Here is a 56,304-nt window from a genome sequence, read left to right on the forward strand (position 1 = left end):
CCCGCCCCCGGGGGGGAGCGGCGGGTGCCCCTCCCGGGGGGCCGGCGGGGGGCAAGGGTAGCAGGGGGGGCGGGGGGGGCCCGGGGAGGGGCGGCGGCCGCGGCCCCGGGGGGGGCCCGCGCCCGCCGTCGGAGCCGGGCAGGGTCAGCCGGAGTAGGGCTGGACGTCCTTGACCTCGACCTTGATGTCCTTGCCGTTCGGGGCGGTGTAGGAGACCTTGTCGCCCTTCTTGGCGCCGTTGATGGCCTCGCCGAGCGGGGAGCGCTCGGAGTAGACCTCGAGCGACTCGTCGTCCGCGGCGATCTCGCGGTTGCCGAAGAGGAAGGTCATCTCGTCGCCTGCGACGACGGCGGTCACCACGGTGCCCGGGTGCACGGCGCCGTCGTTCTCGGCGGCCTCGCCCACGCGGGCGGTCTCGAGCAGGTGCTTCAGCTCGGCGATGCGGCCCTCGTTCTTCGACTGCTCCTCGCGGGCGGCGTGGTAGCCGCCGTTCTCCTTGAGGTCGCCCTCATCGCGGGCGGCCTCGATGCGCTCGATGATCTCCTGACGGCCGGGACCGGAGATGTACTCGAGCTCCTTGGAGAGGCGATCGTACGCCTCCTGGGTCAGCCACGGGGCGTCGGACTGGCTGGTGGTCATGCTCTGTTCCGCCTTTCTGTCTCGGGTGATGCGGAGTCCGGGGCGCGGCGCACCGTATCCGGTGCGCGATCCGCGTCCGGCGGACGCGCCCGCATGCGAAAGACCCCGCCGACCAGGAGGACGCGCGTGACCCGAGGGCTCCGTGCGACGCCTGCCTGACTCACCGGCGGGGCGGGAATGCTCCGACGAGTCTATCCGGGCGGCGTGCGTCACACCAACGGCGGCCGCTACGCCGAGGGCGGAGCACTCCGGGAGGGCTCAGACCTTGCGGCAGGTCTCGACGATGCCGGAGTCGCCCCGCACCACGGTGCGCACGTCCACGGTGTAGCGCTGCTGCGCGTCCGAGGGGGAGTCCCGCCGGTCGGCCGGCAGGGTCTCCAGGCGGACGGTGCGGAAGCCGACGGGGGCGGCGTGGGAGTCGGTGACGAGCACATCGCACTCGGCCTGCACGCCCTCCGGGACGGAGGCCTGGAAGGTGACGGTCGCGTGGCCGTCGTCCTCGATGGTGAAGCCGACGTCCTTGTACTCGATGGCGCCCACGGACATGTTCAGGCCGATCCACACGGACAGCAGCACGGCCACGACCAGCCCGAGCCCGCCGAGGCCCGCCCACAGCCGACGACGGCCCGGACGCGTGTGGTTCGTGCCGTACCGGTTGGCTAATGTGGGGTCCTGCGCGCGGACCGCGGGGGCGTGGTGAGACATCCCCTCCACCCTAGCCGCTGCCCGCCGCCGGAGGCCGATGACGACGTCGGCCTGGACCCCTCACGCCGCCGCCCCCGCGGCGGCCCCGCCATCCGGACAGGAGTGTGCGATCCCCGTGACCGATCAGACCCCCCAGGCCCAGCCGGCCGCAGGCACCGCCCTGCCGCCCTCCACCGGGCTGCGTCTCATGGCGGTGCACGCCCACCCGGACGACGAGTCCTCGAAGGGGGCCGGCACCATGGCCGCCTACGCGGCGGCCGGGGCCGAGGTCATGGTCGTCACGTGCACCGGCGGCGAGGCCGGCACCCTGCTCAACCCGTCGTTCGGGGACACCACCCGGGCGGACCGGGACATCGCGGCCGTGCGCCGCGAGGAGATGGCGGAGGCCGCGCGCATCCTCGGCATCCGGCACGCCTGGCTCGGCTTCCTCGACTCGGGCCTGCCCGAGGGGGATCCGCTGCCGGCCCTCCCGGCGAACTGCTTCGCCGAGGTCCCGCTCCGGGATGCGGCGGCCCCGCTGATCTCGCTCGTGCGCCGGTTCCGCCCGCACGTGCTCATCTCCTACGACGAGGTCGGCGGCTACCCCCACCCGGACCACCTGCAGGCCCACGCCGTGACGATGGAGGCGTACCGGGCCGCGGGCCTCGCCGACGAGTACCCCGAGGCCGGGCCCGCCTGGGAGGTCTCGAAGGTCTACTACGACTGCGGCTTCAACCCGCGGAAGTTCCGCACGATGGCCGCGGTGGCCGAGGCCGACGGCGAGGACGTGCCGTTCGCCCGACGCCTGATGATGTTCGACGCGATGGACGCGATGCGCGAGGTGCTGCGCCGCCGCGAAGCCGGGGAGGACGTGCCCGACCCGGAGGTCATCCCGCCGTGGGTCACCGCGGACCACGACGTCACCACGCAGGTGGACGTCACCGGCTTCCTCGACGAGCGCGACGCCGCCCTGCGGGCGCATCGCACCCAGATCGACCCCGACGGCATGTTCTTCGACGCGCCCCACGACCTGCAGCGGCGCGCCTGGCCGTGGGAGGACTTCGCGCTGATCGACTCGCGCGTGCCCTCCGAGCTGCCGGAGCACGACCTCTTCGCCGGCCTGCGCTGAGCCGCCCCGGCTCGGGCCGTGCGGCCGGGGCCGGTAGAGTGGGGCGGCGTGACACCCCTGTCTGGCCTTCCCCTCGTCCTCACCGCGCTCGCGGCCGCGAGCCCCGCGCCGGTGCCCGCCGTCCCGGAGCCGACGCTGCGCCCCGGGCTCGAGGAGGCGGAGGTCACCCCCGGCATCGAGGGGTTCCTGTTCACCGCGCTCATGGTGGTCATGGCGATCATCGTCCTCCGCGTCATGGTCCGCTCGGTGCGCCGCGTCCAGCAGCGTTCCCCGGAGGCCGAGGCCATGCTCGTGGAGCGCCATCAGCAGCACCTGCCGGACGAGGTCCGCGCGGGCGGCGAGCACCTGGACGCGGACTCCGAGGACCGGCTGCGCCGCCTGCAGGAGAAGTACCCCGGGTACCTCCAGGAGCCGGCCCCGGAGCCCCAGGCCCCGGACACCGGACGCGACTGACCGTCGTCGGGCCCGTGCACGCCCGAGACTCGACGCCGGAGACTCCACGCCCGAACCCTTGAGGCCCGCAGACGCGCCGCTACGGCATGGACGTAGCGGCGCGTCTGCGGGCCTCGGCGCTGCCCGGCGGGGCGCAGACCCCCGTCCCTGCCGCGCTCAGGCGACGAGGAGCACCGCCCGGTAGATGGCGACGGCGTGGCACACGAAGCCGGCCACCGTGAAGGCGTGGAACAGCTCGTGGAAGCCGAACCACTCGCGGTGGATCGTGGGGGCCTGCAGCGCGTAGCAGACCGCGCCCGTGATGTACGCGATGCCGCCGGCCACGATCAGCCACCCCGCCGCCGCATCCGCGGCGAAGAAGTCGCCCAGGTACAGCAGCGCCGCCAGCCCGAGCACCACGTACACCGGCGTGTAGAGCCAGCGCGGCGCGTCCGTCCACAGCACCCGGAACGCGACGCCGGCCACGGCCCCCACCCACACCAGGGTGAGCAGCACACGCGCCCGGTCCGGAGGCAGCAGGGCCAGGGAGAGCGGCGTGTAGGTGCCGGCGATGACCAGCATGATGTTCGTGTGGTCCAGCCGCTTGAGGACACGGGAGACCACCTCGTTCCACTGCACCAGGTGGTACGTCGCCGAGACCGCGAACAGCAGCAGGCCCGTCACGGCGTAGACCGCGCTGGCCCACCGCAGCGTCGCGGTCGGCGCGAGCACGATGAGCACGATGCCGGCCGCGAGCGTCAGGGGCGCCATGGCCGCGTGGATCCAGCCGCGCAGTCGGGGCTTGTACAGCGGATGGTCGGGGTCGCGGATGCGCTCGATGCGCCAGCGCAGGCGACGGGCGGCGTCGGTCTCGCGGAGGGGTGTCACAGGGTCCATGCCTCCATTGTCGTCGGTCGACCCGGGGCCGGGGCACGGGATGGTCGCTGTGTGCCGCGCGCGTATCCTGGAGGCTCGCAGGACCGTCCGAGAGGGGAGCGCGCCGTGGGTCGACCCGAGGCCTTCTACCGCCTGTACGAGCGGCGGCTGACGCGCGGCCTGGACCCGGAGCGGCTGCCCCGGCACATCGGCGTGCTGGTGGACGGCAACCGTCGCTGGGCCCGCGCGTTCGGAGCGTCCACGCAGCAGGGCCACCAGGCCGGCGCCGAGCGCATCCTCGACTTCATCGGCTGGTGCGACGAGGCCGGGATCCCCGTGGTCACGCTCTACATGCTCTCCACCGAGAACCTGCGGCGCCCGGCGGAGGAGCTCGCCCCGCTCCTGGAGATCATCCAGACGACGGCGGAGCGCCTCGCCCAGCCGGCCGAGGGCCGCGCCCCCGTCTGCGTGCAGCCGGTCGGCGCGGTGGACCTGCTCCCCGAGCCCATGGCGCGACGGCTCGCCGAGGTGGCCGAACAGACCAAGGACCACGACGGCGTGCACGTGAACGTGGCCGTGGGCTACGGGGGCCGCCAGGAGATCCTCGACGCCGTGCGCGAGCTGCTGCGGGACGAGCACGCCCTGGGCCACAGCGCGGCGGAGGTGGCCGAGTCCGTCACCGTCGAGCAGATCGCGGACCGGCTCTACACGCGCGGCCAGCCGGACCCGGACCTGGTCATCCGCACGTCCGGGGAGCAGCGGCTCTCCGGGTTCCTGCTCTGGCAGTCCGCGTACTCGGAGTTCTACTTCTGCGAGGCCATGTGGCCCGCGTTCCGCAAGGTCGACTTCCTGCGTGCCCTGCGCGACTACGGCAGCCGTCAGCGCCGGTTCGGCACCTGACGGTCGGCGCGGCCCCACCACAGGCCCAGCAGCACCCCGACGACGGCCCCGGCCAGGTGGCCGGTCCACGAGATGCCGGGGGCCGGCAGCAGGCCGATCAGGCTCGAGCCCAGGTGCGTGAGCGCGACGAGGACGGAGACGACGACCGCCCCGAACCGCCGCACCGCGATCCCGTAGACGATCAGGAACGCGATCAGCACGTACACGATCCCGGAGGCGCCGATGTGCACGCCCGGGGTGCCGATCACCCAGGTCAGCAGGCCCGAGCCCAGCCAGGCGCAGACGAGCAGGGCCACCGGCCGGCGTGAGACCAGGGCGGCCAGCGGGCCGAGGACGAGCAGCGCCGTCGTGTTGCCGATCAGGTGGGCCCAGCCGGCGTGCAGCACAGGGGAGAACAGGACCCCGTCGAGGCCGGCGAGGCGCCGCGGGATCAGGCCCACGCCGGGGATGATCACCCGGCCGAGGAAGATCAGCACGAACTGCGCGACCCACATGGCCGCGATCAGCATGGCGGTGGGCGCGACGGCGCCCAGCAGGCGGCCGCCGGCGCGCTCGGCCAGGGTCGGGGCGGGGGCCGGGCTGCCCGGCAGATCGGGCAGGCCGGGGGACGGGCGGTGCATGCTCAAGGGCCCTCCTGGGGACGGGGAGCGGGCGGCCGCCGGGACGTCGGCGGCGCGTCTCCAGTGTAGGGAGCGCGGGACGTCGGGGCCGTGGCGGGGCCCGGACGGACCGTCACCGCGACTTCATCCCGGGTTCACCGTGCCGGGCCCCGGTGGACGACGCCGCTTCCTAGCGTGGCCCGTGGGCGGACCCCCGTCCGCACGGTTCACCGGCACAGGAGGCAGACATGGTGGCAGAGCTCGTGGAGCACGCGCAGACCCGGCAGGAGCCGTCGAGCCGGCCGGGCCAGGCGCGTGCCGAGGCGGGGCCGGCGGAGGCGGCCGGCCTGCGGACCTACGTGGTGGACACGTCCGTGCTGCTCTCGGACCCGCGCGCCCTGCTGCACTTCGCCGAGCACGAGGTGGTCCTGCCGCTCGTGGTGGTCTCGGAGCTCGAGGCCAAGCGCGCCGACCCCGACCTCGGCTACTACGCGCGCACGGCGCTGCGCCTGCTCGACGACCTGCGCGGTCGCCACGGCGCGCTGGACCAGCCCGTGCCGATCACCCCCGAGGGCGGCACGCTGCGGATCGAACTGAACCACGTGTCCGTGGACGTGCTGCCCCTGGGCATCCGCGGCACGGACAACGACTCCCGCATCCTCGCCGTCGCGAAGGCGCTCGCGGACGAGGGCGCCACGGTGACGGTCGTGTCCAAGGACCTGCCGATGCGCGTGAAGGCGGCGGCCATGGGCCTCGCCGCGGACGAGTACCGTCACGAGCTCGTGCGTGACTCGGGCTGGCGCGGCACCGTCTCCCTCAGTGTGGCGCAGGAGCGGCTGGACGCGCTCTACGACGACGGCGAGGTCGACCTGGCCGGCATCCCGCTGGGGTCCCTGGCCGGCACGGGCGTCGAGACCGGGCCGGGGGAGGCCCCGGCCGAGGCGGACCGCCTGCCGGTCAACACGGGGCTGGTGCTCACCGCGCCCCGGGGCTCCGGCCTGGCGCGGGTCGGCGAGGGCGGCCGGGCCCGCCTGGTGCGCGGGGACCGCGACGTGTTCGGCCTGCACGGCCGCTCCGCCGAGCAGCGGTTGGCGATCGAGCTGCTGACGGATCCGGGCGTGGGCATCGTCTCCCTCGGTGGCCGCGCGGGCACCGGCAAGTCCGCGCTGGCGCTGTGCGCGGGCCTCGACGCCGTGATGGAGCGCCGCGAGCACCGCAGGGTGGTCGTGTTCCGTCCGCTGTACGCCGTCGGCGGCCAGGACCTGGGCTACCTGCCCGGCTCGGAGGGCGACAAGATGGGCCCGTGGGCGCAGGCCGTGTTCGACACCCTGGGCGCCCTGGTCTCCCCGTCCGTGGTGGACGAGGTGGTGGACCGCGGGATGCTGGAGATCCTGCCGCTGACGCACATCCGCGGCCGTTCGCTGCACGATGCGTGGGTGATCGTGGACGAGGCGCAGTCGCTCGAGCGGAACGTGCTGCTCACGGTGCTGAGCCGGATGGGCCGCAACTCGAAGGTGGTGCTGACCCACGACGTCGCCCAGCGGGACAACCTGCGCGTGGGCCGGCACGACGGCATCGCGGCCGTGGTGGAGCGCCTCAAGGGCCACCCGCTGTTCGGGCATGTGACGCTGACCCGTTCCGAGCGCTCCCCGATCGCCGCACTGGTCACGGACCTGCTGGAGGAGGGCCGGGCCTGAGCCGGGCGGCGGGGTCGGGCATGAAAAAGGGGCCGCTGCCGAAGCAGCGGCCCCCGGCGGGGGTGCTCGGCCCCGCGGAGGGGGGATGGGGGACCGAGGAAGCCCGCCACCATGGCCCCTTGAAACGGGATTGAGGCCATGGGGTCTGTGTGAGCCCCGCACATCCATGAGACGGCCGGAAGCTCGTGACTTCAGAGTAGACCCGCGCGAGGGGTCGTCGCAATGGGCGGCCCCGGTTGCGCTGTCGGCAGAACACCGCGTGGCCGGACCGTGAACGCGAGGTGGCCGGATCGCCCTGTGGACGGCGGCCCGGCGGGCGCGCCGCCCGGCCTAGGCTGGGCGCATGAGCGGGGTGGGGTGGGCGTGGACGCACGGCGCGCCGGCGACGGCGGTGCTGTGGTCCCTGGGGCTGGTGTGGTTCGCGGTGTGCGCGGGCGTGCTCGTGCGCACGGACCTGCGCGAGCATCGGCTGCCGAACCGGTGGACGCTGCGGCTGGCGCTGGGCGGGCTGGCGGCGATGACCGGGGGAGCGCTGCTGGCGGGCCGGGGTGACCTGGCGCTCTGCAGCCTGCTGGGCGGTCTCGGCTACACCGTGGCGATGCTCGCGCTGCACGTGCTCAGCCGCGGTGGCCTCGGGATGGGGGACGTGAAGCTCGCCGGCGGCCTGGGCGTGTACACGGGGGTGCTCGGTCCGACGGCGGTGCTCGCCGCGGGGGTGGGCGCGATCCTGCTCGGCGGAGTGGTGGCCGGGGTGCTGGTGCTCGCGGGCCGGGCGACGGGGCGGACGGCGCTGCCGTTCGGGCCGGCGATGGTGGCGGCGGCCGCCGGAGTGCTGGTGCTGGCGTGAACGACGAGCGGCCGCCCTCCGCACGGGAGGACGGCCGCTCGTCGTCGTGGCCCGGGAGGCGGCGTCGCGCCGCTCACCGGATCCGCCGGATCACTCCGGGTGGGTCATGGACATGGTGTCCAGGGCCTTGTCCAGCTGCTCCTCGGTGACCTCGCCGCGCTCGACGTAGCCGAGGTCCACGACGGCCTCGCGCACGGTCATCTTGTTCGCGACGGAGTGCTTGGCGATCTTGGCGGCGGCCTCGTAGCCGATCACCTTGTTCAGCGGGGTCACGATGGACGGCGAGGCGCCGGCGAGGAAGGCGCAGCGCTCCTCGTTGGCCTCGATGCCGTCGATCATCTTGTCCGCCATGACGCGCGTCGTGTTGGCCAGCAGGCGGATGGACTCGAGCAGGTTGGCGGCCATCACGGGGATGCCCACGTTGAGCTCGAACGCGCCGTTGGTGGAGGACAGGGCGACGGTGGTGTCGTTGCCGATCACCTGGGCGCACACCATGATCGCGGCCTCGCAGATCACGGGGTTGACCTTGCCCGGCATGATCGAGGAGCCCGGCTGCAGGTCCGGGAGGGCGATCTCGCCGAGGCCGGTGTTCGGGCCGGAGCCCATCCAGCGCAGGTCGTTGTTGATCTTCATGATCGAGAACGCGATGTTCCGCAGCTGGCCGGAGGCCTCCACGAGGCCGTCACGGTTGGCCTGGGCCTCGAAGTGGTTGCGGGCCTCGGTCAGCGGCAGACCGGTCTCCTCGGCGAGCAGCTCGATCACGCGGGCGGAGAAGCCCTTCGGGGTGTTGATGCCGGTGCCCACGGCGGTGCCGCCGAGCGGGACCTCGGCCACGCGGGGCAGCGCGGACTGGATGCGCTCGATGCCGTAGCGGACCTGCGCGGCGTAGCCGCCGAACTCCTGGCCCAGGGTCACCGGGGTGGCGTCCATGAGGTGGGTGCGGCCGGACTTCACGATGCCGGCGAAGTCCTCCGCCTTCTTCTCGAGGGAGGCGGCCAGGTGGTCCAGCGCCGGGACGAGGTCGTTCACGAGGGCGGCGGTGACGGCCACGTGCACGGAGGTCGGGAACACGTCGTTCGAGGACTGGGAGGCGTTGACGTGGTCGTTGGGGTGCACCTCGTCCTCGGAGCCGGCCTCCTTCAGGGCGCGGGTGGCGAGGGTGGCGAGCACCTCGTTGGTGTTCATGTTCGAGGAGGTGCCGGAGCCGGTCTGGAACACGTCGATCGGGTACTGGTCGTCGTGGTCGCCGGCGATGACCTGGTCCGCGGCGGCCACGATGGCGTCCGCGCGCTCCTGCGAGATGATGCCCAGCTCGGCGTTCGCCTTGGCCGCGGCCTTCTTGACCTGCGCGAGGGCGTGGATGTGGGCGGGCTCGAGGCCCTTGCCGGAGATCGGGAAGTTCTCCACGGCGCGCTGGGTCTGTGCACGGTAGAGCGCGTTCACCGGCACCTTCACCTCGCCCATGGTGTCGTGCTCGATGCGGAACTGCTGATCGGTGTTCTCTGCGGTCATGGTCACATCCTAGGACGGCGCGGGCGCCCGGTGCCGCACCGGACGCCCGGCGTCGTCAGACCGCCAGGTCGCCGTGCACGCGGCCCGGTCGCGCGGTGCCCTCGGACAGCGAGTAGGTGAGCCCGACGACGGCGGTGCGCCCCGACTCGACGGCCGCGCGGACGGACTGCGAGGTCTCCAGGAGGTGGTCGCAGGTCTGGTCCACGTGCTCGGCCACGAACTCGTCGACCTCCTCCAGCCCGCGGCGACGCCCGGCCAGCACGGACGGGATGATGCGCTCCACGAGGGGGCGCACGAAGCCGCGCGGCATGGTGCCGGAGATGTAGGACTCGACCGTCGCCGTGACGGCGCCGCACGAGTTGTGGCCCAGGACGATGACGAGCGGGATCTCCAGCACGTCCACGCCGTACTCGATGGAGCCCAGCACGGCGTCGTCGATCACGTGGCCGGCCGTGCGCACCACGAACACGTCGCCGAGGCCCAGGTCGAAGATGATCTCGGCCGCCAGGCGCGAGTCGGCGCAGCCGAAGATCACGGCGACCGGGGCCTGACCGGCGGTCAGGTCGCTGCGCCGCTCGGCGTTCTGGTTCGGGTGGCTCGGCTCGCCCGCCACGAAGCGGCGGTTGCCCTCGGCGAGGACCTCCCACGCCTCAGCGGGCGTGAGGTCGGAGGTGGGGACGACGACGTCCGGGGCCGGCGTCGTCTCGGGGCGGGTGTGGGGGGTCATCGGGTCTCCTTCGCGACGCCGTGCGCCAGGTCTTCGAGGACGGCGCGGTCGCCGGTGGTGGTCAGCACCACGGTGCTGCCGTCCACCTCCGCCACGAGCCGTCGCTCCGGTTTCTTCGGATCGGCGTGGAGGTCCCACGCGATCCCGTCGATCTCGATCGTCTCCGACGTCGGGACCTGGTCCACCCGCAGGCTCACCCAGGTGGGGTCGACGTCCTCGGCCTGCTGCAGGCCCGCGAACACCGTGTCCGTGACCACCCAGCCGACGTCCCACGTGGAGACGCCGTCCAGCTTCTGCAGGCGGGCGTAGTTGGCGTACCAGGACTCCGGCACCTCGGGCGCCAGGGCCGGCAGGTCGCCGTCGTCGTGGGGGACCGTGGCGGCCTCGGCGGCGACGTCGACGCGGTCCTCGCGGGGCCGCTGCGGCGGCTCCGGGTTGAGCAGGAGGACCACGGCCACGATCGCCAGCAGCGCCACCAGGGAGAGCACCATGGCCATCCACGGCTGCCGGGCCCGCTGCGCCTGCTTGGCGGTCAGGACGGGGCGGGGGGCGGGGGAGTGGGGGTCGGCGGAGCTCACGGTCAGCATTGTGCCACCCGCGGGAGGCCGCCCCCGTAGGATGAGGACCGGGGCAGAGCCGCCCTCACGCCCCGTCCCGTGCGGACGGAGCGCCGCGAGCAAGGATCGGAGCAGCGATGACCAGCGCGTCCTCGGAGAAGACCGGCTACGAGAACCACGTCCCGGACCGCAACCTGGCCATGGAGCTGGTGCGAGTGACCGAGGCGGCGGCCATCGCCGCGAGCCCCTGGGTGGGCTACGGGGACAAGAACAAGGCGGACGGCGCCGCGGTGGACGCGATGCGCGCGTTCATGGACACCGTGGCCATGGACGGCACCGTGGTGATCGGCGAGGGCGAGAAGGACGAGGCCCCCATGCTGTTCAACGGCGAGCAGGTCGGCGACGGCTCCGGCGCCGCCGTGGACGTGGCCGTGGACCCGATCGACGGCACCCGCCTGACCGCCATGGGCTACAACAACGCGCTCTCCGTCTTCGCGGTGGCCGAGCGCGGCACCATGTTCGACCCGTCGGCCGTGTTCTACATGGACAAGCTCGTGGTGGGCCCCGAGGCCGCCGACTTCGTGGACATGCGCCTGCCGGTGAAGCAGAACGTGAACCTCGTGGCCAAGGCCCTGGACAAGCCCGTCTCCCAGGTGACCGTGTGCGTGCTGGACCGCCCCCGCCACGAGGGCCTGGTCAAGGAGATCCGCCAGGCCGGCGCCCGGGTGAAGTTCATCCTGGACGGCGACGTCGCCGGCGCCATCGCCGCCGCCCGCCCGGGCACCGGCGTGGACATGATGATGGGCATCGGCGGCACCCCCGAGGGCATCGTCACCGCGTGCGCGATCAAGGCCACCGGCGGCATCATCCAGGGTCGCCTGGCCCCCACCGACGACGCCGAGAAGCAGAAGGCCCTCGACGCCGGCCTCGACCTCGACGCGGTGCTGACCACGAACGAGCTGGTCACCTCCGACCACTGCTACTTCGCGGCCACCGGCATCACCGACGGCGACCTGCTGCGCGGTGTGCGCTTCGCCGACGGCCGCGTGCACACGCAGTCCATCGTGATGCGCTCGTCGTCCGGCACGGTCCGCACCGTGGACGCCGAGCACGACGTGAAGAAGTGGTCCAAGTGGCTGGGGGACCGCGACGCCCGCTGAGCCTGCGGGCCGGTCTGCCGGGCTCAGCCCCGCGGCAGGCCGGCCACGTGCACCGTCGCCGGGGCGCCGGCCGCGGCGCGGACGGCCAGCGGGCCGGACGCCGTCTCCGCGGCGGGCAGGAACACGGCCTCGCCCGGGCCCAGCTCGATCTCCTGGCCGGCCAGGGCCAGGCGCGCCGTGCCGCGGGTGACCACCGCGATCCCGGGCCCGTGCACGTCGAGTCCGTGGACGGCGTCGTCCTCGAGCGTGGCCTGGAGCAGCTCGAACTCCTCGAACGGCGGGCGGAAGGCCACCACGGAGTCGGCCACGCGCTCGGGCTCGGTGGAGGGCACCGGCAGCGCCTCGAAGGTGACCACGCGGCGCAGCTCGGGCACGTCCACGTGCTTCGGGGTGAGCCCGCCGCGCAGCACGTTGTCCGAGGCCGCCATGACCTCCACGCCCAGCCCGTGCAGGTACGCGTGCACGTTGCCGGCGGGCAGATGGATGGCCTGACCCGGGGCCAGGTCCACGCGGTTGAGCAGGATGGCCACCACCACGCCGGGGTCGTCCGGGTGGTGCTGGGCGACCTCGAGGGCCGTGGCCAGCGAGGGGTCGCGCTCGGCCAGGTCCGGCGCGGCCCGCAGCACGTCCACGACCTGCGCGACGGCGCCGGGGGAGCCCCACACGGAGTCCGGGTCGAGGATCGAGGTGAACGCGTCCTCGAGGTCCCCGGCGGCGAGGGTCTGGCTGATCCGGGCGGCGGCGACGGCGACGGCGGACGTGTCCCCGTCCGCCCGCTCCGTGAGGGCGCGGGCCAGGGCCTCGAAGCTGTCCGAGGAGACCTCGGGGGAGCGGAAGCCGCACATCGCCGCGAAGGGGGTCAGGGCGAGCAGCATCTCCGGCTTGTGGTTCGCATCCTTGTAGTTGCGCTCCGGGGCGTCGGCCGGCACGCCGGCCGCCTCCTCCGCGGCGTGGCCCGCGCGGGCCTGCTCCAGGGTGGGGTGCGCCTGGATGGACAGCGGGGCGCCCGCGGCGAGCAGCTTCATGAGGAAGGGCAGACGGCCCTCCGGTGCGGCGGGCCCGAGGCAGTGCTCGGGGTCCCCGGCCACCACCTCGTCCAGGCCGACGTGGGCGCCGTCCGCCACGACGGCGACGCACGGGGCGCCCGGATGGTCGCCCAGCCACAGCTCGGCCTCGGGGCGGCCGGTGGGCTCGCGTCCCTGCAGGTCGGCGAGGAGCGTGGGGGAGCCCCAGGCGTAGTCACGGATCACGGGCTTCAGGACGTGCATGCGCCCAGCCTAGGTCAGCCCGTCGGCCCGCGCGTCGCGCCTCACGGGGCGGGGACGCACAGCCCGTTCGTCGAGGACGCGTGGTTCAGCACGTCCTCCTGGCCCAGGTCCTCGGCCGTCATCAGGTCCTCGGCGGTGAAGGGCTCGCCGTCGGAGCGGGTCGGCGGGGCCGGCCACGTGGCCGGGTCGTCCTCGTCGACGTCGGGGGCCTCCGTCTCCTGCGCGACGACGGCCAGCACGGTGAGCAGCGGCGTCGCCGAGACCCCGGTCGGCTCCGATCCGGCGGTTGCGGACTCATCGGCCAGCATCTCGTCCACGCGGCGGTGGACGAGGTCGTAGTCGGGGTAGGTGGTGAAGTGGGTGCCCGTGTCGCCGAAGTCGGGCGGGCCGATGGTCAGCCGCCGCATCTTCTGGCCGCGCGAGCGCTCGGCGAGGTCCGCGAACGTGCCGAGCTGGGACTGCGGCAGGTCGGTGGTCACGATCTGCTCGCCCGCCGCGAGGATCCCCTCGAAGCGGGTGAGCACGGTGGCGGGGCTGAACTGCTCCAGCATCGCCGCCTGCATGCACTGCTGCCGGCGGATGCGGGCGTAGTCGGTGGACCAGTGCCGGGAGCGGGCGAAGGCGAGCGCGTCGTCGCCGTTGAAGTGGTGGGTGCCCGGCTCCCACCAGATGTTGCCCCAGGCGCCGTCGGGCCGGACGCCGCGGTGCACCACGTAGCCGCCGCTGACGACGTCCACCCCGCCCATGGCGTCGATCAGCTGGGCGAAGCCGCCCATGTCCATGAGGGCGTAGCCGGAGACGTCCAGGCCGAGGATGCCGCCGGCGGCGTCCTTCATGGCCTCGGCGCCGGGGTGTTCGGCGTCCGGGTAGAGGTCTGCGTGATGCTCCTCCACGTCCGTGTAGAGGGCGTTGAGGATGCACTCGTCGCCGCAGTCGAAGCCGTTCGGGTACACGTCCCACAGCGGGGAGCCCTCGACGAACGGCGCGTTCTGGAGGTTGCGGGGCAGGGAGAACATCACGATGGCGCCGGTGCGGGCGTCCACGGAGACCACGTGCATGGAGTCCGGGCGCAGCCCCTGGCGGCCCTCGCCGGCGTCCGCGCCCAGGACCAGGATGTTGTAGCGGCCCTCGGCCTCCGGGACGGCCGGCCCCTCCTGGAAGACCTCGCCGAGCGCCCCGCGGCTCGTGTTCGCCGCCCAGCCGCCGTAGAGCAGGGCGCCGCTGGTGAGCACGAGCGCGAGCGCGGTGACCGCCGCCGTGATCTTCCGCGCGCCGGGGGCGAGCAGGTGCGGCCGGATCAGCCGGAACGTGTCCACCCACAGCACCGCCCAGCCCACCGCCAGCGCCGCCAGGACCACCGCCAGCCCGAGCAGCACGCCGTCCCGGGCCATGAGCGAGATCAGGCTCGCGCGGGAGACCAGCCACCACAGCAGCCCGACGATCAGCACGGCCCACACGGTGACGGTGACCCGCAGCGCCACGCGGCCGAGCCGGCGGCTGCCGGCGACGAGCTGGGCGCCGCCGGGGACCAGCAGGGTCAGGGCGGTGAGGATCAGCGCCCGGCGGGTGCGCTCGGTGGGGGAGGCGACGCGCGGATCCCGGAGCGGGTCGGGCTGCGCGTGACCGGCGGGCACGGATCCGGTGGCGGGCGACATCAGCGGTCGGCGGCCATCCGCTCGCGCAGGCGGGCCCCCTTGGCCTGGGCCTGGGCGTTGAGCTCGTCGGCGTGCTCGGCGAGGGCGGCGCGCAGGCGGTCGCCCTCCGCGGTGTCGGCCGAGGCGAGGATGCGGGCGGCCAGCAGGCCGGCGTTGCGGGCGCCGTCGATGGAGACGGTGGCCACCGGCACGCCGGCGGGCATCTGGACGATCGAGAGCAGGGAGTCCATCCCGTCCAGGCTCTTGAGCTTCACGGGCACGCCGATCACGGGCAGGGGGGTGACGGCGGCGAGCATCCCGGGCAGGTGCGCCGCGCCGCCCGCGCCGGCCACGATCACGCGGATGCCGCGCTCGTGCGCGCGGGCGCCGAACTCCACCATCTCGTGGGGCATGCGGTGCGCGGAGACCACGCCGACCTCGACGGGCACGTCGAGCTCGCGCAGGGCCTCGGCGGCCGCGCTCATCACGGGCCAGTCGGAGTCGGAGCCCATCACGACGGAGACGACCGGGGCGTCGTCCTGCAGGGGCTGGGCGGGGGTCTGGGGCGTGGCGGTCATGGGCGGGCCTCCGTCTCGGTGCCGGTGGTGGGGGCGTCGTCGCGCAGGAGTGCGGCGGCGGACTCGGCGGTCCGCACGGCCTCCTCGAGGCTGAGGCCGTGGTCCGCGACGACGTTGACGTGACCGACCTTGCGGCCCGGGCGCACGTCCTTGCCGTAGAGGTGGACCTTGGCCTGCGGGTGGGCGGCGAGGGCCACGACGCTGCCGGCGTGCAGGTCCTCGCGGGCGCCGCCGAGGACGTTCTTCATCACGACGCCGGCCCCGCGGGGGGTCGTCTCGCCCAGCGGCAGGTCGAGCACGGCGCGGACGTGCTGCTCGAACTGGCCGGTGACGGCGCCGTCCATGGACCAGTGGCCGGAGTTGTGGGGGCGCATGGCCAGCTCGTTCACCTGGAAGCCCGGGCCGACCCCCGGCGTCTCGAACAGCTCGACCGCGAGCATGCCGGTGACGTCCAGCTCCTCGGCGAGGCGGACGGCCGCGGCGGTCGCGGCCGCGGCGACGGCCGGGTCGAGGTCCTGGGCCGGGGCGACCACGAGGTCGCACACGCCGGCCACCTGGACCGAGTCGACGACGGGGTAGACGGCCACCTCACCGGAGGGGGTGCGCGCCACCTGCGCGGAGAGCTCACGGGAGAAGGGGACGAGGGCCTCGGCCAGCAGCGGGGCGATGCCGGCGCCGAGCCACGCGGCCAGGGTGCCGTCCGCGGCGGAGGTGCGGGCGTCGTCGGCGTCGTCGAGCTTGAGCACGCCCTTGCCGTCGTAGCCGCCGCGGGCGGTCTTGAGGATCATGGGCCAGCCGTGCTCGTCGCCGAAGGCGAGGACGGCCTCGAGGTCGTCGACCGGCGCCCACGCCGGGTTCGGCAGGCCCAGCCGCTCGACGGCGGCGCGCATGACCAGCTTGTCCTGGGCGTGCTGCAGCGCCTCGGGGCCGGGGCGCACGGCGACGCCGGCCTCCTGCAGGGCCCGCAGGTGCTCGGTGGGCACGTGCTCGTGGTCGAAGGTGACCACGTCCACCGTGGCCGCGAACGCGCGCAGGTCCGCCAGGTCCGCGTGGTCGCCGACCACGTGGGGGGCGACCTGGGCCGCTGACGCGTCCGGGGCCTCCGCGAGCACGCGGAAGGGCACGCCGAGCTCCGCGGCCGCGCCCGCCATCATGCGGGCCAGCTGCCCGCCACCGATCACACCGAGTCGAGGGGAAGTCACCCGCACAGGGTAGTCGGACCGGCTGAGAACTCCGTCACGGAGGGGCGGCCGACGCCGGATCCGAGGAGGTCGCGCGCCGGGGGCGCGGCTACAGTGTTCCCCAGCCCTGCGCGGGTCCGGCCCGCGTGCACACCCCCGTCCCGAACCGAGGAGTCCACGCCCATGCTGTCCGATCTCTGGGGCCGCCTGACCGGGATGGCCTCCCTGCTGTGGCGGGAGGTGGCCAAGTTCGGCACCGTCGGTGCGGCCGCGTTCGTGGTGGACTCGCTCGTCTTCTGGTGGATGATGACCGGCCCGCTCGAGGGGTCCAACGTCAAGGCCAAGATCGTGGGCGGCGTCGTCGCCACCCTGTTCAGCTGGGTCGCCAACCGCTACTGGACGTTCCGGGACAAGCGCTCCTCGAACAAGACGCGCGAGCTCGTGATGTTCCTGATCATGAACGCGATCGGGCTGGGCATCCAGGCCGGCTGCGTGGCGATCGCGCAGTACCTGCTGGGCGTGACCGACCCGACCGGCCTGTTCATCGCCGGCAACGTGATCGGCCTGTTCTTCGGCACCGTGTTCCGCTACTTCGCCTACCGGTTCTGGGTGTTCAAGGAGAAGCTGGACGTGGAGCCCGGCTTCGCCAACGACCTCGCGATCATCACCGGCCAGATGCCCGTGCTGCGCGAGGACCAGCTGCGTCCGCGCGGCCGGCACCGTACCCCCGACGCCGGGGTCTGAGCGCCCCGGCCTGACCCCGCCGCCCCGTCAGGGGCGCACGGTCACCGCCCGACCCGCGTCCCACGCCTCCAGCGCGGCCCGCACTCCCGCCCACGTCAGGCGGGGGCGCGGGCCGTCGTCGTCCGGGGCGACGTCGGCCCCGGCCGGGATCGACGCGGGCCGCACGTGGTCCACGGGGCCGGGCAGGGCATCCGGCTGGGCGCGGATCTCGGCGGCCACGTCCACGATGGCCGGGTCGGCGGTCGGGCCGTCGAACTCGGGCTCGAGGCCGCGCGGCAGGGCCACGGCGAACACGGTCACGGACGGGTCCGGCCACGCCTCCGGCCGATCCGTGAGGACGGCGGCGGGGGAGTCACCCTCGAGGGCGGGCTCGGCCTCGGCGCAGAGCACGCCGAGGGCGAGGGCGTGGGACAGCCAGTGGACGGGCAGGTCCAGGGCGACGGCGTCACCCGCGCCGATGCCCTCGGCGCCGAGCAGGCCCGCGAACTTGGCGGCCCAGTTCACGGTCACGCGGCCCGAGAGCTCGATGCGCTGGTCCACCGCGCCGGGCTCGTCCGGGGCCCCGGGCTCCTGGACGAGCGCGGGCCGCGGGGAGGAGGCGAGGCGGAGCACGAGGGGGCCGGTGGACCGGGGTGCGGAGAGGGAGACCATGGGCCCAGTGTGGCACCCGTTCGGTTTGACTCGGCATGAATCACACCGCTGTAATGAACCCGGGCCAACGGTTCCGCCAGGAGGGGCCCGCCGGCGTGCCCGGCACCCGCGCGGACCGCATGATCACCCGGCCCACAGCCGCCACGTCGATCCCGGGAAGAGGCGTCACACATGGAGCAGACCCAGCGAGTCGAGGACACGCACCGCGCCGATCCCGCGCCGGCGCCTCGTCCGCGGAGCGTTCCCAGCGACTGGTTCCTCGACCCCGCCGACCCGCAGGCCGGCGTCTCCGGCGCGAGCCTCGAGGACCAGGCGACCGCCTTCCTCACCGCCCACGACCTCGACGGCGAGACCGGCACCCCGGCCGCCACCGTCACCGCCCTCTTCCCCGGTGACGCGCGTCCGGTCGAGGCCGTGCCCGTCTCCCAGGACTGGGCCGCCATCCCGGGCGTGACCACCGAGCCCGTCGAAGGCGAGCTGGCCTGGCAGGCGGACGCCCTGTGCGCGCAGACGGACCCCGAGGCGTTCTTCCCGGAGAAGGGCGGCTCCACGCGGGACGCCAAACGCGTGTGCGAGGCCTGCACCGTCAAGGACGCGTGCCTGGAGTACGCCATGGCGAACGACGAGCGCTTCGGCATCTGGGGCGGGCTCTCCGAGCGCGAGCGTCGCCGCCTGCGCCGCGCCCGCGCCTGACGCGCCGCGCTCATCCGCCGGGCGCGGTGCCCGGCGGGGACCGCCCGGTCCGGGCTCAGCCGCGGCCCCAGCTGGGGTCGAGCACCTGCGGGTCCACGCCCAGCGCGTCGGCGCAACGGCTCAGCGCCACCCCGTAGACGGCCCCCTCGAGGTCGGCCGGGTCGGCCGCGTCCCGCAGCGGCCGCTCGAACAGGGTGATCAGCACCCCGTCCCGGCCCTGCCGCTCGGCCCGCGCGAACAGCGCCTCCTCATCCCGTTCCCGGCCGGCGTGCAGCTCGCGCAGCCGTTCGTCGAGCCGGTCCGGGATGCGCTCCACCCGCGCGGTCACGTGCCGCAGCCCGGGCGCGTCCAGGGAGCCCAGCCGGTCCACCGCCTTCTCGACGGCGGTGAGCAGCGCCTCGCCCCGGCCCCGCTCCGAGCGTGCCCCGAACGGGCGCGGATGCCGCAGCCCTCGGCCACGGCGGTCGCGCGTGCGCCGCGCGCCGTGGCCGCCCGCGCCGGACGCGGCGGCGCCCGGCTGAGGGGCTCCCGTCTCGACCGGGCCGCCGGACGTGCCCCGCTCCGGGCCCGCGGCGTTGTCCTCCCCGGCGGGCAGCGGGGCGAGGGGATCGGGGGCGGCGGGCGCGGTCATGCGCGCCATGGTAGGCCACCGCGCGGGCGGGAGGGCCGAGTAGGGTGGTCTGCCGTGGGACCCATGCGACGCTGCAGCAAAACCGGATGCCAGAGCCCGGCCCTGGCCACGCTGACGTACAACTACGCCGACTCCCAGGTGGTGATCGGCCCCCTGGCGCAGCGCGCCGAGCCGCACACCTACGACCTCTGCGCCGAGCACGCGCGCCGCACCACGGCCCCCCGTGGCTGGGAGGTGCTGCGCCTGGAGCTGCCCGAGCACTACGAGGCCGTCGCCCCGGACGGCACCGTGCACACCGTCCCCACCGCGCCGCGCGCGGTCCCCGCGGCGCCGCCCGCCGACGTCGCCTCCCGGCCCTCCCTCGCCGCGCCGCGCCTCGCCCCGGCCGCGCCGCCGGTGGACGCCGACGAGCCCGAGACGCCCGCCCCGCCGGCCCGCCCCGGCCTGCGCCTGGTGCGCGACGACGACTGAGGGGCCGCCGGTCCTGCGCGGCCGTCAGCTCCCGGAGGCCGCGGCGTCGGGGTCCGGACGTCGGGCGACGCCGGCCTCCAGCGCCCCCGGCTCGATCCGCAGCACGGCGGCGCCGTGGGTCCCGCCCACGATGTGCGGCTGCATCGTGCCCCAGAAGTAGGTGACCTCCACATGGTGCTGGAGGGCGGCTCTGGCCGACTCCGGGTCTGCCGAGAGGATGGCCTCCAGAAGCCGGCTGTGGTCCATGTCCTCATGCGCCGCCTTGACCTCCGGCAGCGACGTGACGCGGATGAACCGGGTGAGCTGCTCCTGGATCTCCTGCTCCGCCTGGACCAGCCGTGGATTGCCGGACATCTGGGCGATGTGGATGTGCAGGCGGGCGTCGGCGAATCGCCGGTCGGTGGTGCTCTCGATGACCGTCAGATACTCCTGCTCGAGGCGACGCAGGTCGACGCGCTCGGCCTCGGTGCCGCGCAGTGCCGCGAGGGAGGACGCCTCACCGGAGACGGCGCGCCGCCAGTCCGTGAGGATGCGAAGCTCGCCGAGGGTGACGCGCTGACGCAGGGCGTCGGCCTCGAGCCTCTCGGCGATGTCCGGCACCACGCGGGTTCCGCCGTGGCGTCCACGACTGGTCACGACGTAGCCGGCGGTCCGGAGCCTGGCCAGAGCCTGACGCAGGGTCATGGCTGCGATGTTGAAGTGCGCCGCCAGCGCCTCCTCGGACGGGAGGCGTTCGCCGGCGCGGAGCCGTCCGATGGAGATGGCCTCGATCAGGGTCGAGTACACCTCGTCCGCGCCGATGCGCGTGCCTGCAGGGGGGAGGGGGAGATCGATGGCGTCCATATACATGCAGACCCTATATGTATTTTTGGGATCCTGCTCGGACCCGGACGGTCCGGCCGCCACGACGCCGGGAGGGACCGTCCCTCCCCGCGTCGGCGGCCCCCTCGTCAGTCGATGCCCAGGTCGCTCATCAGGGCGTCCGCCAGCACCTCGGCGCCGATCTCCGCGTCGGCGTCCTCGACGTGCTCCTCGTGCGCGTGGGAGACCCCGGTGGGATTGCGCACGAACAGCATCGCCGTCGGGACGTGGGCCGCGAGGATGCCGGCGTCGTGGCCCGCGCCCGTGTCGAGCACGGGCGCCTCCGGCAGGGCGGTCTCCAGACGACGGCGCAGCCCCGGGTCGAAGCGCGTGGTCGGGGAGAGCGACTCCTCGCGCAGGTCGAACCCGCAGCCCTGGCCGGCGGCGAGTTCCGCGGCGAGCCCGGCGATCTGCTCCACCACGAGGGCCGTGACGGCGTCCTCGGGGTGGCGCACGTCCAGCCACACGTCCACGCGCGAGGCGATCACGTTCGTGCCGCCGGGGATCGGCTGCAGGCGGCCCACCGTGGCCCGAGCGCCGTCGTGCCGGGACGCGATCCCGGGGATCTGTGCGATGACCCCCGCCGCGGCGACGAGGGGATCGTGCCGATCGCTCATGAGCGTGGTGCCGGCGTGGTTGCCCTGACCGGTGAAGACGAGGCGCCACCGGCCATGGCCCAGGATCGATGACCCGATGGCGACCGGCTGCCCGAGGTCGATGAGGCCCCGCCCCTGCTCGACGTGGAGCTCGATGAACGCGCCGATCTGGGCCAGGCGCTCGTCGTCGCGCCCCATCCGCTCCGGGTCCAGGCCCGCCGCCCGGGAGTGCTCGGCGAAGGTGCCGCCGTCCTCGTCCGTGAGGGCGAGCGCCTTCTCGACGGGGATGGCGCCCGTGAGGATCCGGGAGCCGAGGCAGGCGATGCCGTAGCGGGAGCCCTCCTCCTCGGGGAAGACCGCGATCGCCACGGCCCGGTCCGGCCGGCGCCCCTGTGCACGCAGCACGTCCACGGCGGCTAGGGCCGAGGCCACGCCGAGCGGGCCGTCGAACGCGCCGCCGCCGGGCACCGAGTCGAGATGGCTGCCGGTGACGATCGCCCGGGAGCGGTCCCCGGAGGGGGCGTCCCACCAGGCCCAGATCACGCCGTTGCGATCGGTCTCCACGTCCAGGCCCCGGGTCTCGGCCTCGGCGACGAACCAGCTGCGCAGGTCGAGCTCGGCGGTCGAGTAGACCGGCCGGGTGTAGCCGCCACGCGACGCGTCGCGGCCCGTGTCGGCGATGGCGGCCATCAGCGAGGCGACCCTGCGGGGCGAGGTCGCCGTCATCGGGCGGGCTCCGCCCGGTGGTGGGCGACGCGGAACTCCTCGGGGACGGTGCCCGTGCCGGTGGCCAGGCCGGCCGCGAGCTCGCCCAGCAGCGGTGCGAACTTGCCGCCGTGGCCGGAGCAGGCGGACAGGAGCACGACACCCTCGGCCTCGTCGATCACGAAGTCCTCGTTCGCGGTGCTGGTGAACAGGCAGGTGGCCTCGGCATAGGGCTCGGGGACGACGCCGGGCAGGTACCGCCTGGCGTAGTCCTGCACCGTCCGGCGCATCTCCTCCGTGATTTGCCCCGACTGGTCCCGGGCGGAGGAGAGGACCGGTCCGCCCTTGTACTGCGCCATCTTCTGGCCGCGGAAGTCGGCATCGCGCCCGCCGGGCAGGCCGTAGGTCTGCATCTCCGAGCTCTTGTGGATGAAGGTGGGCCAGGCCGGGTAGGCGGCGCCCGCGTCGTCGGTCTCACGCCAGGGCAGGTGGAACGCCTGCTCCTCGCGCACCTCGAACGCGGGGACGGAGGCGAGGAACGCCGAGGGCAGCGCCAGGTCGCGGAGCAGGACGGGGAGCCACCCGCCCGCCGCGACGATCACTTTCGTGCCCGTCACGCGCCGCCCACCGATCGAGCGGACCTCGAAGCCGCCGGAACGGCGGCCGATGCCAGCGACCTCCCAGTCCGTGTGCACCTCGGCGCGGCCGGTGGCCACGGCGAGCTCGAGCATCGTCTCGATCGTGGACATGGCGTCGAGCACACCCGCACCGGGGTGGTAGAGGACGTCCGTGTCGAACGCGATCTGCGGGAAGCACTCCCGGGCCTGGTCGGCGGAGAGCAGCTCGTGCTCCACGCCGGAGGCCTCGAGCACCCGGGCGAGGCCGTGGGGATCGCGCAGGTCCCCGAAGTCGACGGAGCCGGTGGGGGTGATGAGCTGCCGGCCGCTCGCCGTCTCCAGGTCGTCCCACCCCTTCCTGGCACGCACCACGAGGTCGGCATACGACTTCTCGGGGTAGGCGTAGCGGAAGATCCGGGCCGATCCATGGGAGCTGCCCTCGTGGTTGCCCGGGGTCGTGCGCTCCAGGACGGTCACGTGGTGGCCGGCTTCGGCGAGGTGCCAGGCGGTGGCCGCCCCGGCGAGTCCGGCGCCGATGACGATGAAGTCTGACGAGTGCATGTGAGCTCCTGGGTTCGCGGTGTCCGGTGGTCGGTGCCCATCCAGTCCACACGCGACTGATAGCGAGGTCCAATACCTGCTCCGGACCAAGCGATAGGGTTCCCCTATGGAACTGCGTCAGCTGCGCTACTTCCTCGCCGTGGCCGAGGAACTGCACTTCGGCCGGGCCGCCGCCCGGCTGCACGTGTCCCAGCCGCCGCTGTCCGTGGCGGTCAAGTCCCTCGAGAAGGAGCTGGGCGCCACCCTGTTCGAGCGCACCTCGCGCCGGGTCGCCCTCACCCCGGAGGGCGAGGCGTTCCGCGCCCGGGTGCAGGAGCTGCTCGAGGGGCTCGACGCGGCCGTCGCCGAGCTCTCCGAGGTGCACCGGGGGATCCGGGGGCGGCTGCGGATCGGCTACGTCAGCTCCGCGAGCTACTCGATACTCCCGCGGGCCGTCCACGCCTTCCAGGGCCGCTTCCCGCAGGTGGAGCTGACGCTGAGCCCTCTCACGAGCGCCGAGCAGCTGGCCGGGCTGGCGGAGGGGAGGCTCGACGTCGGGATCGTCAGGGACCTCGTCCCCACGCCCGGCGTGCGTCGCGAGCACGTCCTCAGCGAGGGGCTGGTCGCGGTGCTGCCGGAGCGGCACCGGCTGGCCTCCCACGCGGAGGTGCCGATCGCCGAGCTCGTGGGGGAGCCCCTCGTCCTCTTCCCCGCCGAGCTCATGCCCGGCTACCTCGCACGGATCACCGAGGCCCTCGAGTCCGGCGGCGCGACGATGGACGTGGTGCAGCGCACCGTGCACCAGGAGACCGTGCTGGGCCTCGTCGCGGCGGGCGTGGGGCTGTCGATCCTGCCCGAGTCCGTCGCCCGCCTGCGCATGCCTGGCGTGGTCGCGCGGCCGCTGGACGCCCGACCGATCACGGAGCTCTCCGTGGTCTGGCACGGGGCGATGGGCGCCGCGGCCCGCGCCTTCGCCGACCACGTCCTCGAAGCCGGCGCGGAGCCCCTGCCGAGCGAGGCGACGTGATGCCGATCCGCCGGCGCGGCCTGGCTACGCTGGGCCGATGGGCATCGGAACGCTGATCGCGCGACACCGGGACCGGCCGCCGGTGCGGTGGGCGAACGGAGCCGGCACCACGGTGGAGCTGGTCTCCCCTCAGGAGTCCGCGATCCTCACGCCGGGCCTGCCCCGCTGGCGCCTCAGCGTGGCCTCGCTCGAGCGGGCGGCGCCGTTCTCGCCACTGCCCGGCCGGCACCGCCGGTTCCTGCCCGTCGGCGGGGACGTGGTCCTGACCGTGGACGGGGTGCGCACCCCGGTGCAGGCCGGGACCGTGTGCGAGTTCGACGGCGGCGCGACCGTCGACCTGGTGGACCTGCCGACGCCCTGCCACGCGGTGAACCTCATGGTGGAGCGGGCCGGGGAGCCTGCCCCGCCGCTCCCTCGGCTGTGGTCGCCGACGTCCGGGTCGCCCGCCCCCGCGGGCGAGACGCTCGCGGTGGCGCTCGAGCCGGCGGGCGACGTCGGGCCCTTCGACCTGCTCAGGTGCTCCGAGGCCGACGCGTGGACGGCCGCGCGGGCGGGGACGTGGGCGCTGCTCGTGCTGTCCTGACGCCGGCGCGCGGACGGGCCCCGCGCCGTTCTGGGGCGCGGGACCCGTCCCGGGAGGGCTCAGGCCAGGGCCGGGGTCTCCCAGAGGTTGAGCACGGTGCCGATGCCCTTCTCCTCGGCCGTGCGGTAGAGGTCCGTGGCCCAGGCGACGTCCTCGATCGGCATGCCGCCCACGGAGTAGAGGATGATCTCCTCGTCGTCGCGCCGCGCGGGCAGCGCGCCGGTGGCGATGTCCGCGATCTCCTCGATCTTCTCCGCGGGCAGCGTGCCCTGCTCGACCAGGCCGAACCAGTGCGAGCCCGGGATGCCCAGGATCTGGTAGGCCTGCGGACCGTACTCCTCGAGCCACGCGTCGTAGAGGCCCTGGGCGTCGATCACGAGGCGGGCGTCGTCGCCGGCGAGGAAGTCGTCGTCGAAGCGGGCCGCGGCGGGCAGCAGCAGCAGCGCGCCGGGCTTGATCGCCGACTTCGGGAAGTAGGGGAAGGCGGAGCTGCCGGCGGCGTCGGTGGTGGTGGTCGCCATGACGATGTCGGCGTCCGCGATGGCCTCCTCGATGCTCTCGCAGACCGTGGCGCTCGTGAGCTGCGGGAACGTCTCGGTGGCCCAGTCGACGAACGCCTGGGTGCTGGCCGCGCCCCGGCCCTTCACGGTGAGGGTGTCGATGGACGGGCGCAGGGCGAGCGTGGTCTCCAGCGTGGAGCGGGCGATGACGCCGGGGCCAACCACCGCCACGGTCTTCGCGTCCTCCTTGGCGAGGTGCTTGACCCCCACGCCGGGCACGGAGCCGGTGCGGTACGCGCTGAGCAGGTTCGCGCTCATGATCGCCAGCGGGGCGCCCGTGTCACGGTCGTTGAGGACGAACACGTGGATGGAGCGGGGCAGGCCCTTGGTGCGGTTCTCCGCGTTTGAGCCGTACCACTTCACGCCGGTGGTGCCGAAGCGCCCGCCGAGGTAGGCGGGCATGGCCATGAAGCGGCGGTCCGGACCGTCCTTGGGCATGCCCTCGTGCTGGGGATCGCCGGGGAAGGTGATCATGGCGCCGTGCGAGTTGCCGTTCTCGCCGGCCATCATGTAGTCGCCCTTGCGCATCAGCACGAGGGCCTCCTCCATGACGTCGGTGCAGCGCACGAGGTCGCCGACGCCGGCCTCGATCATGTCGGGCTCGCTGAGGTAGCGGAAGTTGATCTCGGTGGACATGGGGCTCCTCTTTCCTGGGGGCGGCGTTCTCGGGGGTGGACGGGGGCGGGGCGGGGTCAGACGGCCTCGGGGCCGGTCTCGCCGGTGCGGACGCGGACGACGCGGACGACGTCGGTCACCCAGACCTTGCCGTCGCCGATCGTTCCCTCGTCGTCGGAGCGTGCCGCGGCGACCAGCACGTCGATGGCGTCCTCCAGCTGTTCGTCGGCGACGACCATCTCGAGGCGGACCTTGGTACGGAAGACGACGTCGTGGGCCTCTCCGCGGTAGTACTCGGTGCGGCCGCCCTGGGCGCCCCGTCCCTGGACCTCGGTGGCCGTGAGGCCGGTGAGGCCGGCGGCCTCGAGGGCGTTGCTGACCTTCTTGAGACGGCTCGGTCGGATGACGGCGGTGATGAGCTTCATGGTGTTCCTCCTGCTGCTGCCGCGGATGTGCGGGGTGGTCAGATGATGCCGCCGTCGTACGCGGACTCGGCGTGCAGGGCCCGGTCGAGCCCGAGCTCCTCGCCCTCCTCGGGGACGCGGATGGGGTGGATCCGGTCCATGACCCAGGCGATGGCGTAGGTCATGCCGAACGAGTAGACGAGCGTCACGACGATCGCGAGCGCTTCGCGCCAGATCATGCTCGGATCGCCGCCGAACACGACGCCCGCCATCCCGGCCGGGGCCGCCGCGGTGGCGAAGAAGACGGCGAACATGGCCCCGGCGATGCCGGCGATCCCGTGCACGGCGAACACGTCCATGGAGTCGTCGATCCGGTGCCGGCGCTTCCAGGTGATGGCCCACGCGGCGGCCGCGGCGCCGAGGAAGCCGACGAGGATCGCGCCGATGGGGTGCACGGCGTCGGCCACCGGGGTGATGGCCACGAGGCTGGCGATGATGCCGGTGCCCATGCCCAGGAGGGTGGCGTGGCCGTCACGGACCCGTTCGACGGCGATGAAGCCGAGCATGCCTCCGCACGTGGCGAGGATGGTGGTCATCACGGCGTACTCCGCGACGTGGTTCGCCCCGGCGGCGGTGCCGCCGTTGAAGCCGATCCAGCCCATCATGAGCATGCCGACGCCGATGAGCATCAGCGGCAGGTTGTGCGGGCGCATCGCGGTGCCCGTGTGCCGCCGGCCCAGCACCATCGCCAGGGCGAGGCCCGCGGCGCCGGCGTTCATGTGGATGGCGGTGCCGCCGGCGTAGTCGTGCAGGCCGAGGACGTTGGCCATCCAGCCGCCGATGACGCCGGTCTCCTCGTCGTCGAACGCGAACACCCAGTGGGCCAGCGGGCTGTAGACCAGGAGCACCCAGAGGGCGGCGAACACGAGCCAGGCGCCGAACTTCATGCGCCCGGCCGCGCCGGAGGCGACGAGCGAGACGCTGATGGCGGCGAAGAGGATGAAGAAGGCGGCGGAGAGCGTCCCGCCGGCCCCGTCGTCGGCGACGAAGGCGTCGAAGAAGGCGAACTCCGCGGGGTTGCCGATCAGGCGGAGCCCGCCCACCGAGTCGCCGAACACCAGGCCGTGGCCCAGGACGACGTAGGCCACGCCGCCGACCGCGAGGCCGCTCATCACCATCATGAGCATGTTGAGGACGTTGCGGTCGTCGAGCATTCCGCCGTACAGGAATGCAAGTCCGGGGAACATGAGCAGCACCATGGCCGCCGCCGCGAGTATCCAGGCGATGTCTGCCGGTTGCATGCGCGTCTCCTCTGTGTGGGGGGTGGGAGGAGGTTCGTTAACTACTAACCTCTAGAAGATAGAATGAGGGACGATCGCAGGATCTCCGACTGTGTGTCGTCCGCGTTACGGGACCGCTGCCGATCCCGCCCCGGATCGGGGTGTGAAGGTCCGTGGGGCGGCACCGCGAGCACCGGGGGCGGCATCGGTAGGCTGGGGTGCATGACTGAGACCTCCGCAGAGTTCCGCACCCCCGACGTCGACCCGGCCTTCGCCAACCGCACCACCGTGCCCGGTGCCTCGTTCGACTTCACGGTCCGGGACCTGTCCCTGGCCGAGGCGGGCCGCCACCAGATCCGCCTGGCCGAGCACGAGATGCCGGGGCTGATGTCCCTGCGCGAGGAGTACGGGGAGGCCCAGCCGCTGAAGGGCGCCCGCATCGCCGGCTCCCTGCACATGACCGTGCAGACCGCCGTGCTCATCGAGACCCTCATCGCCCTCGGCGCCGAGGTCCGGTGGGCCTCCTGCAACATCTTCTCCACGCAGGACGAGGCCGCGGCCGCCGTCGTCGTGGGCTCGGGCACCCCCGAGGACCCGCAGGGCGTGCCGGTGTTCGCCTGGAAGAACGAGTCCCTCGAGGACTACTGGTGGACCGCCTCGCAGATCCTCACCTGGCCGGGCGCGGACGAGGATCCGGAGCGCGGCCCCAACATGATCCTGGACGACGGCGGCGACGCCACCCTGCTGGTGCACAAGGGCGTCGAGTTCGAGGCCGCGGGCGCCGTGCCCAGCGCCACCGAGGACGACCCCGAGGAGTACCGGATCATCCTCGAGACGCTGCGCCGCTCGCTGGCCCGCGACCCGCAGCACTGGACCCGCACCGCCGGCACCCTGCGCGGCGTCTCCGAGGAGACCACCACGGGCGTGCTGCGCCTCTACCAGCTGGCGCAGGAGGGCCGCCTGCTCTTCCCGGCGATCAACGTGAACGACGCCGTGACCAAGTCCAAGTTCGACAACAAGTACGGCATCCGCCACTCCCTGCCGGACGGCATCATGCGCGCCACGGACGTGCTGATCGGCGGCAAGGTCGCCGTGGTCTGCGGCTACGGCGACGTCGGCAAGGGCGCCGCCGAGGCCCTGCGCGGCCAGGGTGCCCGCGTGATCGTCACGGAGATCGACCCGATCTGCGCGCTGCAGGCCGCGATGGACGGCTACCAGGTGGCCCGCCTCGAGGACGTGGTGGGCGAGGGCGACATCTTCGTCACCACCACCGGCGGCAAGGACATCATCATGGCCGAGCACATGGCCGCCATGAAGGACAAGGCCATCGTGGGCAACGTCGGCCACTTCGACAACGAGATCGACATGGCCGGCCTGGCCCGCATCCCCGGCGTCGTGAAGACGGAGATCAAGCCGCAGGTCCACGAGTGGACCCTGGACGGCGGCACGGAGGCCGAGCGCAGCATCATCGTGCTCTCCGAGGGCCGCCTGCTGAACCTCGGCAACGCCACCGGCCACCCCTCGTTCGTGATGAGCGCGTCCTTCACCAACCAGGTGATGGCGCAGATCGAGCTCTTCGGCGGCTCCACGGGCACCGGCGCCCTGACCGGCGACCACTACGAGAAGCGCGTCTACACGCTGCCCAAGGTGCTGGACGAGAAGGTCGCCCGCCTGCACCTGGACGCCCTCGGCGTCGGGCTGACCGAGCTGACCAAGGTCCAGGCCGAGTACCTCGGCGTGGACGTGGCCGGCCCCTACAAGGCCGACCACTACCGCTACTGATCCCCGGCGCCCGCGGGCGGACGGACCCACTCGAGAGAGGCACGAGCATGGCTTCCCATCAGGCCGGCCGCGGGCGCGACGAGCGCGCCGGGGCGGAGGACTTCGATTCCGGGCTGGACTACGGCGCGTTCGTCGAGGACGACGCCGCAGACGACCCGAACCGCACCCAGGCGCTGCCCGCCATGGGCCGGGACGACGACGGCGGCGCCCAGCACACCTCGGCGCTCAGCCCCGAGGACCTCGCCGCGCTGCGCGGCGGGGACGCGGCGGCCGCGGACCGACGCGACGCCGGCCGCCCGGCCGCGGACGCCGACCGCGACATCGTCGCCTCCCGGGCCGTGCCCGAGGGCGGCCGGCGGCCGCTGCCCGGCGCCGACGAGCTCGGCCCGCTGAGCGCCGCCGTCGGGGCCCGCGCGGCGGGGTCGAGCGCCGCCGCCCCGGTCGACCGCTACCCCGAGGACGGCACGGCCGCCCCCGTGGCCCAGGCGGCGGCCCTGCAGGGCCCCACGCCGGAGGAGCGCGCGCGCCTGCCCAAGGCGGGCCCGCGCCTGGCGCAGGTGCTGCTGGCGATCCTCGCCCCGCTCGCCCTGCTGCTGGCCGCCGTCCGCCTCGTGGCGAGCCCGGTGTTCCTGTGGCTGGAGTACCACCGGCCCGGGTTCCCCGCGGACCGGTTCGGCTTCACCCTCGCCGACCGCATGCACTACGGCTCCGCCGGGCTGGACTACGTGACCAACCTGGCCGGGCCGCGATACCTCAGCAGCCTCACGCACCAGGGCGCGCCCCTGTTCACCGAGGTCGAGGTCGACCACATGACGGACGTGAAGACCGTGCTGTGGATCGCCGCCGCAGCGCTCGTGGTGCTCGTGGTGGTGTGCGCCCTGCTCATCGCGTCCCTGCTGCGCACCAGCCCCGGCGGGGTGCGCCGCGCCCTGTTCGCCGGCGCCGTGTGGCTGCCGCTCGCGGTGATCGCGCTGGCGGTCCTGGCGGTGCTGGGCTGGGAGACGTTCTTCGCCGGGTTCCACTCGCTGTTCTTCGCGGACGGCACGTGGACGTTCTCCGTGCGGGACGCTCTCATCCGCCTCTACCCCCAGCAGTTCTGGGTGGACGCGGCCGTGGTGGTCGGGCTGGTGACCCTGCTGGCGTCCCTCGTGACGCTCGTGGTCACGTGGCCCACGCGCCGCCGTCGTGAGCTGAGCGCGGACCGCCGCGAGCAGCTGCTGCGCACCCGTCTGCGCTGGGCTCGGGAGGACGACGCCGTGGTGCGCTGACCGCCGCCGGACGACACCGGGAACGGGCCGGGAGGACAAGGCGTCCTCCCGGCCCGTCGTCGTCCGGGGGCGCGGGGTCAGCGACGGTAGAGGGCCTCGACGTCCTCGGCGTGGTCCTCGATCACCTGGGCCCGCTTGAGCTTCTGGGACTGGGTGACGTGCCCGGAGTCCTCGGTGAACGGGTGGTCCAGGATGCGGAAGCGGCGGATGGACTCGGCGCGGGAGACGCCCGCGTTGACCTGGTCCACCGCCTCCTGGATCGAGGCCAGCACGGTGGGGTCCGTCGCGGCCTCGGCCGGAGTGAGGCTGAGCTCGCGGTCCAGGGCCCACTGGGTGAAGGCCTCGGTGTCCAGGGTGATGAGGGCGCCCACGAACGGGCGGTTCTCGCCGACCACCACGACGTGCTCGATGAGCCGGTGCTGGCGCAGCGCCTCCTCCATGGGCGTGGGGTACACGTTCTTGCCGCCGGCGGTGATGATCACGTCCTTCTTGCGGCCGGTGATCCGCAGGAAGCCGTGCTCGTCCAGCGCGCCGATGTCCCCGGTGCGGAAGAAGTCGTCCTCCATCGCGTCCGCCGACGCCTTCGGCATGCCGTGGTAGCCGTCGAACACCACGGGGCCGCGGATGAGGATCTCGCCGTCCTCGGCGATCTTCACCGTCACCCCGGCCACGGGCAGGCCCACGGTGCCCACCCGGTGCGCGCCGGGGATGTTCACGGTGGCCGGCGCGGTGGTCTCCGTGAGGCCGTAGCCCTCCACGATCGGAATGCCGGCGCCGCGGAAGAAGTGCACCAGCTCCGGGGAGAGGGCGGACGCGCCGGACACGCACGAGATCACCTCGCCGCCGAGGGCCTCCCGGATCTTGCGGTAGACCAGCCGGTCGAACAGCGCGCGCCGGGCGCGCAGCAGGGCCGAAGGCCCGGGGCCGTCCCCGAACTCGGCCTCGTCCACGGCCGTGGACCACTCGATGGCGGTGCGCTTGGCGGCCGCGTAGATCGGCCCGGTGCCGCTCTTCTGGGCCTTGGCCTCGATGCCGGCCTCGACCTTCTCGAACACGCGCGGCACGGCCAGCAGCCACGTGGGGTGGAAGGAGGCGAGGTCGCCGAGCAGCGTGGCCGGGGAACCGGAGTGGGCCACCTGGATGCGGGCGTACAGGCAGATGACCTGGACGGCGTGGGCGAGCACGTGGGCCAGCGGGAGGAAGAGCAGGGTGCGCGACGTCGTCGTCTCCGGGGACCACTGGACCACCTCGCGCGCGAAGTGCAGCACGTTGATGGCCGCGCCCACGAAGTTGCCGTGCGTGATCACGGCGCCCTTCGGGCGGCCGGTGGTGCCGGAGGTGTAGACGATCGAGGCGGGGCTGGCGAGGGTCGCCAGGGAGCGGGCGTGCTCGACGGCGTCGTCCGCCATGAACGCGCCGGCCTCGGCCAGCTCCGCCAGTCCGGCGTCCGTCAGCGGGAACGTCGCCACGTCCACGCCCGCGTGCCCGGCGGCCTCGGCGACGCGCTCGCCGAGCTCCTCGCTGCCGACGGCGACCACCCGCAGGCCCGAATCCGTGACGATGTGCTCCACCTGGTGGGCCGAGGAGGTCTCGTAGATCGGCACGGAGACGGCGCCGGCGAACCACACGGCCTGGTCGAGGACGGCCCACGCGTAGGAGGTGGGGGAGAACAGGCCCACCCGGTCCCCGGGCTGGACGCCGCGGGCGATGAGGCCGGCCGCCACGGCGCGCACCTGGGTGAGGAACGCGGTGAAGTGGACGTCCACCCAGCCGCCCGCGCCGTTGCGCACGGCGTACACGGGGGCGTCCGGCCGGTCGGCACAGGAGGTGACGATCAGGTCCGTGATGTTGGAGTCCGCCGGCGGCATGCCGACGAGCTCGGTGGCGGACTCATGGACGGGGCTCTGGTTCTGCACGGTCCGAGGGTATCCATTCCGGGCGTGCGGCGCGCGGTCGGCACACCCGCGCCCGGGGACGCGGCCGTCAGATCCAGCTGCTGAACCACATCCGCCAGCGCCACTGGTCGTACGAGATGACGTCGCCGATCCAGACGGGCAGGAAGAACAGGGACACGGCGACGGCGATCGTCACGTACGCCAGCACCAGGGCCGAGCCCCAGCGGGGCCCGGGCCGGCGACCCGGCCGCAGCAGCAGCGAGAGCGCCAGGGCGATCATCATCACGAGGAAGGGCTCATAGGCGATCGTGTAGAAGAAGAACATGGTCCGCTCGGGCCACAGGAACCACACCAGCTGCCCGGCCACGTAGGCGCTGAGCAGGGCGCCAGCCCGCCAGTCCCGGTGGCGCACCAGCAGCCACACGCACACGAGGACGGCGGCCAGGCCCGTCCACCACACGAACGGGTTGGCGATGTCCGTGATGGCCGACGAGCACGCGCCCGCGGCGTCCGGCGGGCAGATCCCCTCGCCGGGCTCTGCGCCCTCGTAGTAGTAGCTCACGGGCCGGCCCATGAACGGCCAGGTCCACGGGTTGGCGGCGTAGTCGTGGGGGCTGGTGAGGCCCTGGTGGAAGGTCGTGGACTCCACGTGGTAGTGCCACAGGGAGCGCAGCGGGCCGGGGACCAGCCCGGCGAGCACGCCCTCCGGCGGGTTGTCCCGGTGCCAGTCCCGGTAGTAGCCGCCCTCCGTGACGAACCAGCCGGTCCACGAGGCCAGGTAGGCGACCAGGCCGCCGCCCACCACGGCCACGAACGCGTACAGGCCGTCCTTCTCGACGCCGGCCCACGCCCAGCGCCGCACCCCGGCGGTCCGGCGCGCGGACATGTCCCACAGGACCGTGAGCAGGCCGAAGGCCGCCATGAACGCCAGCCCGGAGAGCTTCACGGCGCAGCCGGCGCCCAGCAGCACGCCCGCCAGCAGTCGCCACGGGCGCCAGCCGAGCCACGGCCCGCTGGCCAGGGCGTCGCGTCCCCGCCGGGCGACGTCGTGGGCGAGCCGCTCCGCGAGCAGCCGCCGCCCGTGGACGCGGTCCGCCAAGAGCGCGGCGAAGGCCGCGAGCACGAAGAACGAGAGGAAGATGTCCAGCAGCCCGATGCGGGACATCACCAGGTGGTGGCCCTCCACGGCCAGCAGCAGCCCGGCGACCGCGCCCAGGGACACCGAGCGCAGCAGGTGCTGCGTGGCGAGGGCGACCAGCAGGACGGACAGCGTGCCGGCCACCGCGGCACTGAACCGCCAGCCCACCCCGTTGTCCGGACCGAACGCGAGCATGCCCAGGCCGATCAGCCACTTGCCCAGCGGCGGGTGCACCACGTAGGCGGCCCCCTCGAGTGGCTCCGCCTCGCCGCGCGCGAACGCGTCGTTGACGTCCTCGTCCCACCGCCGCTCGTAGCCGGACTCCAGGAGGGAGTAGGCGTCCTTGGGGTAGTAGGTCTCGTCGAAGATCAGCTGGTCCGGGTGGGCCAGGTTCGTGAACCGCAGCACGCCGGCGATCACCGTGACCAGCAGCGGCAGGATCCAGTGCCACCGCGTCAGGGGCGCCGCGCTCACCCCGAGGCGGGCGCGCAGGGCGGCGACGCCGAAGGGGCCGTCGTCGACCGCGACGGCGGCGGGGCGGGGGGCGAGGGCGGTGGCGGGCACGGGTTCCATGCTAGGGGGACAGGTGGACGGCGAGACGTGCACGGTGACCGGGGCCGTAGGCTCGGGGCAGCCGTCCGTCCGTCGAAAGGTCGTCCCATGCCCGAGGGCCGCATCGTCCTGGCCGCCACCCCCATCGGCAACCTCGGGGACGCGTCCGCGCGCCTGCGTGAGCTGCTGGCGGAGGCGGACGTGATCGCCGCCGAGGACACCCGGACCGCGCGGCGCCTGTGCGCCGGACTGGGCGTCACCCCGACGGGCAGGGTGGTGGCCCATCACGAGCACAATGAGGCGGCCTCCACCCAGGGGCTGCTGGACCAGGTGCGGGGCGGTGCCACGGTGGCGGTGGTCTCGGACGCGGGCATGCCCACGGTCTCGGACCCGGGGTACCGGCTCGTGGCGGCCGCGGTGTCCGCAGGGCTGCCCGTGACCTGCGCGCCCGGCCCCTCCGCCGTGACCACCGCGCTCGCCCTGTCCGGCCTGCCGACGGACCGGTTCGCCTTCGACGGCTTCGTCCCCCGCAAGGACGGGGAACGACGGCGATGGCTCACCTCCCTGCTGACCGAGGCCCGCACCGTGGTCGCCTTCGAGTCGCCGCAGCGTCTGGCGGACGCGCTGGCCGTCGTCGTGGAGGTCCTCGGTGCGGAGCGGCCGGTGTGCGTGGCCCGCGAGCTCACCAAGCTGCACGAGGAGGTGGTGCGCGGCACCGCGGTCGAGGTGCATGCCTGGGCTGCGGAGCGGCACGCGGGGGAGGGGATCCGCGGGGAGATCGTGCTGGTGATCGGGCCGCCCGCGCCCGGCGCCGAGGGCGAGGCGTCCGAGGCGGGCGCCGTCGCCGAGGTGGCGGTGCTGGTGGAGTCCGGCACCCGGCTGAAGGAGGCCGTGGCCGCGGTGGCCGGAGCCCACGGGATGCGGAGCCGGGAGCTCTACCAGGCGGTGCTCGCGGCCCGGGGCTGACACGTCCCCGGCTACACAGATGCTCATGCGCGATGGCGCGGCCCCGGGGCCTGGCTAGGATCAGCCGTGGAGCCGTTGCCGACCGCCGCCGGACGGCGTCGGAATACCCGTGCCCGTCCACCCGTTCCCCTGAGGGACGCGGGGCGCGCCGCCTCCGACCACCGACCCCGAAAGAGGTGCATCATGACCGTGACCGCTGAGCGCGAGAAGGCGCTGCTGGAGTCCGTCCCCACCGGCCTGCTGATCGACGGCGAGTGGCGAGATGCCTCCTCCGGCAAGACCTTCGACGTGAAGGACCCGGCCACCGGCAAGGTCATCGCGAGCCTGCAGGACGCGAACTCCGACGACGCCATGGCCGCCTTCGACGCCGCCTGCGCCGCCCAGGCCGACTGGGCCCGCACCCCGGCCAAGGAGCGCGCCGACATCCTGCGCCGCGCCTACGACCTGATCAACGAGCGCGCCGAGGACTTCGCGCTGCTGATGACCCTCGAGATGGGCAAGCCGCTCGCCGAGGCCCGCGGCGAGGTCACGTACGGCAACGGCTTCCTGCGCTGGTTCTCCGAGGAGGCCGGGCGCCACTACGGCCGCACCCTGACCGTGCCCGAGGGCACCCTGCGCATGCAGGTGCACCATCGCCCGGTGGGCCCGTGCCTGCTGATCACCCCGTGGAACTTCCCGCTGGCCATGGCCACCCGCAAGGTGGGCCCCGCCGTCGCCGCCGGCTGCACCATGGTCCTCAAGGCCGCCAAGCTGACCCCGCTGACCACCCAGCTGTTCGCGCAGGTGATGCAGGAGGCCGGCCTGCCCAAGGGCGTGCTCAACGTCGTCGCGGGCTCCTCCGCCTCGTCGATCTCCGGTCCGATCCTGCAGGACCGGCGCCTGCGCAAGGTGTCCTTCACCGGTTCCACGCCGGTCGGTGTGCGCCTCATGAAGGACGCGGCGGACAACGTGCTGCGCACCTCGATGGAGCTCGGCGGCAACGCCCCGCTCATCGTCTTCGAGGACGCGGACCTGGACGCCGCCGTCGAGGGCGCCTTCGCCGCGAAGATGCGCAACATGGGCGAGGCCTGCACCGCCGCCAACCGCTTCCTCGTGCACGAGGACGTGGCCGAGGAGTTCACGCAGAAGTTCGTGGCCAAGCTCGAGGCGCTCAAGCCCCTGCGCGGCACCGACCCGGAGTCCACCCTCGGCCCCATCGTGGACGAGGGCGCGCGCGACGACATCGACCAGCTCGTCCAGGACGCCGTGGCGGCCGGCGGCGAGGTGCTCACCGGCGGCCACAAGATCGAGGGCGACGGCTACTTCTACGCGCCGACCGCGATCAAGGTGGAGAAGGGCAACCCGATCCTCCAGCAGGAGATCTTCGGCCCGGTGGCCCCGATCGTGACCTTCTCCTCCGAGGAGGAGGCCATCGAGATGGCCAACGACACCGAGTACGGCCTCGCCTCCTACGTGTTCACCAAGGATCAGGCCCGGATGTACCGCGTGGCCGAGAGCATCGAGTTCGGCCTCATGGGCTACAACGTGGGCGTCATCTCCAACCCGGCCGCGCCGTTCGGCGGCGTGAAGCAGTCGGGCCTGGGCCGCGAGGGCGGCGCCGAGGGCATCGAGGAGTACACCTCGGTGCAGTACATCGGCATCGCCGACCCGTGGGCGGCCGCGAAGGCCTGACCCTCGCGCCGAGCCGTGTCCTCCGGGGGCGGTATCGGGTGGTATCCGACGTGGATACCACCCGATGCCGCCCCCGAGGCATGTCGGGGGCCCGGGTTCGGCTCCCTAGAGTGGGGTGCATGGCCCACGCATCCGAGACCCCCCTCGCCTACCGTGCCCCCGCCCCGCAGCCGGACGACGACGGCGGCCCGCGCCGGGACGCCCACGAGGAGAAGTCGGGCCGCAAGCGTCGTCTCGATTACCCGCCCGCACCCGAGCCGCTGCCGGTGCCCGTCGTGGACAACCACACGCACCTCGACTTCCGCGACGGCCTGGTCCGCGTGGACGTCCACCAGGCGATGGACGCGGCGGAGGCCGTGGGCGTGACCGGCGCGGTCCAGGTGGGCTGCGACGTCGCCTCGGCCCGGTTCACGATCGCGGCGATCGAGGCCGAGCCCCGCCTGCTCGGGGCCGTGGCGCTGCACCCCAACGACGCGGCCCGCCTGGCCGAGCGCGGCGAGTTCGAGGAGGCGTTCGCGCAGATCGCGGAGCTCGCCCGCCACCCCCGCGTGCGCGCCGTCGGCGAGACGGGCCTCGACTACTTCCGGACGCAGGACGAGGCCGGCCACGCCGCGCAGCAGGAGTCCTTCCGCCGGCACATCCGACTCGCCCGCGAACTCGGCACGGCCCTGCAGATCCACGATCGGGACGCGCACGACGACGTCGTCCGGATCCTGCTCGAGGAGGCGGCCGACGGCGGGCTGCCCCCGCACGTGGTGTTCCACTGCTTCTCCGGCGGGCCCGATCTGGCCCGCACGTGCGCCGAGCACGGCTGGCACATGTCCTTCGCCGGCCCCGTCACCTTCAAGGCCAACGACGAGCTGCGCGAGGCGCTGCGGATCGCCCCGGCCGAGCTGCTGCTCGTGGAGACGGACGCGCCCTTCCTCACGCCGCATCCGCATCGGGGTCGCCCCAACGCGCCCTACCTGATCCCGCTGACCCTGCGGGGCATGGCGGAGACGCGCGGCGACGACGTGGACGCCCTCGCCCGCGCGGTGAGCGAGAACACCGCCCGGGTGTACGGCTCGTTCTGAGCCGATCCAGACCCGGCCCCTAGGATGGACGACGTGCTGACCCGACTCCTCAAAGCCCGGCTGCCCGAGGGAACGCAGTACCTGGTGGACCGCCCCATGCGGATCCGCCTCGTGTTCGTGGTCCTCGGGTCCGTCCTCGTGGCCGGCCTCGAGATGGTGGCGCTCGCCTCGATCCTCCCGCTGGTCAGCCTGCTGACCTCGGGTGAGCTGGGCTCCCCGGCGCTCGAAGGGCTGCTGGCCCGGTTCGGGGCCGTGACGGTGCCGGAGCAGACGGTGGCCTTCGCCGTCGTGATCGTGCTGGCCTTCCTGCTCAAGGCGATCCTGGTGCTCGCGTTCCGCTGGTGGACCATGGGGTTCACCAACCAGAACCTGATCCGCACGTCCGCCACGCTGCTGCGCTACTACCTGCGGGCCGACTACGGCCTGCACCTGACGCGCACTGTGGGCACCCTGGTCAACAACGTCACCGGCACCTCCAGCATGGCGTACACGGGCGTGGTGAACGCGTCCGTCACGTTCCTCACGGAGGCCGTGACGCTCGTCGCGGTGGCGGTCGTGGTGGGCGTCTCCATGCCGCTGACGGGGCTCGGGATGGCCCTGTACTTCCTCGCCGTCGCCTGGGTGATCAAGACCGTGATCCGCCGCCCGGCCTCCCGCCTGGGCTGGACCCTGGTGACCGCGGGGGAGCGGGCCAACACGGCGGCGCTGCAGGGCCTGGAGAACTACAAGGACGTGAAGATCCGCGGCAACGACTCGGCCTTCATGGAGGAGTACCGCGCGGCCCGCATGGAGAGCGCCGAAGCCACGCGGCTCAAGATGATCCTCACGATGATGCCGCGCTACGTGCTCGAGGTCGCCTTCGTGGCCGCCATCGCGGCGCTCGTGGCCGTGGCCTTCATCCAGGGCCGCGGCGGGGAGGCGTTCGGCTCGCTCGCCCTGCTCGCGATGGCCGGCTTCCGCGTGCTGCCGTCCATGGCCGCGCTCATGGCCACCACCAATGAGATCCGCACCTCCTGGCCGGCCTTCGAGCGCACGACGGCGGAGCTCGCCGCCGCGCAGCCGGTCCTGCACGCGGCGGACCGGCCCTACGAGCGCATCACGTTCGAGGAGTCCATCGAGGTGCGGGACGCGTCCTTCACCTACCCCGGCAAGGCCGAACCGGTCCTGCGCGACATCGACCTGCGCATCCCCTTCGGCTCCTCGTACGCCTTCGTGGGCGGCAGCGGTGCCGGCAAGACCACCCTGGTGGACCTGGTCATCGGCTTCCACCACGCCCAGCGCGGTGGGGTCTACGTGGACGGGGTGGAGCTCGGGGCCAACCCGCGCGGCTGGTGGGACAACGTGGCGTTCGTCCCGCAGTCCGTCACCGTGGTCAACGGGACGGTGCTGCACAACGTGCTCCTGGACGTCGAGGCCACCCAGACGGCGGACCGGGCCGAGGTGGAGCGCGTGCTGCGCGAAGCCCAGCTGGGCCAGTGGCTGGACGAGCTCCCCGACGGCCTGGACACCGTGATCGGCGAAGGGGCCGTGGGCGTCTCCGGCGGCCAGCGCCAGCGCCTGGGCATCGCGCGCGCGCTCTTCCGGCGCCCCCGCCTCCTCGTGCTCGACGAGGCGACGTCGGCCCTCGACAACCTCACGGAACGCCGGGTCACCGAGGTGATCGAGTCGCTGCGCGGCCGGATCACGGTCATCGTGGTCGCCCACCGTCTCTCCACGGTCAAGCGCTGCGATCAGATCGTGCTGATGGACCAGGGGCGGATCATCGGCCAGGGCACGTTCGCCGGGCTGCAGGAGACGAGCCCCGAGTTCCGCGAGCTCGTCCGGCTCGGTGACCTCTCCACCTGAGCGGAGCCCGCGCCGCTGCGCCCCCGTTACCCTGTCCAGCGCCCCGATAGACTCGCGGGCATGGTCCAGCCCTCCCCGCACCCCGCCCCCGCCCCGCTGCTGAGCGCCGCGGACGTGCGGCGCATCGCCGCCGAGCTGGACCTGCGTCCCACCAAGCAGTGGGGCCAGAACTTCGTGATCGACCCGAACACGATCCGGCGCATCGTGCAGGCAGCGGACGTGACCGCGGACGAGCACGTGCTCGAGATCGGCCCCGGGCTGGGCTCGCTCACCCTCGGCCTGCTGGACGCGGCCGCCGCCGTCACCGCTGTCGAGATCGACCCGGTCACCGCCGCCCGCCTGCCGCGCACCGCCGCCGAGTTCCGCCCCGGGGCCGAGGACGCCCTCGCCGTGCTGCACGCGGACGCCATGACGCTGAGCGAGCAGGCCCTGGCTGAGGTCCGGCCCGCCACCGCCGCCGGCGGCCCCACCGCGCTCGTGGCGAACCTGCCCTACAACGTGGCCGTGCCCGTGCTGCTGCACGCGCTCGCGGTCCTGCCGGGACTGCGGCACGGCCTGGTGATGGTGCAGGAGGAGGTCGCGGACCGTCTCGCGGCCGGGCCCGGCTCCAAGGTGTACGGCGTGCCGTCCGCCAAGGCGGCCTGGTACGCGGACGTGCGCAAGGCGGGCACCATCGGCACCCAGGTGTTCTGGCCGGCTCCGCGCATCCACTCCGGGCTGGTCGCCTTCACCCGGCGCGAGCCGCCGACGGGCGGCGCGTCCCGCCGGGAGGTCTTCGCCGTGGTGGACGCCGCCTTCGCCCAGCGCCGCAAGACCCTGCGCGCCGCGCTCGCCTCCTGGGCCGGGTCGCCGCAGGCGGCGGAGGACGCCCTGGTGGCCGCCGGCGTGGACCCGCGCGCCCGCGGCGAGGCCCTGGACATCGCGGCCTTCGCGCGGATCGCCGAGCACGGCCCGCGGCGTGCGGCGGAGGAGGTGGTTGCATGACGACGGAGGACCTCGGCCTCGACCCCACGGCCCGGCACGTCACGGTCAGCGCCCCCGGCAAGGTGAACCTGTCCCTGCGGGTGGGACCCCCCGGCACGGACGGCTACCACCCCGTGGCCACCGTGTACCTGGCCGTCAGCCTGCGGGAGACCGTCACGGCGATCGCGCGCACGGACGGGAGGATCACCGTCGGCCCGTCGGGCCGCCACATCAGTCTGGTGGACACCCAGGACGTGCCCTGGGACGAGCGCAACCTCGCGCACCGCGCCGCCGCACACCTGCGGCGCACCCTCGGGCTCGATCCTGACACCCACGGCGTCCACCTCGAGGTCGCCAAGCAGGTCCCGGTCGCGGGCGGCATGGGCGGCGGCTCCGCCGACGCGGCCGCCGCGCTGCTCGCGTGCAGCGCCCTGTGGGAGACCGGGCACACCCGCGCCGAGCTCGCCGAGCTGGCCGCCCCGCTGGGCGCGGACGTGCCCTTCAGCGTGCTGGGCGGCGCCGCCGTCGGGCTCGGGACCGGGGCGGAGCTGACCCCCGTCGCGGCCCGCACCCCGGTGCACCTCGTCCTCGTCCCGGCAGACGCCGGGCTGTCCACCCCCGTGGTGTTCCAGACCCTGGACGAGCTGCGCCGGGAGGGCCACCTGCCCGACGGGCCGGCGCGCCCGGAGGTGAACGAGGCCGTCCTGCGGGCCCTCACCGCGGCCGACCCGCTCGAACTCGCCACCGCCATGGACAACGACCTGCAGACCCCGGCCGTCGTCCTGTTCCCCGAGCTCTCGGACGTCCTCGACCTCGGCCTGGACGAGGGCGCGCTGCGCGGCATGGTCTCCGGCTCCGGCCCCACCCTGCTCTTCGTGGCGCAGGACGAGGCCTCCGCGCTGCGGCTGGCCTCGGCCATCGAGGAGCGCACGGGCGTGCGCGCCCTCCCCGTCCACGGCCCCGTGCCGGGCGCCCACGTGCTGTGAGACCAGGCGGCGCACCCCGCCGCACCCGACCACCCCTCCTCCGCCCGGAAAGGATCACCTCCTCCATGGCCCACCTGCTCGGCGCCGAGAACATCGGCATCGCCTTCGGAACCCGCACCGTCCTCGAGGGCCTCTCCCTCGGCGTGGATGAGGGGGACCGGATCGGACTCGTGGGCCGCAACGGCGACGGCAAGTCCACGCTCATGCGCATCCTCGCCGGCCTCCAGGAACCCGACACGGGCCGCGTCACCCGCCGCGGCGGCGTCCGCGTGGGCGTGCTGGACCAGCAGGACCGGCTCGACCCGGAGCACACCGTGCGTCAGGCCGTGGTCGGGGACGTGGACGACCACGTGTGGGCCTCGGACCCCAAGGTCCGGGACGTCCTGGGTGGTCTCCTCGACGGCTTCGACCTCGAGCAGTCCGTGCGGGGCCTCTCCGGCGGCCAGCGCCGGCGCGTCGCCCTGGCCCGTCTGCTCGCCGGGGACGACGACGTCCTCTTCCTCGACGAGCCCACCAACCACCTGGACGTCGAGGGCGTCGCGTGGCTCGCCCGCCACCTGAAGCAGCGCTGGCGCCCCACCGACGGCGGCCTCGTGGTGGTCACCCACGACCGGTGGTTCCTCGACGAGGTCTGCACGCGCACGTGGGAGGTGCACGACGCCACGGTGGACCCGTTCGACGGCGGCTACGCGGCGTGGGTGCTCGCGCGCGCGGAGCGCTCCCGGCAGGCGGCGGTGACGGAGCAGAAGCGTCAACAGCTCGTGAAGAAGGAGCTCGCCTGGCTGCGCCGTGGCGCCCCGGCGCGCACGTCCAAGCCGAAGTTCCGCATCGAGGCGGCCAACGCCATCATCGAGGACGTCCCCGCCCCGCGTGACTCGGTGTCCCTGGCGAAGATGGCCACGGCCCGGCTCGGCAAGGACGTCCTCGACCTCGAGCACGTGAGCCTGACGCTGGGGGAGAAGCCGATCCTCGACGACGTCACCCTGCGCCTGGCGCCCGGCGAGCGGCTCGGCGTGGTCGGCGTCAACGGTGCGGGCAAGTCGACCCTGCTGCGCCTGCTCGACGGCCGCATCGCTCCGGACTCGGGGCGGCTGAAGCGCGGCAAGACGGTGGTCTCGGCCACCCTCACCCAGGACGTGAAGGAGCTCGACGACGTCGCCCACCTGCGCGTCGCCGAAGTCATGGCCCGCGAAGGCTCGTCCTTCCAGGTCGGCGACCGCGAGATGTCCTCCGGCCAGCTGCTCGAGATGCTCGGCTTCGGCACCTCCCGGCAGTGGACTCAGGTCTCCGAGCTCTCGGGCGGCGAGCGCCGGCGCCTGCAGCTGCTGCGCCTGCTCGTGGGCGAGCCCAACGTCCTCATGCTCGACGAGCCGACCAACGACCTGGACACGGACACCCTGGCCGCCGTCGAGGACGTGCTGGACGGGTGGCCGGGGACCCTCGTGGTGGTCTCCCATGACCGGTACCTGCTCGAGCGTGTCACCGACCACCAGGTCGCCCTGCTCGGGGACGGCAAGGTCCGCGGCCTGCCGGGCGGGGTGGACCAATACCTCGAGCTGCGCGCCGCGATGGACGAGGCCGGCGGCCCGGCCCGGGGAGCCGGCCCGGTACGGGGCCGCAACGACGTCGTCGGGACGTGCGCGGGCATGGGCGGGCCGGAGGAGGACACCGGGCCCACCGAGGCGGAGCGTCGGCTGGCCCGCAAGGAGATGGCCCGGCTCGAGAAGCAGATGACCCGGCTGCGGGACCGCAGGTCCGGCCTCGAGGCGCGGATGGCCGAGCTGGGGCAGGCGCAGGACTTCGACGCCCTCACCGCGGCCTCCGCCGACTTGAAGGACCTCGACGCACAGCTGGACGTCCTGGAGGAGGAGTGGCTGCAGGCTGCCGAACTCGCCGAAGGGGGCTGACCGGCGGGGGCTCACAGGAGAATGCGGCAGGTGTCACAGCCGGCTGCTGTCTCCGCCCTATAATCGAGGGTTGGGGCACAGCACCATGCCCGGCCCACATGACGTGGACCATCCCCCACGTCAGGACGGAGGAGCAGGCCGTGATCGCGAGCCCCGGTGACGAGTCGACCACGCTCCGCATGGGCTCGACCGCCCGCGGCCGTGTCCTGGGCCGGCCCTGGGAGCGAGGCCTTCCGCGACTCGTCCTGGTCGTGGACGTGGTCGCGGTCCTGCTCGCCACCTTCGTGTCGGCCCAGCTCCGCTTCGGCGGACCGCGGCGCACCACCCTCCCGGGCGCCGCACTCGTCGACTACAGCGTCATCAGCCTCGCGCTGAGCGCGGCCTGGGTGCTCGCGCTGACCATCCAAGGCTCCCGGGACATCCGGATCTTGGGGGTGGGCACCGAGGAGTACAAGCGGGTCCTGCAGGCCACCCTGTACCTCTTCGGCACCGTCGCGATCCTCGCCTATGCGGCAGGTCTCGAAGTGGCGCGCGGCTACGTGGGCCTGGCTCTGCCGCTGGGCGTGCTCCTGCTCCTGCTGGGCCGGTTCCTCGTGCGCGGGTGGGTGGCGCGGCAGCGACACCGCGGCAGGTTCCGGCGGCGGCTCCTGCTCGTCGGCGGCCCGAAGGCCGTCCGGCACATCTTCGAGGCCCTCGACTCCGAGGCCGGCGCCGGATACGCCCCCGTGGCCGCGGCCCTCCCCGGATACAAGACCCGGCAGGAGGACTACCTCCCGATACCGGTCTCCACGGACCTGGACACCGTGGAGGACGTGGTCGCCCACGTGGAGGAGCGCGACGTCGAAGCCGTGGTGATCACCTCGGGCCACCCGTTCGTCCCCTCGGACGTCCGCCGACTGGGCTGGGAGCTGCAGGAGCGCGGCGTCTCCCTGATCATGGCACCCGCCCTCGTGGACGTCGCCGGACCCCGCCTCCACACGCAGCCCCTCGCGGGTCTGCCGCTCATCCACCTCTCCACCCCGCGCCTCTCCGAGGGCAAGGCGTTCGCCAAGCGGGCGTTCGACGTCGTCGCGTCGGGGCTGGGCCTGATCGCCATCTCGCCGCTGTTGATCGCCGTCGCGATCGCGGTCAAGGCCACGGACGGCGGGCCGGTGCTGTTCCGGCAGGAGCGCATCGGTCTCGGCGGCAGGCCGTTCACCATGCTCAAGTTCCGTTCCATGGTGGTGGATGCCGAGGAGATCCGGCAGCGGCTCGTCTCAGACGGCGGGGATGCGGACGTGCTGTTCAAGATGAAGGACGACCCGCGTATCACCCGGGTCGGCAAGCTCATCCGCCGCACCAGCATCGACGAGCTGCCCCAGCTCGTGAACGTGCTGCGGGGGGACATGTCCCTCGTGGGCCCGCGGCCCCACCTGCCGCACGAGGTCGAGGCCTACGAGCAGTACGTGCACCGCCGCTTCCTGGTGCAGCCCGGCATCACGGGGCTGTGGCAGGTCTCCGGCCGGTCCGACCTCCCGTGGGAGGAGGCGGTCCGCCTGGACCTCTACTACGTGGAGAACTGGTCCATCCTGGGCGACCTCGTGATCCTGGGGCGGACCGTCAAGGCCGTGATCGCCGCCGACGGCGCCTATTGACCCCGGATCCGCGCGACCCGTGTGGAAGAATGGGCCGTCGTCGCCGCCCCCTGGGGTCCGGCGCTCCGCCCTGGTGTAATGGCAGCACGCCGGCCTTTGGAGCCGTGCGGTCTAGGTTCGAATCCTAGGGGCGGAACCCCCGTCCGCTGACCCCCACCGGTGCAGGAGCCCCCATGTCCCAGCCGTCCGCCCGTCCCTCCGCCGTGATCGTCCTGGCCGCGGGCCAGGGCACCCGCATGAAGTCGACGACGCCGAAGATCATGCATGCGATCGGGGGGCGCTCCCTCGTGGGCCACGCGCTCGCGGCGGCCTGGTCGCTCGCGCCGGAGCACCTCGTGGCCGTGGTCCGGCACGAGCGGGCCCGCGTGGCCGAGCACCTCGAGACGGTGGCGGCCCAGCTGGGCATCGACGCGCTGGCGATCGCCGACCAGGACGACGTGCCGGGCACCGGCCGCGCCGTCGAGCTGGGCCTGGCCGCCCTGCCCGCGGACATCGAGGGCACCGTCGTGGTGACCTACGGCGACGTCCCGCTGCTGACCCCGGAGACGCTCGCCCGCCTCGTCGCGGACCACGAGGCGGACGGCAACGCCGTCACCGTGCTCACCGCCACCCTCGAGGACGCCACGGGCTACGGCCGCATCGTCCGCGACGCCGAGGGCCTCGTGGAGCGGATCATGGAGCACAAGGACGCCCTCGCCCACGCCGAGTCCACGGGGGACGACTCCTTCGTGGCGATCCGCGAGGTCAACTCCGGCATCTACGCCTTCGACGCCGCCCTGCTGCGCCGCACCCTGCCGGAGATCTCCACGGACAACGTGCAGGGCGAGAAGTACCTCACGGACGTGCTCGGCAGGGCCCGCGCCGAGGGCGGCCGTGTCGCCTCGGTGGGCACGGACGACGTGTGGGAGGTCGAGGGCGCCAATGACCGCCGTCAGCTCTCCGACCTGGGCCGCCAGCTCAACGACCGCGTGCTGCGCGGCTGGATGAAGGAGGGTGTCACGGTCGTCGACCCGTCCTCCACGTGGGTGGACGTCACCGTCTCCCTCGCCTCGGACGTCACGCTCAAGCCCGGCACCCAGCTGCATGGGGCGACGTCGGTGGCCACGGGCGCCGTCGTCGGCCCGGACTCCACCCTCACGGACACGCAGGTGGGGGAGGGCGCCGTGGTGAAGCGCACCGACGCCACGGAGGCCGTGATCGGCGCGGGCGCGACCGTCGGCCCGTTCACCTACCTGCGCCCGGGCACGGTGCTGGGGGAGGACGGCAAGATCGGCGCGTTCTACGAGACCAAGAACGTGACCGTGGGCCGCGGCGCCAAGCTCTCCCACCTGGGCTACGCCGGGGACGCCGAGATCGGCGAGTACACCAACATCGGCTGCGGCAACATCACCGCCAACTACGACGGCGTCGCCAAGCACCGCACCGTGATCGGGGCCCACGTGCGCACCGGCTCGAACACGGTGTTCACGGCCCCGGTCTCGGTGGGCGACGGCGCCTACACCGGTGCCGGCGCGGTGGTCCGCGACGACGTCCCGGCCGGCGCCCTGGCGCTGAACGCCGTGGCGCAGCGCACCATCGAGGGCTGGGTGCCCGCCAAGCGCCCCGGCAGCACGTCCGCGCAGGCCGCTGAGGCGGCCGGAGCGGCGGTCGCGGACGCCGAGTGCTGATCCCTCGCGCCCTAGGATGGGTGCGAGGACCGGGCCGCCCCGGGCGGCCGACACCGACGCCGGACGCCGTCGGTCCTGGAACGCGAGACCACGAAGGATGTTGAGGACGTCATGACGGAGCTGAGCCGCAGCGAGGACAAGCGACTGGTGCTGGCCACGGGCCGCGCCCACCCCGAGCTCGCGCAGGAGATCGCCGAGGAGCTGGGCACCGAGCTGCTCCCCATGAGCGCCTACGACTTCGCCAACGGCGAGATCTACGTGCGCTCGGGCGAGTCGGTGCGCGGCAAGGACGTGTTCATCATCCAGTCGCACCCGGCGCCGCTGAACAACCACCTCATGGAGCAGCTGATCATGGTGGACTCCATGAAGCGCGCCTCCGCCCGCCGCATCACAGTGGTCTCGCCGTTCTACCCATACGCCCGCCAGGACAAGAAGGGCCGCGGCCGCGAGCCGATCTCGGCCCGCCTCGTGGCGGACCTGTACAAGACCGCCGGCGCCTCCCGCGTGATGAGCGTGGACCTGCACACCGCCCAGATCCAGGGCTTCTTCGACGGCCCGGTGGACCACCTGTTCGCCATCCCGCTGCTGGCGGACCACATCCGCTCCAGCGTGGAGGGCGAGGAGGTCACGGTGGTCTCCCCGGACACCGGTCGCGTGCGCGTGGCGGAGCAGTGGGCGGACCGCCTGGGCGGCGTGCCGCTGGGCTTCGTGCACAAGAGCCGGGACCTCACCGTTCCGAACAAGGCCGAGTCCAAGACCGTGGTCGGGGACGTCGAGGGCCGCGTCTGCGTGCTGATCGACGACATGATCGACACCGGCGGCACCATCGCCGGCGCCGTGCAGATCCTCAAGGACGCCGGCGCCAAGGACGTCATCATCGCCGCCACGCACGCGGTGTTCTCGGACCCGGCCGCCCAGCGTCTCGGCGAGTGCGGCGCCCGTGAGGTCGTGGTGACCAACACCCTGCCCATCCCGGAGGAGAAGCGCTTCGAGACCCTCACCGTGCTCTCGATCGCCCCGCTGATCGCCCGCGCGATCCGCGAGGTCTTCGAGGACGGCTCGGTCACCAGCCTCTTCGACGGCGTCGCCTGACCATGGCCGAGCGCGTCGAGCCGGCCCACGGGGACGACGGCGGCGCGGTGGCCGCGCCGCAGCCTCATCGTCCGCGCCTGCCGTTCTGGGCCTCCCTGCTGCTGAACGTGGTGGTGGCCCTCGCGGTTGTCGCCGTGGTGCAGGCCCTGTGGGTGAAGGTGTACTCGGTGCCGTCCGGCTCGATGGAGAACACCCTCGAGGTGGGGGACCGCATGCTGGTCAACCGCACCGCCTACCCGGACGGGATGGCCGACTCCCAGGACGTGGTGGTCTTCACGGCCAACGAGGACTGGGCGCACCCCATGCCACCGGAGGGGGCCGTGGAGAACGCTGTCCGCACGTTCGGCGACCTCACCGGCATCGGCCGCTCGCACGAGCAGGCCCTGGTCAAGCGCGTGGTCGGCACCGCGGGGCAGACCGTGGAGTGCTGCACCGCCGAGGGCGCCGTGACCGTGGACGGGGAGCCCCTGGATGAGCCGTACATCCACAACGACCTGCCGTTCATCCGGGACGAGCTGGACTGCGAGTCCGAGGTGATCTCCGCGCGCTGCTTCGGCCCGGTCACCGTGCCGGAGGACTCGATGCTCGTGCTCGGCGACCACCGCTCGAACTCGGCCGACTCCGTGATCGCGTGCCGCGGCATCCCCGCCGACCAGGCCGGGGACTGCGCGCGCTTCGTCACCCGCGAGGACATCGTGGGCGAGGTCTTCGTGACCGTCTGGCCGCCCACGCACTGGGGCGGGCACTGATCTCCTGAGGGGGCGGGGCGTCCTGGGCGCCGGCCGCCTCCGGGCCGTGCCGGCTCAGCCGGTCGTGGCCAGCTGCGCGGTGACCAGGGCGTCCATCGCCTCCCGCACCCGGGCCTCGGCGTCCTCGGGCACGGGCCCTTCGGCGCGGAGGCGGGCCACTACGTCGGCGGCCGTCCGCGGCTCGTCCAGCAGGAGCCAGACGGACGGGCCCAGACCTTCGAGCACGACCAGGCGGTCCGAGGCGAGCAGGACCAGGCGGCCGCTGTCGGTCAGGATGCCGTCGTCGACGGCGCAGCGGGACACCGCGCCCGGGGTTGCCACTCCGACGGAGGCCGAAAGCTCTGCCTCGGTGAGTGCCTCCCAGGCGGGGGTGACGGGCGTGGGCGGGGTCGCCAGCAGGCCGTCGACGACGTCCCGCAGGTCCTCCGCTTCGGCGTAGACGAGGCGTTGGGCGCTGCCGACCGCGTCGAGGACGCGGCAGAGCGTCACGAGACCGCGGGGGAGCCGGGCGAGGGAGGAGGTCTGGGGGACGAGCGCCTCGAGCGCGGCCACGAGTTCCATGGCCTCCGCCCGCGGCGTCACCGGACCTGCCGGATCCCGCACGCGGTCCAGCACGGCGATCCGGGCCAGCCGGGCGGCGGGGAGGGTCGGGCCGAGACCCAGGTCGTCCGGGCCGCGCTGGGTCTTGGGTCGCACTCCCCGTGCCTCCAGCACGGACAGCGGCTTGGGGTACGGGGTGACGGCCAGGCCGTCGGGGGCGATGATCGCCGTCTCGTCGGTGAGGTAGGCGAAATGGGGCCCCAGCCGGCGCGTGGCCGTCGTCTTGCCCGTCCCGGACGCCGCCACCAGGACCATCGCCGCCCCGGTGTCCGGTGCGGCGAGGCACGCGGCATGGAACAGCAGGTGGGTGCCGCGGGCGGACTCGATCGCCCGCGAGGTCGCCAGGGACACCAGGTCCTCGTGCCACTGGAGCCACGGACGCGCGGTGTCGGCGCCGCGGTGCGCATCCGCGCGGGCCGGCGGCTCCACGGCCTCCACACCGCACCGGGCCCAGGACGCGATGACCTCCGCGCGCTCGTCTCCTGTGAGGCCGCTCACCGTCACGGCATCGAGACCGGTGCCGATGCGCAACGCGGTGGTCTCGCTCATGGCTTCGTCCTCCCCCTGGGCGCCGGGCATGGCTCACCCTTTCCATCCCGTGGCTGTCCGGTCAGTGTACTGAGCGCCGTGTGGGCGGCCATGGCGCCGCCCCACCGGCTGGCACGGGTCTTCGCCAGAGCCTCCCTATACTCGACACAGGTTCTCGGGCGCTGAGTGCGCCGTCCATCCGAGCTGAGGGAGGAGCCCGCATGGCAGCCCAGTCGCCCACGGCGGCGGTGACCGTGGTGATCCCGCACTACGGCGATGCGGCCCCCACCCTCGCCCTCGTCGACCGCCTGCTGAGCGATCCCGGAGACGCGCTGGCCGCCGTCGTGGTCTCGGACGACGCCTCGCCCACCCCGTACCCCGAGGCGCACGATCCGCGTCTGACCGTGGTGCGCCGCGAGCGCAACGGCGGCTTCGGCGCGAACGTGAACACCGGCCTGGCCGCGGTCACCACCGAGCTGGCCCTGGTCCTCAACTCGGACGCGGAGATCACGGGGGCGCAGATCGACGCGCTGGTGGCGGCGGCCGCCCCGTATCAGCCGGCCGTGGTCAGCCCGCAGGTCGTCAACGAGGACGGCACGCCGCAGTGGTCCGGGCGGCACTTCCCGACGGTCCTGCACCAGACCGTGGAGTGGCTGACTCCGCTGGCCCGCTTCCGTCACCTGGACGTGCTCCACGAGGCCGTGGGGCACGACGTCGCGGCGGCCCGGTCCGCCTCGCCCGTGGCGGTCGACTGGGTGATGGGCGCCGTGCTGCTCCTGCCGATGGCCCAGGTCCGCGCCGTCGGCGGGTTCGACGAGGAGTACTTCATGAATTCCGAGGAGGTCGACCTGCAGCGCCGCCTGCGCGAGCGCGGCGTGCCGTCGATCGTGGTCCCGGCCGTCCGTGTGCCGCACGGGCTGCACGGCTCCTCGGATCCGCTGCGCCGGCGCGGCTGGCTGGTGGACTCCCGGTACCGCTACGCCCGGAAGTTCGGTCACCCCCGGGTCCTCAGGGCCGCGCTCACCGCGGCCACCGGGGCGAACTTCGCCGTGAACGCGCTCCGGCAGGCCCGGGGTGTGGACGTGGACGCCCGCGCCGTGTTCCGGGACGAGCACGCGCTGGTCTGGAAGGGGCAGCGCCGATGAGCGCCACCGGCTACACCGTGGCCGCGCCGCCCGAGGCGCGGGGCGGCCGCTCACCGGAACGGCTGTTCCTCGTCTCGCCGGCGTTCCACGGCTATCACCGCTCCATCGCGGCGGCGTGGGCGGCCCAGGGCTTCGACGTCACGGTGCACTGTTACGACGCCTACGCCACGCTCGGCATGAAGCTGCGGAACAAGGGGCTGCTCGAGCTGCCGCAGAAGGTGGGCGTGGACCGCACGGCCGCGCGGGTCGCCTGGGACACGGGGCGGGCCGTGGCCGCCCTGCGCGAGGCCCGGCCGGACCGCGTGCTCGTGATCAAGGGGGACTCGCTGGGCGAGGACTTCTGGTCCGAGATCCTCGATGCGGGCCTGCCCCGCATGCTCTGGCTGTACGACGACCTCGCGCGGCACGACTACTCGATGGAGTTCCTGCGCTCCGTCGGGCCGGTGCTCAGCTACGCCCGCTCCGAGGCCGAGCTGCTGGCCGGCGAGGGCGTGGACGCCCACTACATGCCCAACGGTTTCGACCCGGCGATGGCGCTGCCCCAGGTGCCGCGGCGCGACGAACTGGTCTTCGTGGGCTCGCGCTACCCGAACCGCGTGGAGCTGCTCACCCGCCTGGCCGCGGCCGGGGTGCCGGTGCGCGCCTACGGGCGTCAGTGGAGCCACCACCCGGTGGACCGCCTGCGCACGTGGGAGCTGACCCGTCCGGACCTGCCAGCCGAACGGGACATCCCCCTCGAGGAGGCGTACGCCGTTCAGGCGGCCGCCGCGGGCGCCATCAACATCCACGGGTTGCAGGCCGGCCACGCGATGCGGACCTTCGAGGTGCCCGGCATGGGCGGTCTCCAGCTGGTCGATCGGGCCGACGTGGCCGAGTTCTACGTCCCGGACGAGGAGGTGCTCGTCTTCGAGGACGCGGACCACCTCATCGAGCTGGGCCGCCGGATCGTCGCGGACCCCGCCTGGGGAGCGCGCATCCGAGAGGCCGGCCGCCGCCGGTCGCACGCGGAGCACACGTTCGCGCACCGGGCGGCCATGGCCCAGGGATGGTGGGCATGACCGACGCGCCCCTCTTCTGGCGCTCCGAGGATCTGCCGCGCTGGCAGGCGTGGCAGCGCGCCCAGTGGCCGTTGACCCGGCGGGCCGCGGACACCGCGCGCTCGACCGTGCGCGGCGTGGCCGGCGCCCTGACGCGCCGCCGGCCCACCGGCGACGACGTCCCCCGCCTGCTCCTGCCGGCGGGGGACGTGCACACGCTCGTCGCCCTCGAGTCCTTCGGCCCCACGCAGCTGGCCGCACTGGCCTCGCCCGTGGCCGCCCTGGCGACTGCGCGGCCGGAGGTCGCCGCCGGGGTCGGCTGGGTGTTGCCCGCCGGTGACGCACCCGCTCTGCCCGGGGCCGCGGGTCACCGAGAGCACGCCGCCACCGCCGACGTCGTGACGGAGCGCCTGTCCGGTCTCCGCCGCGTCCTGGTGGCGGGGGAGTACCTGCCCTCGGGCCGCGCCGCCGTGCGCTGGGCCCGGCAGCGGGGGGCGCGGGTCGGCGTCGTCCAGCACGGGCTGCTGGCCGTGTCCACGCCGCCTGTCCCGCAGGACGCCACCCTGTACGCCTTCACGAGCGCGGACGCGGACTGGTGGACCCAGGGCCGCGCCGATGTGGAGGCCGTCCCGGTGGGTTCGGCACTGCTGGAGCAGGCCCGCCGGACCGCGCCCGCGCTCGCGGGTGCCGGGGACGACGGCCCCGGGGTGTTCCTCGGCCAGCTGCACGGCGCCGAGCTGCCCCGCCGGGACTTCGCCGCGGCCGCCGAACAGTACGTGCGGGCCACCGGCGCCGCCTACCGCCCCCACCCGGCCGAGCGGGACCGTCTCTCCCGCGGCCAGCACGCGGCCTGGCGCAGAGCCGGTGTGCGGATCGACGACGCCGGGGCGCCCCTCGTCGCCACGCGCGGGCCCGTGGCCGCCGTCTTCTCCACCGGGATCCTCGAGGCCGCGCAGGCCGGCAGACCTGCGTGGGCCGTCCACCCGGACCCGCCCGCCTGGCTCGAGGGGTTCTGGCGGCGCTACGGCATGACCCGGTGGCGGCCCGGCCGCACACCGGAGCCCACCCCGGCCCTGGCCTCGCCGACCGCGGACCCCGCGGCCGCGATCGCCGAGCACGTCTGGAAGGAGTCCGCGTGAGCATCCTGTGCGTCATCCCCGTGCGCGGCGGGTCCCGGGGGCTGCCCGGCAAGAACATCCGCCTCCTGGGCGGCCACCCGCTCGTGGCCTGGACCATCCAGGCCGCCCTCGAGGCGGAGGAGGATCTGCACGTGGTGGTCTCCACGGACTCGGCCGAGATCGCCGAGGTCGCCCTCCGCTACGGCGCGGACGTCCCGGGCCTGCGCCCGGCCCACCTGGCGCAGGACTCGACCCCCACCGAGCCCGTGATCGAGCACGTGCTCGCGGCCGAGCGCGCGGCCGGCGTCGAACCCGAGGGCGTGATGCTGCTCCAGGCCACCAGTCCGCTGCGCCTGCCCGGCACCCTAGACCGCGCCGTGCGGCAGTTCCGGGACACGGGGGTGGACTCGCTGGTCGGCGTCGTCCCGGTGTCCCCGTTCCTGTGGCGCCACGCCGAGGACCCCGGCGCGGGCCCGATCCCGGACTTCGACGTCACGGCGCGCAAGCGCCGGCAGGACATGACGCGCACCGACCTGCGGTTCCGCGAGAACGGGTCCCTCTACGTGACGCGCCCCTGGGTCTATGACCGGCTGCACAACCGGCTCGGCGGCCGGATCGGCCTGCTGGAGCTCGACGACCTCGAGGGCGTGGACATCGACACCGAGCTGGACTTCGCCCTGGCCGAGCAGCAAATGGACCAGTACCTGGCGGTCCACAAGGTGCTCCGGCACCGCTCCGACCTCGGTGCCCCGCGCACCGCCGAGACCCCCACCACCGGACCGAACCGCACCCCCGGAGGCGCGCAGTGATCATCGAACGCAGGCTCACCCCCTACCTCGTCTTCCCCGAGGACTCGCTCCTGGCCGCCCTGCAGAAGATGACCGACAACCGCGAACGCACCGTGTTCGTGGTGGACTCCCACGGCTTCCTCGTCGGCTCCCTGACGGACGGGGACGTGCGCCGCTGGCTCGTGGCGCATCCGGAGGTGTCGCTGGACGTGGCCGCGGCCGACGTCGCCCATCGTGACCCGGTGACGGCGTCCCTGGGCGCCTCCCCGGCCGAGATGCGCGAGGCCCTGCCCACCGGGGCGCTGCACCTGCCGCTGCTGGACGAGCGCGGCCGCCTGACGGCCCTGGCGATCAATCGGGAGGCGGAGCTGCGGATCGGCGGGCACCGGATCGGGGAGGGCCACCCGGCGTTCCTGATCGCGGAGATCGGCAACAACCACCAGGGCGACGTGGACCTGGCCCGCCGTCTCGTGGACCTGGCCGTCGAGGCGGGCGCGGACGCCGTGAAGTTCCAGCTGCGGGACATGGACGCCCTGTACCGGCAGTCCGGTGCGGCCACCGCCGGCGAGGACCTGGGGGCCCAGCGCACCCTGGACGAGCTGGCCAAGTTCTCGCTCTCCGCCGAGGACATGGTGCGGGTGTTCGACCACGTCCGGGACGCCGGCGTCGCCCTGATGTGCACCCCGTGGGACGCCCCGTCCATGCGGGTGCTGCGGGAGTACCCGGTGGACGGCGTGAAGATCGCCTCGGCGGATCTGACGAACCACGGTCTGCTGCGGGACGCGGCCGCCTCCGGCCTGCCGATGGTGCTCTCCACCGGCATGTCCCGGGAGGAGGAGATCCGCGAGTCGGTGGCCCTCGTGCGCTCCTTCGGCGTCCCCTTCGCGATGCTGCACGCCCAGTCGACGTACCCCGCCCCCTACAAGGACGTGAATCTGGCCTACCTGGACCGGCTCGCGGAGATCGCCCAGACGTCGGTGGGCTACTCGGGCCACGAGCGCGGCTTCCACGTGGCGCTGGCCGCGGTGGCCCGGGGTGCCGCGATCATCGAGAAGCACTTCACCGTGGACCGGGGGCTCGAGGGCAACGACCACAAGGTCTCCCTGCTGCCGGAGGAGTTCGCGCAGATGGTCCGGCAGACCCGGGACATCGAGGAGTCGATCGGCGTCGGGACCGAGCGCGTGGTCTCCACGGGCGAGGCGATGAACCGCATCAACCTGGCCAAGTCCCTGGTGGCGGCCCGTCCGCTGCAGGCCGGCGTCACGATCACCGCCGACGACGTGACCGTGAAGTCCCCGGGCCGCGGCCTGCAGCCCAACGAGCTGCCGCGTCTGGTCGGCCGCACGCTGCACCGCGAGATGGCCGAGGGCGACTTCTTCTTCGCCGGCGACCTCACGGACACGGTGCCCACCGGACGCCAGTTCGAGTTCCGGCGCCCCTGGGGCCTGCCGGTGCGCTACCACGACGTCGCGGCGCTGACGAAGGACTGCACCCCGGACTTCCTGGAGTTCCACTTCTCCTACAAGGACCTCGAGATCGACATCGACTCGGTGTTCACCGAGCCCATGCCGATGGGCTTCACCACCCACCTGCCGGACATCTTCTCCGGTGACTTCCTCGTGGACCTGGCCAGCGACGACGACGCCGTGTGGGAGCGGTCGATCGCCGAGGTGCAGCGCACGATCGACATCACCCGGGACCTGAAGCGCTGGTTCCCGCACGAGGAGGAGCCCATCATGGTCATCACCATGGGCGGGTTCACCCTGGACCGGCACATCCGCCCGGAGGAGCGGCGGCCGAAGTACGAGCGCATCGCCGAGGCCGTGCAGCGCCTGGACACCTCCGGCATCCGGATCGCCGCGCAGACGCTGCCGCCGTTCCCGTGGCTGATGGGCGGTCAGCAGTACCACAACCTCTTCATGGACCCGGACGACACCGTGGCCTTCGTGGAGGCCACGGGCGTGCCCCTGTGCCTGGACATCTCCCACTCCAAGCTCTCGGCCACGTTCCTGGGGATCCCCTTCTCGGAGATGGTGGAGAAGCTGGCCCCGCACACCATCCACCTGCACCTCGTGGACGCCACCGGTGTGGACGGGGAGGGACCGCAGATCGGGGAGGGCGACGTCGACTGGCCCGTGCTGTGCGAGCAGCTGGACCGTCTGGCCCCCGGGGTGAGCTTCATCCCGGAGATCTGGCAGGGCCATATCAACAACGGCGAGGGCTTCTGGACGGCCCTGGACCGCCTGGAGCAGTGGCTGTGATCCCCGAGGCCGCGACGACCACCCCGGCCCCGCTGACGCTCTGGGTGGTGCCCGTCGCCGACCTCGGCGGCGTGGCCCGGCACGTCCTCGACGTCGCGCGCGTGGGCCTGCCCGGTCTGCGTCTGGCGGTGCTCTGCCCCGAGGGGCCGCTCGCCGAGCGCCTGCGCGAGCAGGGCGCGGCGGTGTTCACCGGGGACGTCGGTCCCGACGCCGGTCTGGCCGCCTCGGTGCGCACGCTCCG

At 73.5% G+C, this 56,304-nt stretch carries 52 protein-coding genes and 1 tRNA gene (1 of these 53 only partly in view); 31 read left to right on the top strand and 22 right to left on the bottom strand.

Annotated elements, in window-relative coordinates; genetic code table 11:
* Positions 1–144: 144 nt before the first annotated feature.
* Entirely contained in the window at positions 145–639 is a 495-nt protein-coding gene (gene greA / locus KVS67_RS07665) for a transcription elongation factor GreA (protein ID WP_060973861.1), read from the bottom strand.
* A 258-nt stretch (positions 640–897) separates the two neighbouring features.
* Positions 898–1,344: a DUF4307 domain-containing protein gene (locus tag KVS67_RS07670; RefSeq protein ID WP_036316331.1), complete on the bottom strand. Its 447-nt coding sequence runs from the start codon at positions 1,342–1,344 to the stop codon at positions 898–900.
* Between the two features lie 115 nt (positions 1,345–1,459).
* Here KVS67_RS07670 and mca point away from each other — a divergent pair, with 115 nt between their 5' ends.
* Complete coding sequence (gene mca, locus KVS67_RS07675) at positions 1,460–2,452, top strand: mycothiol conjugate amidase Mca (RefSeq protein WP_081097734.1); 993 nt, start codon at positions 1,460–1,462, stop codon at positions 2,450–2,452.
* A 48-nt stretch (positions 2,453–2,500) separates the two neighbouring features.
* Positions 2,501–2,905, top strand: a complete 405-nt coding sequence (locus KVS67_RS07680; protein WP_036384966.1) for a hypothetical protein — start codon at positions 2,501–2,503, stop codon at positions 2,903–2,905.
* A gap of 156 nt (positions 2,906–3,061) precedes the next feature.
* Here KVS67_RS07680 and KVS67_RS07685 read toward each other — a convergent pair whose 3' ends face one another.
* On the bottom strand, positions 3,062–3,781 hold the full coding sequence (locus tag KVS67_RS07685; protein ID WP_134416316.1) for a hemolysin III family protein: 720 nt from the start codon (positions 3,779–3,781) through the stop codon (positions 3,062–3,064).
* Between the two features lie 105 nt (positions 3,782–3,886).
* On the opposite strand from KVS67_RS07685, the gene KVS67_RS07690 reads away from it, so the two are divergent.
* Positions 3,887–4,660, top strand: a complete 774-nt coding sequence (locus tag KVS67_RS07690) for an isoprenyl transferase (RefSeq protein ID WP_036339992.1) — start codon at positions 3,887–3,889, stop codon at positions 4,658–4,660.
* Here the strand turns inward: KVS67_RS07690 and KVS67_RS07695 are convergent.
* Positions 4,639–5,280: a rhomboid family intramembrane serine protease gene (locus tag KVS67_RS07695; RefSeq protein ID WP_225348937.1), complete on the bottom strand. Its 642-nt coding sequence runs from the start codon at positions 5,278–5,280 to the stop codon at positions 4,639–4,641. The genes KVS67_RS07690 and KVS67_RS07695 overlap by 22 nt on opposite strands.
* A 227-nt stretch (positions 5,281–5,507) precedes the next feature.
* Between KVS67_RS07695 and KVS67_RS07700 the strand changes: the two genes are divergently transcribed.
* Positions 5,508–6,956, top strand: a complete 1,449-nt coding sequence (locus tag KVS67_RS07700; protein WP_061866915.1) for a PhoH family protein — start codon at positions 5,508–5,510, stop codon at positions 6,954–6,956.
* Positions 6,957–7,299: 343 nt separating this feature from the next.
* Complete coding sequence (locus KVS67_RS07705; protein WP_061866914.1) at positions 7,300–7,803, top strand: A24 family peptidase; 504 nt, start codon at positions 7,300–7,302, stop codon at positions 7,801–7,803.
* 90 nt (positions 7,804–7,893) lie between these two features.
* Here the strand turns inward: KVS67_RS07705 and KVS67_RS07710 are convergent, their stop codons facing one another.
* From KVS67_RS07710 to KVS67_RS07720, 3 genes are read right to left on the bottom strand one after another with little or no spacing between them, the layout of a single operon-like run.
* The gene (locus tag KVS67_RS07710) at positions 7,894–9,315 is read right to left on the bottom strand and encodes a class II fumarate hydratase (RefSeq protein WP_061866913.1); all 1,422 of its coding nucleotides are present in this window, start codon (positions 9,313–9,315) and stop codon (positions 7,894–7,896) included.
* A gap of 55 nt (positions 9,316–9,370) precedes the next feature.
* Positions 9,371–10,042 (bottom strand): carbonic anhydrase, encoded by a 672-nt coding sequence (locus tag KVS67_RS07715; protein WP_002854504.1) that lies wholly within the window; start codon positions 10,040–10,042, stop codon positions 9,371–9,373.
* Positions 10,039–10,629, bottom strand: coding sequence for a DUF4245 domain-containing protein (locus KVS67_RS07720; RefSeq protein ID WP_144862100.1), 591 nt, complete (start codon positions 10,627–10,629; stop codon positions 10,039–10,041). The genes KVS67_RS07715 and KVS67_RS07720 overlap by 4 nt, the downstream gene beginning before the upstream one ends.
* 107 nt (positions 10,630–10,736) lie before the next feature.
* Between KVS67_RS07720 and glpX the strand changes: the two genes are divergently transcribed.
* Positions 10,737–11,759: a class II fructose-bisphosphatase gene (gene glpX / locus KVS67_RS07725; RefSeq protein ID WP_010079310.1), complete on the top strand. Its 1,023-nt coding sequence runs from the start codon at positions 10,737–10,739 to the stop codon at positions 11,757–11,759.
* Positions 11,760–11,782: 23 nt separating this feature from the next.
* Here the strand turns inward: glpX and manA are convergent, their stop codons facing one another.
* The 4 genes from manA to KVS67_RS07745 are packed head-to-tail and all read right to left on the bottom strand — an operon-like array spanning position 11,783 to position 16,441.
* Entirely contained in the window at positions 11,783–13,027 is a 1,245-nt protein-coding gene (manA, locus tag KVS67_RS07730) for a mannose-6-phosphate isomerase, class I (RefSeq protein ID WP_166437669.1), read from the bottom strand.
* A gap of 41 nt (positions 13,028–13,068) precedes the next feature.
* On the bottom strand, positions 13,069–14,661 hold the full coding sequence (locus KVS67_RS07735; protein WP_336649261.1) for an LCP family protein: 1,593 nt from the start codon (positions 14,659–14,661) through the stop codon (positions 13,069–13,071).
* A gap of 20 nt (positions 14,662–14,681) precedes the next feature.
* Positions 14,682–15,239, bottom strand: a complete 558-nt coding sequence (gene purE, locus KVS67_RS07740) for a 5-(carboxyamino)imidazole ribonucleotide mutase (protein ID WP_166437667.1) — start codon at positions 15,237–15,239, stop codon at positions 14,682–14,684.
* Complete coding sequence (locus KVS67_RS07745) at positions 15,236–16,441, bottom strand: 5-(carboxyamino)imidazole ribonucleotide synthase (protein WP_166437666.1); 1,206 nt, start codon at positions 16,439–16,441, stop codon at positions 15,236–15,238. Before KVS67_RS07745 ends, purE begins: the two co-directional genes overlap by 4 nt.
* A gap of 162 nt (positions 16,442–16,603) precedes the next feature.
* Between KVS67_RS07745 and KVS67_RS07750 the strand changes: the two genes are divergently transcribed.
* A complete protein-coding gene (locus KVS67_RS07750) occupies positions 16,604–17,164 on the top strand; it encodes a GtrA family protein (protein WP_002854495.1) in 561 nt (186 codons plus the stop codon).
* A 27-nt stretch (positions 17,165–17,191) separates the two neighbouring features.
* Here the strand turns inward: KVS67_RS07750 and KVS67_RS07755 are convergent, their stop codons facing one another.
* Entirely contained in the window at positions 17,192–17,815 is a 624-nt protein-coding gene (locus tag KVS67_RS07755) for a hypothetical protein (protein ID WP_166437665.1), read from the bottom strand.
* Between the two features lie 171 nt (positions 17,816–17,986).
* Here KVS67_RS07755 and KVS67_RS07760 point away from each other — a divergent pair, with 171 nt between their 5' ends.
* The gene (locus KVS67_RS07760) at positions 17,987–18,508 is read left to right on the top strand and encodes a WhiB family transcriptional regulator (protein ID WP_065423800.1); all 522 of its coding nucleotides are present in this window, start codon (positions 17,987–17,989) and stop codon (positions 18,506–18,508) included.
* 55 nt (positions 18,509–18,563) lie between these two features.
* On the opposite strand, the gene KVS67_RS07765 is transcribed toward KVS67_RS07760, so the two are convergent.
* Positions 18,564–19,139, bottom strand: coding sequence for a hypothetical protein (locus tag KVS67_RS07765; protein WP_049147838.1), 576 nt, complete (start codon positions 19,137–19,139; stop codon positions 18,564–18,566).
* Positions 19,140–19,202: 63 nt separating this feature from the next.
* On the opposite strand from KVS67_RS07765, the gene KVS67_RS07770 reads away from it, so the two are divergent.
* Positions 19,203–19,610: a DUF3499 family protein gene (locus tag KVS67_RS07770; protein ID WP_044659610.1), complete on the top strand. Its 408-nt coding sequence runs from the start codon at positions 19,203–19,205 to the stop codon at positions 19,608–19,610.
* Positions 19,611–19,634: 24 nt separating this feature from the next.
* Here the strand turns inward: KVS67_RS07770 and KVS67_RS07775 are convergent, their stop codons facing one another.
* The 3 genes from KVS67_RS07775 to KVS67_RS07785 form a co-directional block, all read right to left on the bottom strand.
* Positions 19,635–20,453 carry a FadR/GntR family transcriptional regulator gene (locus tag KVS67_RS07775; RefSeq protein ID WP_049147839.1) on the bottom strand — a complete coding sequence of 273 codons (819 nt, stop codon included), beginning with the start codon at positions 20,451–20,453 and terminating at the stop codon, positions 19,635–19,637.
* A 107-nt stretch (positions 20,454–20,560) separates the two neighbouring features.
* Positions 20,561–21,793 carry an allantoate amidohydrolase gene (locus tag KVS67_RS07780; protein ID WP_044659609.1) on the bottom strand — a complete coding sequence of 411 codons (1,233 nt, stop codon included), beginning with the start codon at positions 21,791–21,793 and terminating at the stop codon, positions 20,561–20,563.
* Positions 21,790–22,950, bottom strand: a complete 1,161-nt coding sequence (locus KVS67_RS07785) for an FAD-dependent oxidoreductase (RefSeq protein WP_217565202.1) — start codon at positions 22,948–22,950, stop codon at positions 21,790–21,792. The genes KVS67_RS07780 and KVS67_RS07785 overlap by 4 nt, the downstream gene beginning before the upstream one ends.
* 106 nt (positions 22,951–23,056) lie before the next feature.
* On the opposite strand from KVS67_RS07785, the gene KVS67_RS07790 reads away from it, so the two are divergent.
* Positions 23,057–23,956: a LysR substrate-binding domain-containing protein gene (locus KVS67_RS07790; RefSeq protein ID WP_217565203.1), complete on the top strand. Its 900-nt coding sequence runs from the start codon at positions 23,057–23,059 to the stop codon at positions 23,954–23,956.
* A gap of 37 nt (positions 23,957–23,993) precedes the next feature.
* Positions 23,994–24,539, top strand: a complete 546-nt coding sequence (locus tag KVS67_RS07795) for a HutD family protein (protein ID WP_052833452.1) — start codon at positions 23,994–23,996, stop codon at positions 24,537–24,539.
* A gap of 59 nt (positions 24,540–24,598) precedes the next feature.
* Here the strand turns inward: KVS67_RS07795 and KVS67_RS07800 are convergent, their stop codons facing one another.
* From KVS67_RS07800 to KVS67_RS07810, 3 genes are read right to left on the bottom strand one after another with little or no spacing between them, the layout of a single operon-like run.
* Entirely contained in the window at positions 24,599–25,735 is a 1,137-nt protein-coding gene (locus KVS67_RS07800; RefSeq protein ID WP_044659606.1) for a tyramine oxidase subunit B, read from the bottom strand.
* A 56-nt stretch (positions 25,736–25,791) separates the two neighbouring features.
* Entirely contained in the window at positions 25,792–26,139 is a 348-nt protein-coding gene (locus tag KVS67_RS07805; RefSeq protein WP_044659605.1) for a P-II family nitrogen regulator, read from the bottom strand.
* Positions 26,140–26,177: 38 nt separating this feature from the next.
* Positions 26,178–27,419: an ammonium transporter gene (locus KVS67_RS07810; RefSeq protein WP_044659604.1), complete on the bottom strand. Its 1,242-nt coding sequence runs from the start codon at positions 27,417–27,419 to the stop codon at positions 26,178–26,180.
* A 201-nt stretch (positions 27,420–27,620) separates the two neighbouring features.
* Between KVS67_RS07810 and ahcY the strand changes: the two genes are divergently transcribed.
* Together ahcY and KVS67_RS07820 are read left to right on the top strand one after the other, a co-directional pair.
* Positions 27,621–29,180 (top strand): adenosylhomocysteinase, encoded by a 1,560-nt coding sequence (gene ahcY, locus KVS67_RS07815; RefSeq protein ID WP_208011474.1) that lies wholly within the window; start codon positions 27,621–27,623, stop codon positions 29,178–29,180.
* Positions 29,181–29,227: 47 nt separating this feature from the next.
* Complete coding sequence (locus tag KVS67_RS07820; protein ID WP_166437663.1) at positions 29,228–30,448, top strand: TIGR01906 family membrane protein; 1,221 nt, start codon at positions 29,228–29,230, stop codon at positions 30,446–30,448.
* A 77-nt stretch (positions 30,449–30,525) separates the two neighbouring features.
* On the opposite strand, the gene KVS67_RS07825 is transcribed toward KVS67_RS07820, so the two are convergent.
* Together KVS67_RS07825 and KVS67_RS07830 are read right to left on the bottom strand one after the other, a co-directional pair.
* A complete protein-coding gene (locus tag KVS67_RS07825; RefSeq protein ID WP_217565204.1) occupies positions 30,526–32,364 on the bottom strand; it encodes an AMP-dependent synthetase/ligase in 1,839 nt (612 codons plus the stop codon).
* Between the two features lie 67 nt (positions 32,365–32,431).
* Positions 32,432–34,045 carry a phospholipid carrier-dependent glycosyltransferase gene (locus KVS67_RS07830; protein WP_217565205.1) on the bottom strand — a complete coding sequence of 538 codons (1,614 nt, stop codon included), beginning with the start codon at positions 34,043–34,045 and terminating at the stop codon, positions 32,432–32,434.
* A gap of 96 nt (positions 34,046–34,141) precedes the next feature.
* Here KVS67_RS07830 and rsmI point away from each other — a divergent pair, with 96 nt between their 5' ends.
* From rsmI to lepB, 12 genes are all read left to right on the top strand, one after another.
* The gene (gene rsmI, locus KVS67_RS07835; protein ID WP_134416330.1) at positions 34,142–34,999 is read left to right on the top strand and encodes a 16S rRNA (cytidine(1402)-2'-O)-methyltransferase; all 858 of its coding nucleotides are present in this window, start codon (positions 34,142–34,144) and stop codon (positions 34,997–34,999) included.
* 183 nt (positions 35,000–35,182) lie between these two features.
* The gene (locus tag KVS67_RS07840; RefSeq protein ID WP_060775308.1) at positions 35,183–36,670 is read left to right on the top strand and encodes an NAD-dependent succinate-semialdehyde dehydrogenase; all 1,488 of its coding nucleotides are present in this window, start codon (positions 35,183–35,185) and stop codon (positions 36,668–36,670) included.
* 119 nt (positions 36,671–36,789) lie between these two features.
* Entirely contained in the window at positions 36,790–37,743 is a 954-nt protein-coding gene (locus tag KVS67_RS07845; protein ID WP_217565206.1) for a TatD family hydrolase, read from the top strand.
* 24 nt (positions 37,744–37,767) lie between these two features.
* On the top strand, positions 37,768–39,588 hold the full coding sequence (locus tag KVS67_RS07850) for an ABC transporter ATP-binding protein (RefSeq protein WP_220478840.1): 1,821 nt from the start codon (positions 37,768–37,770) through the stop codon (positions 39,586–39,588).
* A gap of 60 nt (positions 39,589–39,648) precedes the next feature.
* Positions 39,649–40,572 carry a 16S rRNA (adenine(1518)-N(6)/adenine(1519)-N(6))-dimethyltransferase RsmA gene (gene rsmA, locus KVS67_RS07855; RefSeq protein WP_217565207.1) on the top strand — a complete coding sequence of 308 codons (924 nt, stop codon included), beginning with the start codon at positions 39,649–39,651 and terminating at the stop codon, positions 40,570–40,572.
* A complete protein-coding gene (locus KVS67_RS07860) occupies positions 40,569–41,537 on the top strand; it encodes a 4-(cytidine 5'-diphospho)-2-C-methyl-D-erythritol kinase (RefSeq protein ID WP_217565208.1) in 969 nt (322 codons plus the stop codon). The genes rsmA and KVS67_RS07860 overlap by 4 nt, the downstream gene beginning before the upstream one ends.
* Positions 41,538–41,602: 65 nt before the next feature.
* Positions 41,603–43,444: an ABC-F family ATP-binding cassette domain-containing protein gene (locus KVS67_RS07865; RefSeq protein ID WP_095353437.1), complete on the top strand. Its 1,842-nt coding sequence runs from the start codon at positions 41,603–41,605 to the stop codon at positions 43,442–43,444.
* A 98-nt stretch (positions 43,445–43,542) separates the two neighbouring features.
* A complete protein-coding gene (locus KVS67_RS07870; protein ID WP_240335729.1) occupies positions 43,543–45,078 on the top strand; it encodes a sugar transferase in 1,536 nt (511 codons plus the stop codon).
* Between the two features lie 64 nt (positions 45,079–45,142).
* Positions 45,143–45,214 (top strand) — tRNA-Gln (locus tag KVS67_RS07875).
* Positions 45,215–45,251: 37 nt separating this feature from the next.
* On the top strand, positions 45,252–46,745 hold the full coding sequence (gene glmU, locus KVS67_RS07880; protein ID WP_217565209.1) for a bifunctional UDP-N-acetylglucosamine diphosphorylase/glucosamine-1-phosphate N-acetyltransferase GlmU: 1,494 nt from the start codon (positions 45,252–45,254) through the stop codon (positions 46,743–46,745).
* 111 nt (positions 46,746–46,856) lie between these two features.
* The gene (locus KVS67_RS07885; RefSeq protein WP_020627447.1) at positions 46,857–47,837 is read left to right on the top strand and encodes a ribose-phosphate diphosphokinase; all 981 of its coding nucleotides are present in this window, start codon (positions 46,857–46,859) and stop codon (positions 47,835–47,837) included.
* A gap of 2 nt (positions 47,838–47,839) precedes the next feature.
* Positions 47,840–48,586: a signal peptidase I gene (gene lepB / locus KVS67_RS07890; RefSeq protein ID WP_217565210.1), complete on the top strand. Its 747-nt coding sequence runs from the start codon at positions 47,840–47,842 to the stop codon at positions 48,584–48,586.
* Positions 48,587–48,640: 54 nt separating this feature from the next.
* Here lepB and KVS67_RS07895 read toward each other — a convergent pair whose 3' ends face one another.
* Positions 48,641–49,735 carry a PqqD family peptide modification chaperone gene (locus KVS67_RS07895; RefSeq protein WP_217565211.1) on the bottom strand — a complete coding sequence of 365 codons (1,095 nt, stop codon included), beginning with the start codon at positions 49,733–49,735 and terminating at the stop codon, positions 48,641–48,643.
* Positions 49,736–49,935: 200 nt separating this feature from the next.
* Between KVS67_RS07895 and KVS67_RS07900 the strand changes: the two genes are divergently transcribed.
* The 6 genes in view from KVS67_RS07900 to KVS67_RS07925 are tightly spaced (each overlapping or abutting the next) and all read left to right on the top strand, a layout consistent with a single transcriptional unit that may run on beyond the window.
* Positions 49,936–50,859: a glycosyltransferase family 2 protein gene (locus KVS67_RS07900; RefSeq protein WP_217565212.1), complete on the top strand. Its 924-nt coding sequence runs from the start codon at positions 49,936–49,938 to the stop codon at positions 50,857–50,859.
* A complete protein-coding gene (locus tag KVS67_RS07905; protein ID WP_217565213.1) occupies positions 50,856–51,917 on the top strand; it encodes a glycosyltransferase in 1,062 nt (353 codons plus the stop codon). Before KVS67_RS07900 ends, KVS67_RS07905 begins: the two co-directional genes overlap by 4 nt.
* Positions 51,914–53,035, top strand: a complete 1,122-nt coding sequence (locus KVS67_RS07910; protein ID WP_217565214.1) for an RNA-binding protein — start codon at positions 51,914–51,916, stop codon at positions 53,033–53,035. The genes KVS67_RS07905 and KVS67_RS07910 overlap by 4 nt, the downstream gene beginning before the upstream one ends.
* Positions 53,032–53,823, top strand: a complete 792-nt coding sequence (locus tag KVS67_RS07915; protein WP_217565215.1) for an acylneuraminate cytidylyltransferase family protein — start codon at positions 53,032–53,034, stop codon at positions 53,821–53,823. Before KVS67_RS07910 ends, KVS67_RS07915 begins: the two co-directional genes overlap by 4 nt.
* A complete protein-coding gene (locus KVS67_RS07920) occupies positions 53,820–56,063 on the top strand; it encodes an N-acetylneuraminate synthase family protein (RefSeq protein WP_217565216.1) in 2,244 nt (747 codons plus the stop codon). Before KVS67_RS07915 ends, KVS67_RS07920 begins: the two co-directional genes overlap by 4 nt.
* Positions 56,054–56,304, top strand: the start of a protein-coding gene (locus KVS67_RS07925) for a glycosyltransferase (protein WP_368669043.1). Its footprint extends 889 nt past the window's final position; 251 of the gene's 1,140 nt are visible here — the first part of the coding sequence; its start codon is at positions 56,054–56,056; its stop codon lies beyond the right edge, outside the window. Before KVS67_RS07920 ends, KVS67_RS07925 begins: the two co-directional genes overlap by 10 nt.

The organism is Micrococcus sp. GbtcB5 (assembly GCF_019091605.1).
GTDB classification, from domain to species: Bacteria; Actinomycetota; Actinomycetes; order Actinomycetales; family Micrococcaceae; genus Micrococcus; species Micrococcus luteus.

Coding starts and splice junctions, on each gene's coding strand:
- KVS67_RS07715 (WP_002854504.1), bottom strand. CDS start 10,042: ATGACCCCCCACACCCGCCCCGAGACGACGCCGGCCCCGGACGTCGTC.
- KVS67_RS07700 (WP_061866915.1), top strand. CDS start 5,508: ATGGTGGCAGAGCTCGTGGAGCACGCGCAGACCCGGCAGGAGCCGTCG.
- KVS67_RS07910 (WP_217565214.1), top strand. CDS start 51,914: ATGACCGACGCGCCCCTCTTCTGGCGCTCCGAGGATCTGCCGCGCTGG.
- KVS67_RS07770 (WP_044659610.1), top strand. CDS start 19,203: ATGCGACGCTGCAGCAAAACCGGATGCCAGAGCCCGGCCCTGGCCACG.
- KVS67_RS07795 (WP_052833452.1), top strand. CDS start 23,994: ATGGGCATCGGAACGCTGATCGCGCGACACCGGGACCGGCCGCCGGTG.
- KVS67_RS07905 (WP_217565213.1), top strand. CDS start 50,856: ATGAGCGCCACCGGCTACACCGTGGCCGCGCCGCCCGAGGCGCGGGGC.
- KVS67_RS07810 (WP_044659604.1), bottom strand. CDS start 27,419: ATGCAACCGGCAGACATCGCCTGGATACTCGCGGCGGCGGCCATGGTG.
- KVS67_RS07895 (WP_217565211.1), bottom strand. CDS start 49,735: ATGAGCGAGACCACCGCGTTGCGCATCGGCACCGGTCTCGATGCCGTG.
- KVS67_RS07845 (WP_217565206.1), top strand. CDS start 36,790: ATGGCCCACGCATCCGAGACCCCCCTCGCCTACCGTGCCCCCGCCCCG.
- KVS67_RS07850 (WP_220478840.1), top strand. CDS start 37,768: ATGGACGACGTGCTGACCCGACTCCTCAAAGCCCGGCTGCCCGAGGGA.
- KVS67_RS07750 (WP_002854495.1), top strand. CDS start 16,604: ATGCTGTCCGATCTCTGGGGCCGCCTGACCGGGATGGCCTCCCTGCTG.
- KVS67_RS07720 (WP_144862100.1), bottom strand. CDS start 10,629: ATGCTGACCGTGAGCTCCGCCGACCCCCACTCCCCCGCCCCCCGCCCC.
- KVS67_RS07705 (WP_061866914.1), top strand. CDS start 7,300: ATGAGCGGGGTGGGGTGGGCGTGGACGCACGGCGCGCCGGCGACGGCG.
- greA (WP_060973861.1), bottom strand. CDS start 639: ATGACCACCAGCCAGTCCGACGCCCCGTGGCTGACCCAGGAGGCGTAC.
- KVS67_RS07885 (WP_020627447.1), top strand. CDS start 46,857: ATGACGGAGCTGAGCCGCAGCGAGGACAAGCGACTGGTGCTGGCCACG.
- glmU (WP_217565209.1), top strand. CDS start 45,252: ATGTCCCAGCCGTCCGCCCGTCCCTCCGCCGTGATCGTCCTGGCCGCG.
- KVS67_RS07695 (WP_225348937.1), bottom strand. CDS start 5,280: ATGCACCGCCCGTCCCCCGGCCTGCCCGATCTGCCGGGCAGCCCGGCC.
- KVS67_RS07870 (WP_240335729.1), top strand. CDS start 43,543: ATGACGTGGACCATCCCCCACGTCAGGACGGAGGAGCAGGCCGTGATC.
- lepB (WP_217565210.1), top strand. CDS start 47,840: ATGGCCGAGCGCGTCGAGCCGGCCCACGGGGACGACGGCGGCGCGGTG.
- KVS67_RS07765 (WP_049147838.1), bottom strand. CDS start 19,139: ATGACCGCGCCCGCCGCCCCCGATCCCCTCGCCCCGCTGCCCGCCGGG.
- rsmI (WP_134416330.1), top strand. CDS start 34,142: ATGCCCGAGGGCCGCATCGTCCTGGCCGCCACCCCCATCGGCAACCTC.
- KVS67_RS07755 (WP_166437665.1), bottom strand. CDS start 17,815: ATGGTCTCCCTCTCCGCACCCCGGTCCACCGGCCCCCTCGTGCTCCGC.
- KVS67_RS07805 (WP_044659605.1), bottom strand. CDS start 26,139: ATGAAGCTCATCACCGCCGTCATCCGACCGAGCCGTCTCAAGAAGGTC.
- KVS67_RS07780 (WP_044659609.1), bottom strand. CDS start 21,793: ATGACGGCGACCTCGCCCCGCAGGGTCGCCTCGCTGATGGCCGCCATC.
- purE (WP_166437667.1), bottom strand. CDS start 15,239: ATGACCGCCACGCCCCAGACCCCCGCCCAGCCCCTGCAGGACGACGCC.
- KVS67_RS07710 (WP_061866913.1), bottom strand. CDS start 9,315: ATGACCGCAGAGAACACCGATCAGCAGTTCCGCATCGAGCACGACACC.
- KVS67_RS07760 (WP_065423800.1), top strand. CDS start 17,987: ATGGAGCAGACCCAGCGAGTCGAGGACACGCACCGCGCCGATCCCGCG.
- KVS67_RS07840 (WP_060775308.1), top strand. CDS start 35,183: ATGACCGTGACCGCTGAGCGCGAGAAGGCGCTGCTGGAGTCCGTCCCC.
- KVS67_RS07800 (WP_044659606.1), bottom strand. CDS start 25,735: ATGTCCACCGAGATCAACTTCCGCTACCTCAGCGAGCCCGACATGATC.
- manA (WP_166437669.1), bottom strand. CDS start 13,027: ATGCACGTCCTGAAGCCCGTGATCCGTGACTACGCCTGGGGCTCCCCC.
- KVS67_RS07775 (WP_049147839.1), bottom strand. CDS start 20,453: ATGGACGCCATCGATCTCCCCCTCCCCCCTGCAGGCACGCGCATCGGC.
- KVS67_RS07685 (WP_134416316.1), bottom strand. CDS start 3,781: ATGGACCCTGTGACACCCCTCCGCGAGACCGACGCCGCCCGTCGCCTG.
- ahcY (WP_208011474.1), top strand. CDS start 27,621: ATGACTGAGACCTCCGCAGAGTTCCGCACCCCCGACGTCGACCCGGCC.
- KVS67_RS07790 (WP_217565203.1), top strand. CDS start 23,057: ATGGAACTGCGTCAGCTGCGCTACTTCCTCGCCGTGGCCGAGGAACTG.
- KVS67_RS07820 (WP_166437663.1), top strand. CDS start 29,228: ATGGCTTCCCATCAGGCCGGCCGCGGGCGCGACGAGCGCGCCGGGGCG.
- KVS67_RS07670 (WP_036316331.1), bottom strand. CDS start 1,344: ATGTCTCACCACGCCCCCGCGGTCCGCGCGCAGGACCCCACATTAGCC.
- rsmA (WP_217565207.1), top strand. CDS start 39,649: ATGGTCCAGCCCTCCCCGCACCCCGCCCCCGCCCCGCTGCTGAGCGCC.
- KVS67_RS07865 (WP_095353437.1), top strand. CDS start 41,603: ATGGCCCACCTGCTCGGCGCCGAGAACATCGGCATCGCCTTCGGAACC.
- glpX (WP_010079310.1), top strand. CDS start 10,737: ATGACCAGCGCGTCCTCGGAGAAGACCGGCTACGAGAACCACGTCCCG.
- KVS67_RS07860 (WP_217565208.1), top strand. CDS start 40,569: ATGACGACGGAGGACCTCGGCCTCGACCCCACGGCCCGGCACGTCACG.
- KVS67_RS07785 (WP_217565202.1), bottom strand. CDS start 22,950: ATGCACTCGTCAGACTTCATCGTCATCGGCGCCGGACTCGCCGGGGCG.
- KVS67_RS07900 (WP_217565212.1), top strand. CDS start 49,936: ATGGCAGCCCAGTCGCCCACGGCGGCGGTGACCGTGGTGATCCCGCAC.